The organism is Streptomyces sp. SAS_270, from assembly GCF_052543295.1.
Genome location: NZ_JBMNDS010000021.1, coordinates 1 through 56,877, shown reverse-complemented (window position 1 = coordinate 56,877; position 56,877 = coordinate 1). Strand labels below are relative to the sequence as shown.

Genomic DNA, 56,877 nt, shown 5'->3' with positions numbered 1-56,877 from the left:
AGTCCGAAGCCGAGCGGGGAGAGGCCGAGGCCCGCCACCAGGTAGAGCGGGAGCACCGCGGTGACCATCTCCGAGGAGATGTCGGTGATCAGGCTGACGGTGCCGAGCGCGAGCACCGTGGGTGCGACCGCGGCGCGGCGCCGCCCGGCACGGGGCCGGGCGGCGCCTTCCGCGGACGACGCCGGCGCCGGTGTCGTACCGGCGCGACTGTCCGCTACGTACATGTCACGAGGTCCAGATGCCGGTGATGTCCTTGGCGGAGGCGGCGTTGCCCGCGTGCGAGGTCAGGCCGTGCATGTCCTCCAGGGTGCGCAGCAGGTCGTAGTGGTTGTAGGTGGTGGACGCCGAGGAACCCGCGGTCACCTGCTGGCCGTAGAGAACCGTCGGGATCTTGTTGCCGGCGAGCCGGTTGTCCTCGTCGAAGGTGACGACGAGCAGGCTGTTGTGCGTCTTGGCCCAGGTGGCGTAGGCGCCCAGGTTGTTCTTCAGCCAGGTGTCACCGGTGGACACCGAGCAGTCGTGCATGTCGCTGCACAGGTTGGGGACGACGAAGGAGACCTGCGGGAGCGTCGTGTAGTCCGTGGGGAACTGCGCGAAGGTCTTCGCGGTCGACGTCGGTACGTTGCTGAAGCCGAACCACGGGTTGTGCTTCTGCGCGTACTTGCCGCTGCTGCACGTCGTGGAACCCTGGCTGGGCAGCGTCTCGTTGTAGCTGCCCCAGGTCTTGCCCGCGGCGATCAGCTCGGAGCCGAGGTTCGCGGCGGAGGAGAAGCCGGGCGTGACGCAGCTGTCGTCGGTGATGCCCTGCGTGGAGCCGGAGAACAGGGCGTAGTAGTTGGGCTGGCTCGGGTGCGTCTCGGCGTACGACTGGGAGAGGTTGGCGCCGCCGGTCTTGAGCGAGTTGATGTAGGGGGCGCTGGAGGAGCCGATCACCTGGCTGTAGGCGTGGTTCTCGAAGACCACGACGATCACGTGGTCCGGGGTCGGGACCCCGGTCGCGGCGTGCGCCTCGGACAAGCCGCCGAGGCCGGTCCACAGGCCGGCCGCGGCCGCGGTGAAGGCGAGGGCGGACGCCACGAGGGCACGGCTGCGGCGGTACACGGTTCTGCCGGACACTACAGACCTCCGGAGTGGGGGAACGAGGGCGGGAGCGGTGCGGACAGAGCATGCACACGCCAACTTTCCCCGGCCCCGCGTTCCCCAACCCCACGGATGAAGATCGGGTGAACTACTGCGCCGGCCCGGGCTGCGCGGCCAGCTCGGTCAGCAGCCGGTGCAGCGGCTGCTCGGCACGCTTGCGGTACTCCTGGACCGCCCAGCCGTTGCCGTCGGGGTCCTTGAAGTACATGAACGTGCCGCCGTCCTGCGGCGAGAACGCCTGCGGCTCGCTGACCTCCACACCGCGGGCCGTCAGCTCGTCATACGCCGCCTTGGCGTCCGTGACGCACAGCTGCATCCCGTGGTACGTCCCCGGCTGCGGCGTCCCCGTCGGGACCTGCAGCCCGTCCACCAGCGCGATCGAACATCCCGACCCGGGCGGGGTCAGCTGCACGATGCGCACCCCCTCCATCACCTCGGCGTCCAGATCGACATGGAAACCGACCTTGTCCTGGTAGAACTCCTTCGCCCGGTCCACGTCGGAGACGGGCATCAGGATCACTTCGAGCGTCATGTCCACGGTGTGACTCCTCTGTCGTACGCACAGGGCTCTCGCATCGGGCCTTCCATACAGAAGCGGAAACCCGCCCGGGGCGCCACCGTACGGACGCGGGTTAGGCTCAACTCCGTACGACCTTGATCCGACAGGAGGCCGGGGATGACGGCGCCGGGGCGCAGGAGCAGTACCTTCACGCGGCTGCTGCGGCACGGCTTCACCGACCCGTCGGCGGCCGAGCGGCTGCTGGAGAGCGCGGAGCTCGCGCCCATAACGGCCGACCCCGTCCTGCTGGACGCGCTGGGCGCGACCGCCGACCCCGACCTGGCGCTGCTCGGGCTCGTCCGGCTCGTCGAGGCGCAGGGCGGCCACACCGACCGGCAGGAGCTGCTCGACACGCTCATCGCGGCGAAGCCGCTGCGCGACCGGCTCCTCGGCGTGCTCGGCGCCTCCGCCGCCCTCGCCGACCACCTCGCCCGGCACCCCCGCGACTGGCAGGCGCTCGTCATGTACGAGCCGCAGGACCTGCACCCCGGCGTGGCCGAGTTCGAGCGGGGCCTCGCCGCGGCCGCCGACCCCGTCGCCCTGCGCGTCGCCTACCGGCGCTGCCTGCTCTCCATCGCCGCCCGTGACGTCTGCGGCACCACCGACATCGCCCAGACCGCCGCCGAACTCGCCGACCTCGCGACCGCCACCCTGCGCGCCGCGCTGACCATCGCGCGCGCCGCCGCCCCCGACGACGCCGCCCTGTGCCGGCTCGCGGTCATCGCGATGGGCAAGTGCGGCGGCCACGAACTCAACTACGTGTCCGACGTCGACGTGATCTTCGTCGGCGAGGCCGGCGACGGCGCCGACGAGGGCAAGGCCGTCCAGGCCGCCACCCGGCTCGCCTCGCACCTGATGCGGATCTGCTCCGAGACCACCGTCGAGGGCACCATCTGGCCGGTCGACGCCAACCTGCGCCCCGAGGGGCGCAACGGGCCACTGGTCCGCACGCTGAGCAGCCACCTCGCCTACTACCAGCGCTGGGCCAAGACCTGGGAGTTCCAGGCGCTCCTCAAGGCCCGCCCGGTGGCCGGCGACCTCGAACTCGGCGAGCAGTACGTCGCCACCCTCGCGCCCCTCGTCTGGGGCGCCGCCGAGCGCGAGAACTTCGTCCCCGACGTGCAGAAGATGCGCCGCCGGGTCGTCGAGAACATCCCGGCCGCCGAGGTCGACCGCGAACTGAAACTCGGCCCCGGCGGCCTCCGGGACGTCGAATTCGCCGTCCAGCTCCTGCAGTTGGTGCACGGCCGGGTCGACACCTCACTGCGCAGCGGCAGCACGCTGGAGGCGCTGAAGTCCCTCGCCGAGGGCGGCTACGTGGGCCGCGTCGACGCCGTCCAGCTCGACGACGCCTACCGCTTCCTGCGCTCCCTGGAACACCGCATCCAGCTCTACCGGCTGCGCCGCACCCACCTCGTGCCCGAGGACGACGCCGACCTGCGGCGCATCGGGCGCTCGCTCGGGCTGCGCACCGATCCCGTCGCCGAGCTGAACCGCGAGTGGAAGCGGCACACCTCCGTCGTACGACGGCTGCACGAGAAGCTCTTCTACCGGCCGCTGCTCGACGCCGTCGCCCAACTCGCCCCGGGCGAGACCAGATTGAGCGCCGACGCGGCCCGCGAGCGGCTCGTCGCCCTCGGGTACGCCGACCCGGCCGCCGCCCTGCGCCATCTGGAGGCCCTCGCCTCCGGCGTCAGCCGCAAGGCCGCCATCCAGCGCACGCTGCTGCCCGTCCTGCTCGGCTGGTTCGCGGACTCCGCCGACCCGGACGCCGGGCTGCTGAACTTCCGCAAGGTGTCCGACGCGCTCGGCAAGACCCCTTGGTACCTACGGCTGTTGCGCGACGAGGGAGCCGCCGCCGAGAACCTGGCGCGGGTGCTGTCCGCCGGGCGGCTCGCCCCCGACCTGCTGATGCGCGCCCCGGAGGCGGTCGCGCTGCTCGGCGACGGGGACGCGGGCGGGCTCGCGCCGCGCGACCGTGTGCTGCTGGAGCAGGAGGTGCTCGCCGCAGTGGGGCGCGCCGACGGCGGCCGGCAGGCCGTCACCGCCGCGCGCGGAGTGCGGCGGCGCGAACTGTTCCGGACGGCCGCCGCCGACATCGTCGCCTCCTACGGCACCGAGGAGTCACCGGCCGAGGCCGATCAGGGCGCCCTGGTGGACCGGGTCGGCGCCGCGGTCTCCGACCTCACCGCGGCCACCCTCGCCGGGACCCTGCGGGCCGTCGTCCGCGACGGCTGGGGCGACACGCTGCCCACCCGCTTCGCCGTCATCGGCATGGGGCGCTTCGGCGGACACGAGCTGGGCTACGGATCCGACGCCGATGTGCTCTTCGTGCACGAGCCGCGGGAGGGCGTGGACGAGCAGGAGGCCTCGCGCGCCGCGAACGCCGTGGTCGCCGAGATGCGGCGGCTGCTGGAGGTGCCGAGCGCCGATCCGCCGCTGCTGATCGACGCCGACCTGCGGCCCGAGGGCAAGTCCGGGCCACTGGTGCGCACCCTCAAGTCCTACGAGGCCTACTACCGGCGCTGGTCGCTGGTGTGGGAGTCGCAGGCCCTGCTGCGGGCCGAGGTCGTCGCGGGAGACGGGGAGCTGGGGCAGCGGTTCATCGAGCTGATCGACCCGCTGCGGTATCCGGCGGAGGGGCTGGGGGACGACGCCGTACGGGAGATCCGGCGGCTGAAGGCGCGAATGGAGTCCGAGCGGATGCCGCGCGGGGCCGACCCCACGCTGCACACCAAGCTCGGGCGGGGCGGGCTGTCCGACGTCGAGTGGACCGTGCAGCTGCTGCAACTGCGCCACGGCTGGGAGGAACCGGGCCTGCGCACCACCCGCACCCGCGAGGCGCTCGCCGCCGCGTGTGCCGCGCAGCTCATCTCCTCGGAGGACGCGGCGATACTGGACGAGGCCTGGGTGCTGGCCACCCGCGTGCGCAACGCCGTGATGCTGGTACGCGGGCGGGCCGGTGACACCTTCCCCTCGGACGGGCGTGAACTCGCCGCCGTGGGACGGTACTTGGGGTACGGACCGGGGCACGTGGGCGACATGATCGACGGCTACCGGCGCACTACGCGACGGGCTCGGGCCGTGGCGGAGGAGTTGTTCTACGGGGGCTAGCCCCTGCTCCTGCTCCTGCCCCTTCCGCCTTTCCGCGGCTGCGGGTCATGCCCACCCCGGTCAGCACCACCGCCATGCCCACGAGCACCCGGACCCCCACGGCCTCGTGCAGGACGAGGGCGCCCAGGGCCACCGAGACGACCGGCAGGAGATAGCCGACGGTGGCCGCGCTGGTCGGGCCCTCGTCCGCTATCAGGCGGTAGTTGAGGTAGAAGGTGACGCCGGTGCCCAGGATGCCCAGGACGGTGACCGCCAGCAGGGCGGTGGCGTCGGGGCGCAGGGGGCCCGCGGCGGGCAGGGCGAGCGTGGTCCAGGCCGTGGCGGCGAGGAGCTGGGCGGCCGACGTGGCCATGGGGGCCGCGTTGTGGGTGAGCTTGCGGGCCATGTAGGCGAAGGCGACCGCATAGCTCGCGGCCGCGCCCAGCAGGGACAGGGCGCTCCACGACAGCAGACCCGACCGGTGCCACGGGGCGAAGATCAGCAGGGTGCCGGCGAAGCCCAGGGCCAGGCCCGTCAGACGCAGCGGGCGCAGGTCCCGCTCGGTGCCCAGGAGGGCGCCGATCAGAAGGGACCACAGGGGAGTGGTGGCGTTCAGGACGCCCGCGATGCCCGAGTCGACCGTCTGCTCGCCGATGCCGAACAGGGCGAAGGGGATGGCGTTGCAGAAGAGGGCGGCCACGGCCAGGTGGCGCCAGGTCGCACGGTCCCTCGGGAGGCGCTGGCCTGCGCGGCGGGCGAGGGCCAGCAGGACCAGCGTGCCGAGGGCGCAGCGCGTGATGGTGATCTGGGCGGGGGACAGTCCGTGGTTGAGGGCCACTTTGATCCAGAGGAAGCCCGAACCCCACAGAAGGGCGAGCACGGCCATGCGGAGCGACGAGGAGAGGTGGCGGGGCATGGATTCAGGGTCGAGCACTTCACTTGTGAGGACAAGTGAAAAGTGGTGCATGCACTGTTAAGCTCTGCTGCATGCTTGATGTGCGACGCATGCAGGTCCTGAAGGCCGTGGTCGGCAACGGGTCGGTGACGGCCGCGGCGGCCTGTCTGGGATACACGCCGTCCGCCGTCAGCCAGCAGGTCGCCGCGCTGGAGAAGGAGGCCGGGACGGCACTCCTGGAGCGGGTCGGGCGCGGGGTGCGGCCCACCCCGGCAGGGCTGCTGCTCACCGAGTACGCGGACGTCATCGGCCGCCAGGTCGCCGAGGCGGAGACCGCCCTCGGCGACCTGCTCGCCGGGCGCACCGGCCGGCTCGCCGTGCGCTACTTCGCCACCGCCGGGGCGCCGCTGGTGGCCCCCGCGATCGCCCGGATGCGTGCTGAACACCCGCGTGTCCAGGTCGAGTTGAAGCTCATCGACCCCGAGGACCCGCTGCCCGACGTACGGGAGGGACGGGCCGACCTCGCGCTGGTGGTGCGCTCGCGCGACGCCGACCACACGGGCGTACGGCTGGTGCATCTGCTCGACGACCCCTACCGCGCGGTGCTGCCCCGGGGGCACCGGCTCGCCGCGCAGCGCGTGATCGACCTCGCCGAGCTGGCCGAGGAGCCATGGGTCGGCAGCGAGCGGGCGGGCCCCTGCCTCGACCCCCAGCTCGACGCCTGCGCCGCGGCCGGGTTCACCCCCGACTTCGTCGTGGAGAGCGAGGACTACGTGACCGCACAGGGCTTCGTCGCGGCAGGACTGGGTGTCAGCCTGACCCCCCGGCTCGGACTGGGCGCACACCATCCCGGCGTCGTGGTGCGCGAGGTGCGGGGCCCCGAGCCCGTGCGGTCGATCTACGCGGCCGTACGGGAGACGGCGCCGCTGGGACCCGCCCTGCGAGGCCTGCTCGACGCCCTGCGGGACGCTGCCCGCGCAGGCTGACGCCCGGCGGTCCTACAGCTTCGTGGACAGCAGGAGCCCGCCCCGCGCGGCCACGGTGCGCGGCAGGGCGTACGGCAGTGATCCGTACCAGAGGCGGGCCACCGCGAAGCCGAAGGCCAGGCAGAGCATGCCGCCCACCGCGTCCAGCCAGAAGTGGTTGGCCGTGGCGACGATGACGGTCAGGGTGGCCGCCGGGTAGAGCAGACCCAGGATGCGCGCCCACGGCGCCGACGCCAGAGCGAAGATCGTCAGCCCGGACCACAGCGACCAGCCGATGTGCATCGACGGCATCGCCGCGTACTGGTTCGACATGTGCTTCAGGTCGCCCGACGCCATCGAGCCCCACGTCTGGTGCACCACGACCGTGTCGATGAAGTCGCCGCCGTTCATCAGGCGGGGCGGGGCCAGCGGGAAGAAGTAGTAGCCGACCAGGGCGACCACCGTGGTGGCGAAGAGGGCCAGACGCGCCGCGGCATAGCGGCCGGGATGGCTACGGAACAGCCACACCAGCACACCCAGCGTCACCACGAAGTGCAGCGTCGCGTAGTAGTAGTTCATGCCGACGATCAGCCATGTCACCGAGTTCACGCCGTGGTTGACGGACTCCTCGACGGCGATGCCGAGATGGTGCTCCATCCGCCAGATCCAGTCGGCGTTGCGCAGCGCCTCGGCCTTCTGCTCCGGCACCGCGTTGCGGATGAGCGAGTACGTCCAGTAACTCACGGCGATCAGCAGGATCTCGAACCAGAGGCGGGGGCGGCGCGGAGTCCGAACCCGGCGCAGGAATCCCTTCTCCGCACGCTCGTCCGCGACGGGGCGTGGAGTGGTCTGCTCCTGGCCTTCCAGTGTCGTCACGGTCGTCTCACCCATAGGCACAGAGTCTGCCAGAAATCCTTTCCCACGCCGATCATCCCCTGGTCGGGTCCAGGACGCACGTTCTCCACCCGGGGGAGGGCCCCATGCGCCACCGGTCCTCCCTAGGGACGATTCCGGTCCCCAGGGGCAGAAGCGGTCGAACCACGCACCACCAGCTCCGGCATGAACACGAACTCACTGTGCGGCGCAGGCGTCCCGCCGATCTCCTCCAGCAACGTACGCACCGCCGCCTGCCCCATCGCCGGAACCGGCTTGCGGACCGTCGTCAGGGGCGGATCGGTGAACGCGATCAGCGGCGAGTCGTCGAAGCCGACCACCGAGATGTCCGTCGGCACCTCCAGACCGCGCTGCCGCGCCGCCCGTATCGCACCCAGCGCCATCATGTCGCTCGCGCACACCACCGCCGTGCAGCCACGGTCCATGAGCGCGGCGGCCGCCGCCTGCCCGCCCTCCAGCGTGTACAGCGAGTGCTGGACCAGTCGCTGCTCGATGTCGTCGGGGCTCAGCCCGAGCTGATCCTGCATCGCGCGCACAAAGCCCTCGATCTTGCGCTGGACCGGCACGAACCGCTTCGGACCGAGAGCCAGACCTATGCCGCTGTGCCCCAGCGAGACGAGGTGGGTGACCGCGAGCGCCATCGCCGCCCGGTCGTCGGGCGATATGAACGGCGCCTGCACCTTCGGCGAGAAACCGTCCACCAGGACGAACGGAACCCCCTGCGCGCGCAACTGCTCGTAGCGCTGCATGTCCGCGGACGTGTCCGCGTGCAGCCCGGAGACGAAGATGATGCCCGCGACCCCGCGGTCCACCAGCATCTCCGTCAGCTCGTCCTCGGTGGAGCCGCCCGGGGTCTGGGTGGCGAGCACCGGCGTGTAGCCCTGCCGGGTCAGCGCCTGGCCGATGACCTGCGCCAGGGCAGGGAATATCGGGTTCTCCAGCTCCGGCGTGATCAGCCCCACCAGGCCCTCGCTGCGCTGCCGCAGCCGCACCGGGCGCTCATAGCCCAGTACGTCGAGGGCGGCCAGCACCGACTGGCGGGTGGTGGCGGCGACGCCCGGCTTCCCGTTCAGGACGCGGCTGACAGTCGCCTCGCTGACCCCCGCCTGGGCTGCGATGTCGGCAAGCCGTGTGGTCACAGGATTGGACTGTACCGGTCGCATGTCAGGCTGCCCACCAGACCGTTGAATCCGCGGGCAGTTCGGTCGCCTCGGCGCCCGCCTCGACATCCGCACTCGCCAGCAGCACGCTGCCCGGCGTCGGCACCCGCACCGGGGCCCCGGTGAGGTTCACCGTGCAGACGAAGGAGCCCTGTTCGGTGTCGCGGCGGAAGGACAGCACACCCTCCGGAGCCGGCAGCCAGTCGATCCGGCGGCCCGCGCCGAGCGCCGGGTGGTCGCGGCGCACGGCGAGCGCGCTGCGGTAGAACTCCAGCGTCGAGGTGGGGTCGCCTTCCTGCGCCTCCACCGTCAGGTGCTTCCAGTCGGCCGGCTGCGGCAGCCAGCTCGGCCCGCCCTCGACGGGACCGAAGCCGAACGGCGCGACCTCGCCCGACCACGGCATCGGCACCCGGCAGCCGTCACGGGTGCCGTCCTGCCCCGCGCTGCGGAAGAACGCCGGGTCCTGGCGCACCTCGTCGGGCAGGTCGACGACCTCGGGCAGACCGAGCTCCTCGCCCTGGTAGAGGTACGCCGAGCCGGGCAGCGCCAGCATCAGCAGGGTCGCCGCCCTGGCCCGGCGCAGACCACGCGCCTCGTCCCCTTCCGCGAGACGCGTGGAGTGCCGTACGACGTCGTGGTTGGAGAGCACCCATGTCGCGGGCGCGTGCACCGCGTTCATCGCGCCGAGCGAGCGGTCGATGACCTCGCGCAGGTCGGTCGCGTTCCACTCGGTGGTGAGGTAGGAGAAGTTGAACGCCTGGTGCAGCTCGTCCGGGCGCAGATACAGCGCGCTGCGTTCGACGGTCGGCGTCCACGCCTCCGCGACGGCGATCCGCTCACCCGTGTACTCGTCGAGGATCCGGCGCCAGCTGCGGTAGATCTCGTGCACGCCGTCCTGGTCGAAGTACGGCACGGCCTCGGTGCCGAGCAGCTTGACCTGCTCGTCGTGGCCGATGTCCGGCAGGCCCGCAGCCTTGACCAGACCGTGGGCCACGTCGATACGGAAGCCGTCGATGCCCAGGTCCAGCCAGAACCGCAGGATGGAGCGGAACTCGTCGTGGACGGCCGGGTGCTCCCAGTTGAAGTCGGGCTGCTCGGGCGCGAACAGATGGAGGTACCAGTCGCCGTCCGGCACGCGCGTCCACGCCGGGCCGCCGAAGATGGACTCCCAGTCGTTCGGCGGCAGTTCACCGCTGTCGCCCTTGCCCGCACGGAAGTGGAAGCGCTCCCTCAGCGGCGAACCGGGGCCCTCGCGCAGCGCCTGCTTGAACCACTCGTGCTGGTCGGAGCAGTGGTTGGGCACCAGGTCGACGATGACGCGCAGACCCAGCGCGTGCGCGTCCCGGACGAGGTCGTCGGCGTCCGTCAGATTGCCGAACATCGGGTCGACGGCACGGTAGTCGGCCACGTCGTAGCCCGCGTCCGCCTGCGGGGAGGCGTAGAAGGGGGAGAGCCACACCGCGTCGACGCCGAGCTGCTTCAGGTACGGCAGCCGGGCGCGGACGCCGGGCAGGTCGCCCATGCCGTCGCCGTTGCCGTCGGCGAAACTGCGCGGGTAGACCTGGTAGATGACCGCGTCGCGCCACCACTCCCGGCGCCCGGAGGCGGCGGAGGAGGCGTCGGTGGGGAGTGCGTCGGTGACGTGCTGGGTCATGGATTCCCTTAGGGGTGCGGGGGGATCGACGGAGGCGCTTGCGGGGCTTGCTAAGTGCGGGAAGGCCGTCACGACTTGGTGCCGCCGGCGGTCAGCCCGGAGACCAGGCTGCGCTGCACCAGCATGAAGACGATGGCCGCCGGGATCGTGATGATGATCGCCGTGGCCGAGGTCCACGCCCAGTCGGGCCGCTGGTCCTGCGCGAAGGTGCGGATGCCGACGGAGAGCGTGTAGTGGTCGGACTGCATGAACTGCGTGGCGTACGCGACCTCACCCCAGGCGGTGAGGAAGCTGTAGAACGCGGTCACCGCGAGGCCCGGCTTCGCCAGCGGCACGATGAGCCGCCAGAACGTGCCGAAGGGGGTCAGGCCGTCCACCCGGCCCGCCTCGTCTATCTCCTTGGGGATCGTGTCGAAGTACCCCTTCATCATCCAGGCGCAGAACGGCACTGCCGTCGTCGCGTACGCCAGGATCAGGCCGAGGTAGTTGTCCAGCAGGTTCAGCTCGGACATCAGCAGGTACAGCGGCACGATCAGCACGATACTGGGGAACATCTGGGTGACCAGGAACGTCCACATCAACTGCTTGCTGCCCGGGAACTTCATCCGCGACACCGCGTAGCCCGCGGTCGCGGCGAGGAAGACACCGAGCACCGTGGTGCCGCCGGCGACGATGACGGTGTTGAGGAACCACTTCGGCAGATCCGAATGCGCCAGTACGTCGCTGTAGTTGTGCAGGCTCAGGTTGCCGAGCACCTTGCCCGGCTCCTGCCAGGCGTCCTTCGGGCCGAGCGAGATGAACAGGATCCACACCACCGGGAAGGCCGCGATCACCGTGGCCAGGATCAGGGTGGCGTGCAGGGCTATCGACGAGCCGAGGCTGCGCTCCTCGCGGCCTCGCACCTTGCGGGGGACGGCCGTGGCGGACCTGCGGGAGGTGGTGGGAGCGGACGCGGAGGTCTCGTGGGTTGCTGCGGTCATGGCGAGGGCTCCTTACGCCTGCTCGGACTTCAGGGTGCTGCGGCGGTAGAAGGTCGAGAAGGCCATCAGGAGGGCGAGGATGATGATTCCGTAGGTCGCGGCCCCGGCGTAGTCCGAGATGCCGGTGAAGGCCTTGCGGAAGGCGAAGGTGACCAGGATGTCGGCGTCGCCGCTCGTGTTGTTGCCCAGCAGCAGATAGATGACGTTGAACATGTTGAACGTCCAGATGCAGCCGAGCAGAATCACCGTGTTCGTCACCGGACGCAGGCCGGGCAGCGTCACGTTGACGAAGCGCTGCCAGGGCGAGGCGCCGTCCATCTCGGCGGCCTCGTACAACTCCTTGGGGATGGACTGCAGTCCGCCGAGGACCGCGACCATGTTGAACGGGATGCCGATCCAGACGTTCACCATGATGACGGCGACCTTCTGGGCGAACGGGGTGCCGAGCCAGTCCTGCGCGGGCAGGCCGAACGCGGTGATGACCTCGTTGAACACGCCGTACTGCGAGTTGAGCATCAGCCGCCAGGCGAACACACCGATGAACGACGGGACCGCCCAGGGCAGGATCAGCATCGCGCGGTAGAAGCCGCGGAAGCGGACCTTGCGGTTGAGCAGCACCGCGAGACCCATGCCGAGGCCGACCTGGAGCGTCACGCAGGAGACGGTCCAGATGACCGTCCACACCAGGCGCGGGTAGAAGTCGCTGTCGGCGCCGGTCAGCACGTCCCAGTAGTTGTCGAGTCCGACGAACTGGTAGGTGGCCGGGCGGTGGAAGGCGCCGATGGTGGTCGCGACGTTCGCCTCGTTGGCGTCGGTCAGCGACTGGTAGATGCCGTATCCGAGGGGGTAGAGGACGAGGACGGCCAGGACGATGGCGACCGGGGCCACCATGGCCCAGGCGTACCAGTACTTGTCCCAGGACCGTCGGAGCGCCGAAACGCGTGGGGGGCGCGCGGCCTTGTCGCCTCGCGCTGTCTTGCCGGAATTCTCGGTGCTCGCTGCGGTCGTCATCCTCATCGGCTCTTTCGCGGCGGAAGTCTGGGTGGAGTCCGGGGGGTTTCTCGCGAAACCCGCCGGGTCCTGGTGGTTCCGCAGCCCCAGGGGAGCCCCAGGCGGGGCGGCAGCGGGGTAAGTCCTTCCCCGGGGCTGCGTGTCCTTGATTGCCTACTGGCTACCGGGCGGGTGATCAGCCGATGGAGTAGCCGGGCAGGAGCTTCTGGAACTCCTTGGCGGTGCGGTCGAGCCCGTCCTTGACCGACGAGTCGCCCTGCAGGATCTTCACGTAGTTCTGGGCGAGCGGCGTGAAGAGCGAGCCGACCTGGGGGAGCGCGACGCGCGGGCGGGCGGTCTGCTCCAGGATCGGCTTGAAGCCGGCGATCTTGGCGTTCGCGGTGACCTCGGAGGTGTAGGCCGACTTGCGGGTCGGCAGCGTGCCCGTCTTCGTCGCGATGTCGACCTGGCTCTCGGTGGACGTCATGAACTGAGTGAACAGGTAGCTGGCGTCGAGGTTCTTCGAGCCCTGGTAGACCGTGAGGTTGTGGCCGCCGGTCGGGGCCTGGGCCTTGCCGCCCGCACCGGCCGGGACGGGCGCGTAGCCGAGGTTGTCCTCGTTGCCCTTGAAGGCCTTGCCGGTGACGTCGTCGCCGACGGACCAGGGGCCCTGGATCAGCATGGCGACCTTGCCGTTCTTGAAGGCCGTCTGCATGTTCTGGTAGGCGTTCGCGAAGTCGACCTTCATCGACGCCTCATCGTTGATCTTCTTCGCCGTGGTCAGCGCGGTGACGGCGGCGTCGTCACTGATGGTGATCTTCTTCGACGAGGTGTCGGCCATGTCCGCGCCGTTGCTGTAGAGCAGCGGGAGCAGGAAGTAGGAGTCGGGGTTGAGGTAGGTGCCGTAGGCCCCGGTCTTCTTCTTGATCGTCTTCGAGTCGCTGATGAACTCGTCCCACGTGGTGGGCGGCGCGTCGATGCCGGCCTTCTTGAGCAGCTCCTTGTTGTAGAGCAGGCCCAGGGTGTCGGTGACGGACGGGACGCCGTACGTCTTGCCGTTGTACTTGGTGGTGTCCATCGGGCCCGAGTTGAAGTCCGAGGTGCTCGTCAGCGCGGTGGTGCCGTCGAGCGGGGCGATGTAACCGAGGGACGCGTACTCGGCCATCAGGCCCACGTCGGTGCGGACGACGTCCGGGGCGCCCTTGCCGCTCTTCGCGGCGGACTTGAACTTCTGCTCGACGTCGGTGAACGGGATGCTCTCGTAGTTCACCTTGATCTTCGGGTACTTGGCCTCGAACTTCTTGATCAGGGCCTTGTACGTCGGAGCTTCGGTCGCCGCATCCGAGGTGTCCCAGTAGGTGATCGAACCCGAGACGTCCTTGGCGTCCTTCGGCTTGCTCGACGAGTTGTCGTCGGAACCACCGCAGGCGGTCGCGGACAGCGCGATGACGGTCACCGCGGCGGCGATCGATATGCCACGTCGCATATGAGCTCCTAGAAGAGGGGTGCCCGGATCTTCCCTTGGGAGGACCGCGGGTGCCGTCTGTCCCTTCGACGGCCGCCGGGCTGAAAGGGAAGCTAACAGCGCTGCAAGTCCTTGCGAAAGGCGTTGCAAGGAATTTTCTGCAGGATCCGGGAAGCGTGACGTTCCCGTTACCGGCGTGTGTCGGCAGCCTGGGGGCGGTCCCGCGTGGCTCCGGTCACCTTGACGGGTGAACTGGCGGTGGTAAGCCATCTGTTGAAAGTTGTTACGACATCTTGCTGAAACCTGACAGCCGGAGATACGTTCCCGCTCACGTCCGGCCTTGTTGATCACGCAACGGTGTGCAGGCGGACGGCCGTCAATGCCTCACACATGGGCATACCGGTACGAAACTCGCATCACCCTTCGCTCCATCCCCCCACCCGCACGACGAAGTGCAGGAGTACACATGGTCAGGAAGACTCTGGCCGCCTCGGTCGCCCTCGCGGCCGGCATGGCGGTCTCGCTCACCGTTCCCACGGGCATCGCCGAGGCGTCCCCGCCCGGCACCAAGGACGTCACCGCCGTCCTCTTCGAGTGGAACTTCGCCTCGGTCGCCAAGGAGTGCACCAACACGCTCGGCCCCGCCGGATACGGCTACGTCCAGGTCTCACCGCCCGCCGAGCACATACAGGGCTCCCAGTGGTGGACGTCGTACCAGCCGGTCAGCTACAAGATCGCCGGGCGGCTCGGCGACGCCACCGCCTTCCAGAACATGATCAACACGTGTCACGCGGCGGGCGTGAAGGTCGTGGTCGACACGGTCGTCAACCACATGTCGGCGGGCAGCGGCACCGGCACCGGCGGCTCCTCGTACACGAAGTACAACTACCCGGGCCTGTACTCGTCGTACGACATGGACGACTGCACGGCGACGATCAGCGACTACACCAACCGCACCAACGTCCAGAACTGCGAGCTCGTCGGGCTCGCCGACCTGGACACGGGCGAGGACTACGTCCGGTCGAAGATCGCCGGCTACATGAACACCCTGCTCGGCTACGGCGCCGACGGCTTCCGCATCGACGCGGCCAAGCACATCCCCGCGGCCGACCTCGCCAACATCAAGTCCCGGCTGAGCAACACGTCGGTGTACTGGAAGCAGGAGGTCATCTACGGCAGCGGGGAGGCCGTCCAGCCCACCGAGTACACGGGCAACGGCGACGTCCAGGAGTTCCGCTACGCCTACGACCTCAAGCGGGTCTTCAACAACGAGAACCTCGCCTACCTCAAGAACTACGGCGAGGGCTGGGGCTACATGAGCAGCTCCGTCTCCGGCGTCTTCGTCGACAACCACGACACCGAGCGCAACGGCAGCACCCTGAACTACAAGGACGGCGCCAACTACACCCTGGCCAACGTCTTCATGCTCGCCTACCCGTACGGCGCCCCGGACATCAACTCCGGCTACGAGTGGTCGTCCACGGACGCGGGCCCGCCCAACGGCGGCTCGGTGACGGCCTGTTGGCAGGACGGCTGGAAGTGCCAGCACGCCTGGCCGGAGATCAAGTCCATGGTCGCCTTCCGCAACACCACCCGCGGCGAGTCCATGACCAACTGGTGGGACAACGGCAACGACGCGATCGCGTTCGGCCGCGGCAGCAAGGGCTTCGTGGCCATCAACCACGAGACCTCGTCCCTCAGCCGCACCTACCAGACGTCACTGGCGGCGGGCACCTACTGCAACGTCCAGAACAACACGACGGTGACAGTGAACGGCTCGGGCCAGCTCACGGCGACGCTGGGGGCCAACACGGCACTGGCGGTCTATGCGGGCAAGACCAGCTGCTGAACACCCACGCACGACTCGGAGCCCGGCCACCGCTCCCACGGTGACCGGGCTGCTGGTGCTGGTGAGGGGGATCGGGGATTCAACAAGTCGTGAGCCCGGGCCAGTTGAGAAGGGTGCGCCAAGGTCGTTGTTGAAAGTTCTTGCCGTGAGTTGCAAGACTCTTGCTGTAAACCTTTCGTTGGCGATACGGTCGCGCCCGGCGCCCGGCAGCGTTGCCGCACAGCGGCCCTGGACCAGGCCCGATCGAGCCGTATTCGCAAGGAGTTCACCCTGTGATACCGAGATGGCCGGCGCCCTGGGCGCGCCGTACCCCGCAGCGCAGAAGGGCCGCGGTCATCGCCGTGGCCGCCCTCACGGCAGTGTTCGTCCAGCCCGTGGCGGCACGCGCACAGACCCCGCCCGCACCCCCTTCGGACGCGAAGCTCGCCGCCGAGCCCGCCCGGCACGACGACACCCGCGAGCAGTTCTACTTCGTGATGCCGGACCGCTTCGCCAACGGCGACACGTCCAACGACGAGGGAGGCCTGACCGGTTCACGCCTCGCGACCGGCTACGACCCCACCGACAAGGGCTTCTACCAGGGCGGCGACCTCAAGGGCCTGACGAAGAAGCTCGACTACATCAAGGGCCTCGGCACCACCTCCATCTGGATGGCGCCGATCTTCAAGAACCAGCCCGTGCAGGGCACCGGCAAGGACGCCTCGGCCGGCTACCACGGCTACTGGATCACCGACTTCACCCAGGTCGACCCGCACTTCGGCACCAACAAGGACCTGGAGACCCTCATCTCCAAGGCCCACGCCAAGGGCATGAAGGTCTTCTTCGACGTCATCACCAACCACACGGCCGACGTCGTCGACTACGAGGAGAAGTCCTACGGCTACCTCTCCAAGGGCGCCTTCCCGTACCTGACCAAGGACGGCGAGCCGTTCGACGACGCCGACTACGCCGCGGGCGGCAGGGGCTTCCCCTCGGTCGGCACCGGCTCCTTCCCGGGCACCCCCGCCGTGTCCGCCGGGAAGAAGAACGCCAAGGTCCCCTCCTGGCTCAACGACCCGGCGATGTACCACAACCGCGGTGACTCCACGTATGCCGGTGAGTCCACCACCTACGGCGATTTCTCCGGCCTCGACGACCTGTGGACCGAGCGTCCCGAGGTCGTGAAGGGCATGGAGAAGATCTACGAGAAGTGGGTCAGGGACTACGACATCGACGGCTTCCGGATCGACACCGTGAAGCACGTGAACACCGAGTTCTGGACCCAGTGGGCGACCGCGCTCGACAAGTACGCCGCCGAGCGGGGCCGCAAGAACTTCTTCATGTTCGGCGAGGTCTACTCCGCCGACACGTCGATCACCTCGCCGTACGTCACACAGGGCCGCCTCGACGCCACACTCGACTTCCCCTTCCAGGACGCGGCCCGCGCGTACGCCTCCCAGGGCGGCAGCGCGCAGAAGCTCGCCTCGGTCTTCGGTGACGACTACAAGTACACGACGGACAAGGCCAACGCGTACGAGCAGGTCACCTTCCTCGGCAACCACGACATGGGCCGCATCGGGTACTTCCTGAACCAGGACAACCCGAAGGCGACCGACGCCGAGCTCCTCGCCAAGGACCGGCTCGCCAACGAGCTGATGTTCCTCAGCCGAGGCAACCCCGTCGTCTACTACGGCGACGAGCAGGGCTTCACCGGCGCGGGCGGCGACAAGGACGCCCGCCAGACGATGTTCGCCTCCAAGGTCGCCGACTACCTCGACGACGACGAACTGGGCACGGACCGCACGCACGCGAGCGACGCGTACGACACGAGCGCACCGCTCTACAAGGAGATCGCCGCTCTCGCCAAGCTCCGCAAGGACAACCCGGCGCTCGCCGACGGCGTGCAGACACAGCGGTACGCGGCCGACGGCGCCGGCGTCTACGCCTTCTCGCGCACGGACGCGAGGACCGGCACCGAGTACGTCGTCGCCTTCAACAACGCGGGCGAGCCGAAGTCGGCCACCTTCGCGACCGGGTCCGCCGACATGGCGTTCCGGGGGATCTACGGCACCGACGACTCCCTGACGAGCGACCCCGACAAGAAGATCACGGTCACCGTCCCGGCCGGTTCCGCCGTCGTCCTCAAGGCCGCGGGCAAACTCGCCGCGCCCGCCGCGAAGCCGTCGCTGACGCTGAAGGCCCCCGACGCGGGCGCCACCGGCACCGTCGAGCTGTCCGCCGACGTCGAAGGCGGCCGGCTCAACCGCGTCGTGTTCGCCGCACAGGTCGGGGGCGGCAAGTGGCAGACTCTCGGCTCCGCCGACCACGCCCCGTACAAGGTCACCCAGACCATCGCCAAGGACGTACCGGCTGGAACAGCCCTGCGCTACAAGGCAGTTGTCGTCGACTCCGCGGGACGCACCGTCGCCGCAACGGCCGGCTCGACGACCGGCACCCCGCCCGCCGCGGAGGTCCCCACGGCCTCCTCGCGCGACTACGCGGTCGTCCACTACAAGCGCACCGTCGGCGACTACACCGACTGGCGGCTGTACGCGTGGGGCGACCTCGCCGACGGGGAGTCGACGACCTGGCCCGCCGGCCACGACTTCATCGGCCGCGACGCCTACGGGGCCTTCGCCTACGTCAAGTTGAAGCCGGGCGCCTCCAGCGTCGGCTTCCTGGTGATCGACAAGGACGGCAACAAGGACGTCGCCACCGACCGCACGATCGACGTGACCAAGACCGGCGAGGTCTGGGTCGAGCAGGGCAAGGACGCCGTCCTTACCGAGAAGCCCGACTACCCGGCGCAGGACAAGACCAAGGCGGTCCTGCACTACCACCGCGCCGACGGCAACTACGACGGCTGGGGACTGCACGTCTGGACGGGCGCCGCGAGCCCCACGGACTGGTCGAAGCCCCTGGAGCCGGTGAAGACGGACGCCTACGGCGCGGTCTACGAGGTGCCGCTCACCGACGGTGCAACCAGCCTCAGTTACATCCTGCACAAGGGCGACGACAAGGACCTGCCCACCGACCAGTCGCTCGACCTCACGGCGAACGGCCATGAGGTGTGGCTGGTGGGCGGCCAGGAGAAGTACCTGCTCCCGCAGCCCGCGGGCAGCGCGGCCGCGCTCGACCTGACGACGTCCAAGGCCGTCTGGATCGACCGGAACACGGTCGCCTGGAACGGCTCGGACGCCGCCGCCTCCACCCAGCTCCTGTACTCCCGCGACGGCTCGATCGCCGTGAAGGACGGCGCGCTCACCAGTGACGACGAGCGCTGGCTGAGGCTTTCCAGGACCAGCCTCACCGACGCGCAGAAGGCCAGGTTCCCGCACCTGAAGGCGTACACGGCCTGGTCCGTCGACCCGCGCGACCAGGGCCGGGTGCGCGAGGCACTGAACGGACAGCTCGTGGCCTCCCAGCGCGCCGCCAACGGAGCGGTGCTGGCGGCGACGGGCGTGCAGATCGCCGGCGTACTCGACGATGTGTACGACGCGACGAAGGCCCACCTCGGGCCCACATTCGACAAGGGCCGCCCCACGCTCGCCGTCTGGGCGCCCACCGCGCAGTCCGTGTCCCTGGAGCTCGACGGCTCCACGGTGCGGATGAAGCGGAACGACACCACCGGCGTGTGGTCGCTCACCGGTCCCGCGTCCTGGAAGGGCAAGCAGTACCGGTACGTGGTGAAGGTGTGGGCGCCGACCGTCCGCAAGGTCGTCACCAACAAGGTCACCGACCCGTACTCGGTGGCTCTGACCGCAGATTCCGAGCGCAGCCTGATCGTCGACCTGGACGCCAAGTCCCTTGCCCCGAGCGGCTGGTCGGCGCTGAAGAAGCCGAAGGCCGTGGCGCTGAAGGACGCCCAGATCCAGGAGCTGCACATCCGGGACTTCTCGGTCGAGGACAAGACGGTTCCCGAGAAGGAGAAGGGCACCTACCTGGCGTTCACCGACCAGAACAGCGACGGCTCCAAGCACCTCAAGGAACTCGCGAAGTCGGGCACCTCGTACGTGCACCTGCTGCCCGTGTTCGACATCGCCACCATTCCCGAGAAGAAGTCCGAGCAGACGAACACCGACTGCGACCTCGCCTCGTACGCCGCCGACTCCGACAAGCAGCAGGAGTGCGTGGCGAAGACCGCCGCCAAGGACGCCTACAACTGGGGCTACGACCCGTACCACTACACGGTCCCCGAGGGTTCGTACGCGACCGACCCGGACGGCACCGGGCGCACCGTCGAGTTCCGCAGGATGGTCAAGTCCCTCAACGGCGACGGCCTGCGGGTCGTCATGGACGTGGTCTACAACCACACCGCGGCCGCCGGCCAGGCCGACACCTCGGTGCTCGACAAGGTCGTCCCCGGCTACTACCAGCGCCTCCTGGCGGACGGCAGCGTCGCCAACTCCACCTGCTGCGCGAACACCGCGACCGAGAACGCCATGATGGGCAAGCTCGTCGTGGACTCGATCGTCACCTGGGCCAAGGAGTACAAGGTCGACGGCTTCCGCTTCGACCTCATGGGCCACCACCCCAAGGCCAACATCCTCGCCGTACGCAAGGCACTCGACGCGCTCACCCTCGCCAAGGACGGCGTCGACGGCAAGAAGATCATCCTGTACGGCGAGGGCTGGAACTTCGGTGAGGTCGCCGACGACGCCCGCTTCGTCCAGGCCACCCAGAAGAACATGGCCGGAACGGGCATCGCCACCTTCTCCGACCGCGCCCGCGACGTCGTACGCGGCGGGAGCCCCTTCGACTCCGACCCCGGCGTCCAGGGCTTCGCCTCCGGCCTCTACACCGACCCCAACTCCTCGACGGCCAACGGCACGTCAGCCGAGCAGAAGGCCCGTCTGCTGCACTACCAGGACCTCATCAAGGTCGGCCTGTCGGGCAATCTGAGCGGCTACGCGTTCACCGACAGCAGCGGCAAGGACGTCAAGGGCTCCGACGTCGACTACAACGGTCAACCGGCCGGATACGCGGACGCGCCCGGCGACGCCCTCGCCTACGCCGACGCCCACGACAACGAGTCCCTCTACGACGCCCTCACCTACAAACTGCCCGCGACGACGAGCGCGAACGACCGGGCCCGGATGCAGGTCCTCGCGATGGCGACGGCCACCCTCTCGCAGGGCCCGTCCCTCTCGCAGGCCGGCTCCGACCTGCTGCGCTCCAAGTCCCTGGACCGCAACTCGTTCGACAGCGGTGACTGGTTCAACGCCGTCCACTGGGACTGCCGGGACGGCAACGGCTTCGCACGAGGTCTGCCGACCGCGGCCGACAACGCCTCCAAGTGGCCTTATGCCAAGCCCCTGTTGACCTCGGTCAAGGTCGGCTGCGACCAGATCGAGGGCACCTCGGCCGCGTACCGGGATCTGCAGCGGATCCGTACGGCCGAGAGCGTCTTCTCGCTCTCCACGGCCGGCCAGGTCCAGTCGAAGCTGTCCTTCCCGCTGTCCGGCAGGAACGAGACACCGGGAGTGATCACGATGGAGCTCGGCGACCTCGTCGTCGTCTTCAACGCGACACCCGAGAAGCAGAAGCAGACGGTGGACGCCCTGGCCGGGACGGCGTACGCGCTGCACCCGGTGCAGGCGAAGGGCACGGACCCTACCGTCAAGTCCTCGTCCTACGCATCGGATTCGGGCACCTTCGCCGTTCCGGGGCGCACTGTGGCGGTATTTTCCCGCACCGCACGGTAAGCGGACTATTTTGGTGGGCGGGCCCCGGACCCGGGGTCCGCCCACCACTCGTGGCCCGAGGGGCTGCTCCCATGGACGGCAACGGCACGTACGCCGCGTACCGCACGTACGGCGCGCGCCGCAGGAACGGCGACGGCGCCGACTCCACCGTGCTCGTCGTCGACGACGTACCGGCCAGCCGCTACGCCCTGGGAGCCGTACTGCGGCGCGCAGGACACAGCGTCGTGCCGGTCGGCAGCGCGAGTGAAGCGCTCGTCGAACTCGACGTGCGGCTGCGCGCGGGCGTCCTGCCCGACGTGGCGCTCGTCGACGTGGGCCTGCCGGACATGAGCGGCTTCGAACTCTGCCGCCGGCTGAAGGCACAGCCGCCCATGGCGGCCCTGCCCGTCGTGCACTTCTCCGCCTCCTACGGCGGGCCCGGCTACCGCTGCCGGGGCCTGGACGCGGGCGGCGAGGCCTATCTGTCGGTGCCCGCCGAACCCGAGGAGATCCAGGCGGTCGTCGGCGCGGTGGTGCGCGCCGCCCGGATCCGCTCGGCGGCCGAGACGCGCGTACGGCGCCTGACGCTGCTGTCCGAGACGATCGTCGCCGTCCAGACGGCGCGCTGCCTTGAGGAACTCGCCACCGCCGCCGCCGAGGGTGCCGCGCGGCTCACCGGCACCCCCGCCGCCGTCTTCGTGCTCGGCGAGGACGGCGAGCTGTACCGCGGGATGTCCCGCAACCGTGCCCGCGCCACCCTGCCCGACCTCGGCGCGCACGACGCCGTGGCCCGGCTCATCCGGCGGACCATGGCGAGCAGCGGGGTGCGCACCACCGTCGTGCCCTTCCCGCAGTGGCCCGCCGGGTTCTTCACACCCGGCGCACCCGACGACGCCCGCCTGGTGCTGACCCGGACGCCGGGCGGCACGGCGGGCGTGTGCCTGGCCGCCGCCGTGCCCGGCGCGCCCGACCGGATACCGGAGACCGACACCCTGGTGGCCCGGCTCGCCCAGGCCACCGCACTGGCCGCGGAGCCGCTGCTCATGTACCAGGTGGAACGTCATGTCGCACTGACCCTCCAGCGCAGCTTCCTGCCGCAGAAGCTGCCCGAGACGCCGGGGCTGGACGTCGTCGTCCGCTATGTGCCGGCGTCCCGGCAGACCGAGATCGGCGGTGACTTCTACGCGGCTCTGCGCACCCCCGAGGGGGTGCTCACCGCGGTCGGCGACGTCGTCGGGCACTCGCTGGACGCGGCCACCGTCATGGTGGAGATCCGGCACGCGCTGCGCGCGTACTGCATCGAGACCCCCGCTCCCGACGTCCTGGCCCGGCGGCTCGACCGGATGCTCCAGACCTATCATCCCGACGTCACCGCCACCGTCTGCCTGGTCCTGGTCGACCCGGAGAGCGGGCGCACGCGGATCGCCAACGCGGGGCACATCCCGCCGTTGATCGTCCACGACGCGGGCACCGCCGAGTACGCCGAGGTCTCCGGACCGCTGCTCGGGCTGGGTCTTGACCGCCCGTCGCCCGCCGAGATCGTCCTTGGGCCCGAGGACCGGCTCCTCATGGTCACCGACGGCCTCATCGAGACCCGCGGCACGGACCTCGCCATCTCCATGGACACCCTCCGCGCCGCGGCCGCCGCCGCGCCGCCCGGCACCGCCGCCCTGTGCGACACCCTGCTCGACTGCTTCGGCCGCGACCGGGAGGACGACATCGCGCTGCTGGCGCTGCGGCTAGGGTGATCGGGATATCCCCTGACAGATGTCCCTCGAACAGGAGTACCCATGCCGCAGATCACCGTTGAACACTCCCCGTATCTCGACGGGGTCGACTGGGGTGGGTTCGCGCGCGAGCTGCACAACGTGGTGGTCGAAACGGCGGCCGCGCGGATCGAGGCGTGCAAGAGCCGGTTCCTGCGGACCGAGGACGAGGTCGTCGGAGCGGAGGCGGAAGGGCACGCGATCGTGCACGTCATGATCGCCCTGCTCGCCGGCCGGAGCGAGGAGACCAAGGCGGAGCTCACCGAAGGCGTACTGGATCTGCTGCGCAAGTACGTCGACCCCGAGGACGGCATCACGCTGCACGCGTCCGCCGAGGTGCGCGACCTCGACCCGTCGTACCGGAAGTTCGAGCGGTAGCCCCTACGCCGCCGGGGGCGAGGCCAGGGTGATCAGGCGTACGGCCAGGTCGCTGAAGGGTCCCTCCGGGGACTCGCCCTTGAGGACCTCGCGGAGCAGAGCGGCCAGTTCGTCGTCGAACCCGGCGCTCACCGCGGCGAGCGCCGCGAAGTCGTGCACGAGCTGCACCTCCAGCTCGCCCCGCGGGATGCGCCGCCCGTCCAGCCAGATCAGCGCCGTCGACTCGACGAGCGAGATCCAGGAGCGGATCACCAACTCCAGGCGGACGGGCGGGTCCTCGACCCTCAGATGCGACAGGATCTGGAGGTAGGCGGCCTGCCGCACCCCGTCGACGAGCCCGTTGATCGTCGACGCCGAGCCGAGGGAGCGGGTCTCGCCCGCGGGAACCGCGGGGCCGCCGCGCATCAACGCCGAGAAACCGGGCCCGTGGTCGTCGACGAAGTCGAAGAACCGGCGCATCACGCGCAGCAGCCGCGCCCCCAGCGGCCCGTCCTGCGGCTCCACGAACCGCTCCGCGAGATCGTCCGACGCGCGCTGCAACGCCGCCTCGTACAGGCTGAGTTTGCCGGGAAAGTAGTGGTAGACCAGCGGACGCGAGATGCCCGCGGCCGAGGCTATCTCGTCTATGGAGACCTCGTCGGGCGAGCGTCGGCTGAACAGTTCGAGAGCGACACCGATCAACTGCTGTCGTCGCTCCTCGACACCCATCCTGCGGCGTACCCCGGTTGTCATGCGAACACCTTACCGATCGGAACCGGCCCGGAACGGACCGGTCCGCCCAAGGTCGTTCACATGTCCAACACGATTCGCTCACCAAGCGCGCGCGAGACACAGATCAGCATCGAGTCGTCACGCTCCGCATCCGTCAGCAGTTCGTCGCGGTGGTCTATCTCCCCGTCCAGCACCCGCTGTTGGCAGGTCCCGCAGAACCCCTGCTCGCAGGAGTACAGCGTGTCGGGCAGCTCCGCCCGTACGGCGGCGAGCACGGTGGAGCCTGCGGGCACGGCCACCGTGCGTCCGCTGCGCCGCAGTTCGACCTCGAAGGCACTGTTGCCCTCCGTCGAGGTGTGCGGACTGAAGCGCTCCAGATGGAGGGCCGCGCCGTCCGGGAGCCGGGCCGCCACCGCGTCCATCAGTCCCTCGGGCCCGCAGCAGTACACCGCGGTGCCCTCCGGGACTCCCGTGAACAGTGCGTCCAGGTCCGGCAGTCCGTCCTCGTCCTGAGCGACGACGGTGACCCGGGACCCATCCAGCTTCTCGATCTCCTCCAGGAACGGCATCGAGGCACGCGTGCGCCCGCCGTACAACAGCCGCCACTCCACGCCCTGTTGGAGGCTCCGGACCATGGCGAGGACGGGCGTGATCCCGATGCCGCCCGCCACGAACACGTACGACGGCGCGGGTGCGAGCGGGAAGCGGTTGCGCGGCCCGCGCACCTCGACCTCCATGCCCTCCCGGAGCTGCTCGTGCACCTCGCGCGAGCCACCGCGCCCGCCCTCGGACCCGGCCACGAGCCGGGTCGCGACCGTGTACGACGAGGTGTCCTCCGGATCACCGCACAGCGAGTACTGCCGTACGAGCCCCGACGGCAGCACCAGGTCGAGATGCGCCCCCGGCTCCCAACGGGGCAGGTCGCGCCCCTCCAGTCGCAGTTGTACGACGCCCTCGGCGACCTTCTCGTGCCGGGCGACCAGTAGCCGCAGGGCCCGGGAGCGCGGCTGTCCCGAGACGGGCTCGTCCAGGGCGGGCAGCGGCCACAGCGGCGACGCCGCGATCCGGCGGCGCATCGCGCGCCGCACGAGCAGGGCCGCGCCGGTGGCGGCCACGACGGTCCGCAGCCGGGGCCTCACGCCACCCTCCGCTCCGCCGCCGTCGCGGCGGGGGAGGAGGCGAGATAGGCGACGGCCTGCTCGGTGGAGCCCTCCTGGGAGGGATGGTAGGACCGGCTCAGATAGCGCGGGATGGACCTGAGCATGTCGCCGGTGGTGGGCAGAGTGCCCCGCTTCCCGCTCAGATAGAGGTCCTTGAAGGAGGCCTTGCCCGCCGCCAGGGTCGGGTCGTTCTCCATGAAGAACCGCGTCCCGCGCTGCCACAGGAACACCAGCGCGGTGAACGCGGTCGCCCAGGTCCGGGCGCGCCGCCGGTAGCTGCCGTCGACGTGCATGAACAGGTCGAAGGCCACGGACCGGTGCTCGACCTCCTCCGCGCCGTGCCAGCGCAGCAGGTCCAGCATGGTCGGGTCGGCGCCCCGCCGGTCCAGCTCCTGCGAGTTCAGCACCCAGTTGCCGAGGAACGCGGTGTAGTGCTCGATGGCCGCGATGACGGCGACCCGCTCCATCAGCCACCACTTGCGGGCCCGGCCCGGCGGCAGGGTGCGGTCGCCGAGCAGCTTCTCGAAGAACCAGTCGACCTGCGCGGTGTACGGCGTCGGGTCGAGCCCCAGCTCCTTGAGATGCGGGAGCACCTCGTCGTGCGCCTGCGAGTGCATGGCCTCCTGGCCGATGAACCCCATGACGTCCTCGCGCAGCCGCTCGTCCCGGATGTACGGCAGCACCTGCTTGTAGACGTGCACGAACCAGCGCTCACCGGCGGGCAGCAGCAGATGCAGCACGTTGATGGTGTGCGTGGTGAACGGATCGCCCGGCACCCAGTGCAGTGGGGTGTCCTCCCAGGAGAAGGACACCTTCCGCGCCTTGAGGGCTATCCGCTCGGAGTCGACCGGCTGGGGCAGCCGTGCCCGCGTATTAGACATGGCGTCAATGTACTGACGAGTACTTCCGGGCGAAACCCCCGCGCGGCAACTTGTTGACGTGACTGTCAGCTAGTGAGGTGCCGGCTGGAGAGGTGCGGCCGGGGAGGTGCGGCCGGTGAGGTGCCGACGGTCGTACCCGCCGGGCCGTCCTACCGCAGACCGGTGATCTCCCGGCCGTCCTCCAGGCTCCCCTTCAGCCCGGCCTGGGCCCCCTGCTCGGTGCGGACCGCGAGCAGGGAGCCGCGTGCGGAGCCGTGCACCCCGCCCGTCGCACTGATCGACGCCGTGTCCTTGCCGCCCGCGGCGAGGAGGTACCAGGTGCCCGAGCCGGACTTCCAGAGCACGCCCGCCAGCACCTGCGGATCACGTGGACCGCACGCCGCGGAGTTCTCGGCCTTCGCCGCGACCGCCCCGTACTTCCCGCCCGGCGTGTGGAACTGAGCCAGCACGCGCGTGCCCCCGCCCCGCCAGGTGTCCGCCCGGGTGCACACCCACCCGGCACTCCCGCTCGCGTCGGGCAGCGGCTGGTGCGCGAACTCCCAGGCGTTCACGGACCGCACGCCTTGCGAACGGACGTCACCCAGCGAGCAGGCGAACGGCGACCAGGCGCGCAGCGCCTGCGCGCCGGACGCCTCGCGCGGCGCGGAGGGCCGGCCGGTGGTGAGGTGCGCCGGGGTCAGCTCACCGAGGTCGGCCATCAGACGGGTGCCCGAGTCGTCCGTCAGCTGCAGCACGTTCCAGGTCGTGCAGGCGCCGGTCGCCTGGGCCGGGCTGGCCAGCGGGGCGGTCACTCCCTGGGCGGAGAGGGCGAGATCCATGGTGCCGGACGACGGCTTCAGCAGGTCCCGCTCGGCCGCCTTGCGCACCCAAGGGGCCGTCAGATAGCGGACGTTGCCGTCGGCCCGGTCGAGGACCACGGCGTTCGCCTCGGACCCGGTCGCGCCGTCGACACGCGCGAAGTCCAGGGCCGCCCCGGCGGTGCCGTCCTTCGGCTCCGCGTACCGCGCGATACGCAGACCGTCGTAGAGCAGCACCACCCGCCCCTGGTCGACGGCTCCCGCGTACAGCAGCTGGGGCGGGCCGGGCGGGGCGCCGGACGGGGTGCCCGGGGTCGCCGAGACCTGTACGGACTCGCCGGGCCGCGCCCATACCGCGAGCGCACGCCGCAGCAGCGCCTTGTCGCCCACGAGGTCGCCGCGCGCGGGCCACACGGAGAAGTCGGTGCGCGCCGACGCCCGCCACGCCGTCGCGGGCACGATGGTCAGCCGCGCGGGATCCAGGGCGGCTTCGGCCGCCGGGTTCTGCGCGTACGAGGGGGCGGCGGCGCCGTCGCGCCCCCAGCCGTCCCCGGGCATCCCGAGCAGTGCGCCGCACACGGCCACCGCGGCGGCGGCGGCCAGCGCGGCCTTCATGTGCTGCCTGCGGCGCATCAGATCGGTGGGCCGGGCGTGCAGCGAACAGGGGTCGAACTCGGGGGAGCTCAGCAGACCGTCCTGGCTCTCCAGACCGTCGGCCTCCGTGAGCGCCGCCCCGGGGTCCTCGACACCCGCCGCCGTCAGCACCTTCCGTACGTCCGCGTCGGGCAGCTTCTCCAGACCGCGCAGGACGTAGGCGGCGCGGGCGGGCCCGGTCAGCGCGGACAGCCGCTGGTCCAGGGCGAGTTCGTCGGCGCCGCCGGAGCGCGGGAAGAGCCTCAGGCCCCACACCTGGGGGAGCAGCGGCGGCAGTTGGGACCGCTTGGGCCAGGCCTTGCGGCGCAGCGGCAGTCCCGCCTCCAGCGCGGTGCGCACCACCTGGAGACGGACGAAGGCGTAGCCCGGGTCGCCGTCGCGGCCGCCGGTCTGCTGGGCAGGGATGACCGTCGCGTCACCGGACGTACGCCCCCGGGGCAGCGCGCGCTGCGTGAGCGCGTGCGCGGTCAGGACCCGCCGGTTGCGGCCGAGGCTCGGCGGCAGCACCAGATAGGCGAGCCGGACGAGCCGCGGGTAGTGCTCGACGAGCGCGGCCTCGGCCTGCTCGACATCGACGACCGGTCCGGAGGAGGGTGCGGGGCGCGGGGCTACATCCTGTGACTGCACGTTCAGCAAAACGAGCGAATCGTTGGATGGTCACCTGCCCCGCACGGGTGCCCGCGGGCTGCTACGCCTCCGGCTCCACCAGCTGCCGCGCGTAGTTCGCCATCGACCGCTGGTAGCGCGGCAGATGGGGCGCCAGGGCGCCAAGGACGAGGGAGAGGCCCTCACGGTCGCGGCCCAGGCTGGACAGGCACAGCGCCAGACAGCCGCGTACGGCGTCGTCCAACTCGTCGGAGGGCGCGTCGAGTTCGGGTGTGAGGAGCTTGACGCCCTCCTCCGCCTGCCCGATGTTCCGCAGCGAACTGGAGAGCTGGATCTTGGCGCGGCGGCCCTTGTACCCGCTGAGTCCGCGCGCCAGCGCCTCCCGGTACAGAGGCACGGCCTTGTCCGAGTGGCCCGTCGAGTCCCAGGCGCAGGCCTGCTCGAAGGGGCCGAGCGGGCTGTCGTCGGGCAGTTCGGCGACGAGCGCGTCGATGACCGCGCGGAAGTCCGCCGCGTCCTCCTCGGCGTAGTCGTCGAAGCCGGCCCAGGCGGCCGCGGTGCGCTCTTCCCAGTCGTTCGTGATCACGGGGTCACTCTCGCACAGGTGTGCCCGTGGTGGTATCGGGTTTGCGGACGATTGAGCACGGGGCGCGCGGGAGCCGTATCGAAGGAGGGGCCCCTGTCGGGGGCTCTCGGTGGCATGGCCGCCGACAGGTACCGGAGGAACGTATGAGGTTGACGCGCGTGAAGCTCGCAGCCGGGGCCGCCGTGGCCCTGCTGGCGCTGACCGGCTGCGGCGGGTCGGGCGACAACGGCGCCGACGGGGGCAGCGGCAGCAAGAACGCCGCGGCCGAGGTCCCGGCGACGGCGACCGGCAGCCTGGAGGAGCTGGCCGCCGAGGCGAAGTGCAAGCCGGACATCCAGACGGACGCCGACGAGATCCGCCAGGGTGTCTGCAAGGTGAGCGGCGGCAAGTTCATCCTCGCCACCTTCGCCACCGACCGCGGGCAGCGGGAGTGGCTCAACGCGGCCAAGGACTACGGCGGCTCGTACCTCGTCGGCGCCAAGTGGGTCGCCGTCGGCGACCAGCAGATGGTCGGCACGCTGCGCGGCCGGCTCGGCGGGACCGTGGAGGAGGGGGCCTCGCACCACTCGGGGGGCAGTGGTGCTGGGGGGAACGAGACCGCGCACTCCGGTCACCACACGGGCTGACCGCGCAGGATCGGGGGAGTACTCGCCCGGCAGGTTCGGCCAGGCAGGCTCAGCCCGTCGGGCGAGTACTCGGCAGAGAAGAAGGCCGGCGGTGGAATTCCACCGCCGGCCTTCTTCGTGGTTCTGCCGGTCTTCTCAGTGCCTCACTTGCAACGCTGGCCGCTGTTGATGCAGTTGACCATGTTGTTCATCACGTTCTCGTCGAAGACGTTGATGAAGTCGTCGTGGTCGGTCGCGGCCTTGTGCAGCTGCTCCGGGAAACCGTCCACCGCGTAGGCGTTCTTGACCTGCCCGTTCTGGATGACCGGGGCCGGCACGTTGTACACCAGGCGCATGGTCAGCTGCGGAATGGCCTTGAAGCCATTGCCACAGTTGCCCTGGGCGTCGGCGAACGCCACGTGCGTACGGTGGTTGGCGCTGTCGATGTTCTGACCGTCCCAGCAGCTCTGGAACTTGAACGACCGCACCACGCTGCTGCCCTGGGGGCAGATCGGGTACTGCGTCGTCAGCTGCACCTTGTTCTCGAAGCCGGTGCAACTCCAGTGCGCGTTGGCGTTCGCGAGACCGTTGGTCGTGGTCTTCGCGTCACCGGTGATGATCCGCAGGAACTTCGGCATCGCGACGACCTTGCTCTTCGCGTTGCCGACGAACTTGATCTGCGCCTGCTTGACCTGCTGGATGGCGCCGACGTTGCCTTCCTTGCCACCGCCGTCGTTGTTCTGGTCGAAGTCCTTCGTACCGTTCTGGATACGCACGACCGGCCAGTAGTACGAGGACTTGTCGCCCTGGTTCGTGCAGCTGGTCTGGGCCGCGGCGAACGTGTCGTTGTTGGCGAAGGCGTCGTTCGACTGGTTGCCGACGTAGTCGTGCAGGTGGTGCGCGCCGTTGGCCACACCGGGCGCCACGATCACGTTGTCGGTGTTGAACTTCTTGTTGGCGTTCACACCGCACGAGCTGGTGAACGTGCCTGCCGAACCACCGGCCCGGGTGCGGGCCTTCTGGGCGACGTTCGCCTGGACCTTCGTGATGTCCACGAAGTCCGCGGCGACGGGACCGTTTCCGGCCTGACCGCCATTGCCCGTCTGCTGGCCGCCGTTGCCGGCGTTGCCGCCCTGCTGGCCGCCGTTGCCACCCTGCTGCTGACCACCGTTGCCGGCCGTCGCGCTCGGGGCCGCGGTCGCTCCGCCGTTGTTGTTCTGGCCGTTCTGACCATTCTGGCCGTTTTGGCCGTTCTGGTTGTTCTGCCAGTTCCCTCCGGCGTTGGTCTGGGCCTGGTTGGCGGTGGTGCCGGTGCAGGTGGCCAGTCCGTCGAGCGAGCCCGGGGCGGCGGCGCCGACACGGCTGAAGTCGATCTTGATCCGGCCGATGACCGCGGTCCGCTTGTCCTTCAGCGGGCCGAGGATCGCGTTCTGGACGAAGCCCGCGTCATTGGCCTGCGCCTGACGCGACGAGCTCAGCCGGGCGTACGCCTCGGTGATCTGCTTGTCCAGAGTCGCCAGTTCGTTGTCGACGTTCGCTTTCGCGGCGCTCGGCACGCTGGTCAACTGCTGACCGACGTCCGGGCAGGTGATCGTGGCCACCTGGGCGGCGGCGGCCTTGGTGCTGTTCTGTGTCGAGTTCTCCTCGTGCGCCGAAGCATAGAAATTCGCCCAGATCAGCCCGCCCCCGCCAAGCGCTAGAGCCGCCGATGCGGCTATGGCCTTGTTGGCCAGTGACGAACGGCGTTTTCTTGTATTGCGTCCCATGGAACTCCTCTGACTTCCTTGCGGGGCATCGAGGCGCCCGACAGGAGTGAAGCGGCTCCGTTCCATACGCAGGGGGCGCGTGAGGCGTTCAGAGGCCCTCGAAAAACTTGGAAGTTCCTGAGACCAATTTCGGCACAATGGGCCCAGAAGCCCGCGTTTCCAAGGGAGTTGATCTCCCCGAGCAGGTTTACAACCGGCTTTTGACTGATATTCAGTGGCTGCCCTGGTCCAGATAGGCGAGCACCGCAAGTACGCGCCGGTTGTCGTCGTCCGAGACCTCCAGGTCCAGCTTGGCGAAGATGTTGGACGTGTGCTTCGCGATCGCCCGTTCCGTGACCACGAGTCCGGCCGCGATGGCCGCGTTCGACCGGCCCTGCGCCATCAGTTCCAGCACCTCCCGCTCGCGCGGGGTGAGCCGGCCGAGCGGCTGGTCGGTGCTGGAGCGGCGCGACAGCAGCTGCTGGATCACCTGCGGGTCCATGGCCGTACCGCCGGCCGCGACCCGCCGTACGGCGTCGATGAACTGCTCCGCGTCGAACACCCGGTCCTTGAGCAGATAGCCCACCGCGCCCGCGCCGTCCGCGAGCAACTCCCGCGCGTACAACTGCTCCACGTGCTGCGACAGCACCAGCACCGGCAGCCCCGGCCTGTCACGGCGGGCCTGCAGCGCGCACTGCAGCCCCTCGTCGGTGTGCGAGGGCGGCAGCCGTACGTCGACGACGGCGACGTCCGGCGCCTCCTCGGCGAGCGCCCGGGTGAGCTCGGGGCCGCTCTCCACGGCTGCCGCGATCTCGAAGTCGTACGCCTCGAGCATCCGCACCAGTCCGTCGCGCAGCAGGAACAGGTCTTCGGCTAGGACAACGCGCAAGGGATCTCCATGCTCACCATGGTGGGACCGTCCGCGGGGCTGCTGACGGCCAGTACGCCGTCGAATGTACCCAGTCGCCGCTCGACCCCGGTCAGCCCGGACCCCCCGCCGATGCGTGCGCCGCCCCCGCCGTTGTCGGTGACCGTGATCCGCAGCCTGCCGTCCGTGTGGTGGACGTCCACCCAGAGGCGGTCCGCGCCGGAGTGCTTCACCGCGTTGGTGAGCAGCTCGCTCACCGCGAAGTACGCCGCCGACTCCACGGGCGCGTCCGCGCGGCCCTCGGGAAGTTCGACACTCACCTCGGTCGGCAGGGGCATCCGCAGCGCCAACGCCCGCAGGGCGTCGCCGAGTCCGCGCTCCGCGAGCACCGGCGGATGGATGCCGCGCACCAGGTCGCGCAGTTCCGTCAGCGCCTCCGCGGAGGACTCCCGGGTCCGGGCGAGGAGCTCCTTCGCCTTCGCCGGGTTCTTCTCGATCAGTGCCTCGATCGTCCCCAGGTCCATGCCCATCGCGACGAGCCGCGCCTGCGCACCGTCGTGCAAGTCCCGCTCGATCCGGCGCAGTTCGGTCGCCGAGGTGTCCACGGCGTCCCGTCGGGTCTCGGTCAGCACCCGGACGCGCTCGGCGAGTTCACGCTGGCCCGGGGCGAGGGCGGCGCGGACGATCAGGAAGTGGCCGCGCAGGAGGGCCGGGGTGGCGAAGTAGGAAGTGAACAGCAGCACGGCGGCCAGGGCGCCGGCGAGGAGCGCCGAACCCTGGCCCGAGACGGGCACGAAGCCGTACCACCAGTTGACGTGTGTGCCGTCCGTGAACGCCCGCCACAGGCCGAGCGCGAGCGCGAAGCCCTCCAGGGGGTAGAAGGCGAGGACGGCGGACAGCAGCGCGGTCAGGAACCCCGCGGTCATGTCGACCGGCAGCCAGCAGAGGTCCCGCCAGGTCGCGGAGTCACCGAGCATCCGGAAGCAGCGGGTCCAGGGCTTCGCGCCGTCCGGGATCGGGCGGTACGCGGGCGGGATCCGCACCCCGCACCACTCCGCGGCCACGAGCCGCCGCCAGTCCGCGAAGGCGCGTACGCCGGTGAGCACCCACGGGGTCGTGAAGATGCCTATGCCCGCGGGGATGACCGCGAGGGACACGACGGACAGCACGAACAGGGCGAGCGCCCCGGCCAGGCTCACCACCGCCAGCACCAGGCCCCGCCCTGCGGCCACCCCCACACGCCGCCATCCCGCCCACGTCATCTCCATGCCGCCAGTCTTCCGGAACAGCCGACCGGGGTCACGGGGCCGGGCACCCCAGCGGGGGTGGTGTTGGCACCCCTAGTGGGGCGCCGTTCGCGTGGGGGCCGGGGGCCGGGGGCCGTGCGCACGCGGCTGCGGGCCGTCCTAGCTGCGGGCAATCGTGCCGCTAGGGGCGGCTGCCCACCCAGCAGCGGGGGTGCGTGTGGCGCCGGGGGGCTGGCGAAGCCTCGTCACTGCGGGCAATCGTGCCGCCAGGGGCGGCACGGGTGGGCGCAGCGGCACCTCGTAAGCGCCGAGTTGCGTGACCCACCCCCGGCCGGCACCCACACCGGGTGACCGTTCAAACGAGGGGTGAGAGGGGTTTGCCCACCCACCCCCGGGTGACCGTTCGAGCAAGGGGCACCCGGGGTTTGCCCACCCACCCCGGGTGACCGAGCAAGGCAAGGGGGCACCCGGGGGCCCGGTCACCCCGCCAGGACCGCCGCCTCGACCGCGGGGTCGAGCCCCACCACCGGCCGGTCGTCCCGTTGAGGGGCGTCCCCGCCACGGGCCCGCAGCCACGCCCACGTGTCGGCGACCGTCTCCGACACATCCCGGCACCGAAGCCCCGTCGCAACGGCCCGCGACACATCCAGCCGGTGGATCCCGTCGTGGACGTCCCCCGGCGGAAACCACACCGGCAACTGCACCCAGGGCTCGATCCCCGCGTCCAGCACCTCTCGAGGCTCCGTCCACCGCAGCTCCGCCTCGGCTCCGGTGGCGCTGACGCATGCGTCGAGGAGCGCCTCCATCGTCGTATGCCCGGAGGGACTGACGAGGTTGTACGGCCCGCTCAACTCCCCCTCCACCGCCGCGAGAACCCACTCGGCGAGGTCGCGGACGTCGACGTACTGGAGGGGAAGGTCGCGCGGCCCGGGCGCCAGCACGGGGCCGCCGCGGGCGATCCGGTTGAGCCACCACGGCAGCCGCCCGATGTCCTCGTGCGGCCCGAGGATCAGCCCGGCCCGCACGAGCAGCGAACGCTCCGCCCCGAAGGCGTCGAGGACGGCCAGCTCACCGCCGTGCTTGTCGCGCGCGTAGTCGGTCTGCTCGGCGTCCGCGGACGCCCCCTCCACGAGGGCACCGGCCTCGGTGCATCCGACACCCCGCGGCCACGCGTACACCGAGCAGCTCGACACGTACACATACCGCGAGGCCCGGCCGGCCAGCAGCCGCGCCGTGTCCCGCACGGCGCGCGGCGCCGCCGACCAGGTGTCGACGACGACATCCCACTCACCGTCGGCGAGCGCCGCGAGCCCGTCCGGCGTGGTGCGGTCGCCGAGCAACGACCGTACGCCCGCCGGAGGTTCGTGCCGGCCCCGGTGGAAGACGGTCACGTCCCAGCCCCGGGCGAGGGCCGCCTCGACGACGGCAGGCCCCACGAACCCCGTACCGCCCAGCATCAGAAGTCTCATACGCCGACTCTGCCCGGACGCCGGGCGGCAGGGAACGGGGTTCTGCTGACAGAAGATCCGCCGAGGCCGGCGCGACGGTCAGCGCCCGGTCGGCGGCGCGTACTTGTAGCCGACCCGGCGCACCGTCTGGATCGTCTGCCGGTGCTGCGCGCCGAGCTTGCGCCGCAGCCGCGCGACATGGACGTCGACGGTCCGGCCGTCGCCCACGTGCCCGTAACCCCACACCGTGGTGACCAACTGGTCCCGGGTGTGCACCCGGTGCGGGTGCGCGACGAGATGCGCGAGCAGCTCGAACTCCAGGTAGGTGAGGTCGAGCGGCACCCCGTCGACCCGGGCGGTGCGCCGCACGGTGTCGACGTCCACGAGCGGGTCATCGCTGTCGGCGGTCTCCGGCGACCCGGGCGCCTCGGGCAGGTCGGGGACGCCGAACGGCAGCAGGGTCTGCTGGTCGGCAGGTACGAGCACCAGGTAGCCGATCATCGGCGGCCGGCCCGGCAGTACCGGCAGAGTGTGCTGGGGCGCGGGCAGCCAAGTGGCGCCCGGCGGAAGGAAGTCGGCGACATCGACCACCTCGTCCCGGTCCACGGCGCGCAGTCGGTGGCGTCCGGAGACGGCCGGTGCGGCAGGGGCGGGAGCGGTCGCGACGGACGAGAAGGAACGGGGGTTCGCCATGAGAGGTCAGCTCTTTCGCGCGAGGAGTTCGTCGGGAGAGCCGACGACCGCGAGTTCGTGGTCGGGGTCGTCGGGGACGTACGTCGTGCGCGCGGGCCGAAGGCCGGGGGTGTACGGCTTTAGAGGGCCGGCGCGTTCATCGCGCGACAACACACCCGGTCGAAGTCGTGGTGCTGACGGGAAGGCCAGAACGGCTCAAGGTCATGGCGACCCGTCGCGGTGCGGTTCTGGAAGCCGGTCATGAGCCCATTGAAGCAGAAGCGGGAGCCGGGCAGGAGAGTCCTCTCACTGGTCGGACGCCCTCGGGCGCCGACAACGCGAGGAGGCGCCCACCGCAGCGGTGGACGCCCCTCGGGGAAGTGCGGTGCGGATCAGACCTGACCGGCCTTCTCCAGCGCGGTGCAGCAGGTGTCGACGATCAGCCGCGTCACGACGTACGGGTCGACGTTCGCGTTCGGACGGCGGTCCTCGATGTAGCCCTTGCCGTCCTTCTCGACCTGCCACGGGATACGGACCGAGGCGCCGCGGTTGGAGACGCCGTAGGAGTACTCGTTCCACGGGGCGGTCTCGTGCAGGCCCGTCAGGCGGTCGTCGATGCCGGCGCCGTAGTTCTTGACGTGGTCCATCGGCTTGGAGCCCTCGCCGAGCGACTCGCACGCGGTGATGATCGCGTCGTAGCCCTCGCGCATCGCCTTCGTGGAGAAGTTGGTGTGCGCGCCCGCGCCGTTCCAGTCGCCCTTCACCGGCTTCGGGTCCAGCGTCGCGGAGACGCCGAAGTCCTCGGCGGTGCGGTAGAGCAGCCAGCGCGCGACCCACAGCTGGTCGGAGACCTCCAGCGGCGCCAGCGGGCCGACCTGGAACTCCCACTGGCCGGGCATGACCTCGGCGTTGATGCCGGAGATGCCGAGGCCCGCGGCGAGACAGTTCTCCAGGTGCGCCTCGACGACGTCACGGCCGAAGATCTCGTCCGAGCCGACACCGCAGTAGTAGCCGCCCTGCGCGGCCGGGAAGCCGCCCTCGGGGAAGCCGAGCGGGCGCGCACCCTTGAAGAAGGTGTACTCCTGCTCGATGCCGAAGATCGGCTTCTGGGCGCCGAACCTCTCCTCGACCTCGGCCAGCGCGGCACGCGTGTTGGACTCGTGCGGCGTCATGTCGATGTTGAGGACCTCGCACATGACGAGGACGTCGTCGCCACCGCGAATCGGGTCCGGGTAGACGGCGACCGGCTTGAGTACTCGGTCCGAGGCGTGCCCCTCGGCCTGGTTCGTGGAGGACCCGTCGAAGCCCCAGATCGGCAGCTCGGCACCCTTGGCGTCGTCGCTCAGTATCTTCGTCTTCGAGCGGAGCTTGGCCGTCGGCTCGGTGCCGTCGATCCAGATGTACTCAGCCTTGAAGGTCACGGGGCCACATCCTTCGGGGTGGGTCTATGCGCACTTGCGGGTGCTGCGGCGCTACGGCACTGGGGCACCGCCGGGGTTACCCGCACCCTGTCAACGGGCGGTTTCCCGATCATTGCTCGAATGTGAACCCCGTGTTACCTGGTGCCGGTGTGCTGCGACTCACTCGCTGAGAGCGGGCACGCCTGTGTTCGCGCTGTGCGAAGAAGCTGTTCGCAGATGCAGAGCGCGAAGCGGCGAGACGGCTCGTGTCCGTGGGCGGGCGCTCGTATGCGATGGGGTTGCGGGGGTCGGCGCGGCCCACGCGGGTCACTGGCGGCTCATGAGCCTTCGGCCTCGGCCCCGGCTTCCGCTGCTCCTGCTCCTGCCCCTGCGTCTGCGCCTTCGCCCTCGCGGTCGGACGCCGCGGCTTCCCGTACTCCGGCCAGGAAGCCGCGCACCGCCGCAAGCTGCCGCTCGTCGTATCCGTCGAGCAGTTCCATGGACCGGCCGATCAGCGGCGCGAAGAAGTCCCACCCCAGCGCGACCGCCCGCTCGTCGACCTCGACGAGCACGCGCCGCCGGTCCCGCTCGTCCCGTACGCGCCGCACATGCCCGGCCCGCTCCAGCCGGTCGACGAGCGCCGTGGTCCCGGCCGAGTTGAGCCCGAGCAGCGAACCGAGCCGCCCTGCGGTCATCGCCGTACCGTCCCGGCGGGCGTCCATGAGCGCGATCAGAGCCCGTACGTCGGTGGGGTGCATGCCGTTGAGCTGTGCGAACCGGGCGCTGTGCAGGCCGAGTTCGACGGCCGCCGCGCGCAGCAGATGAACGATCTCCATCCGCGATTCCTGGTTCGTCATGCCCGGCCTCCGTTAGTATCTCGCCCACCGAGTATCTCGCTCACCGAGATAATAGGGGAGAGTGACATGAGCGTTCGCAGCACGTACGACGCGGCCGGGTTCGGGGCGGCGTACGAGAAGGTCATGGCCGGGTGGCCGGCGGACCGGGAGGCGGTAACGGTCGCGACGCCGTTCGGGGCGACGCAGGTGAACGTGTGCGGTCCGCACGACGGCCCCCCGCTCCTGCTCCTGCCCGGCGGCGACGGCGGGACCTCGGCCTCCTGGTCCGCCCAGGCCGCCGCCCTCGCCCGCACACACCGCGTCCACGCCGTCGACCTGATCGGCCGCCCGGGTCACAGCGTTCCGGCCGCCGACCGCCCCCTGCGTACGGTGGCCGACCTGACGTCCTGGCTGGACGCGCTGCTCGACGGCATCGGCGCCGATACCGTCGACCTCGGCGGGCACTCGTACGGCGGCTGGATCGCCCTCCACTACGCACTGCACGCGCCCACCCGCGTTCGCCGCCTGTTCCTCCTTGATCCGACCGGGTGCTTCGCCGGATTCAAGGCGGCGTACCTGATGCGCGCCCTGCCGATGCTGCTGCGGCCCTCGCCCGCACGGGTCCGGACCTTCCTGGAGTGGGAGACCGGGGGAGTACCCCTGGACCCCGACTGGCTCCGACTGCAGGAAGCGGCCGCCGGCTACCCCTCCGTGAAGCCGGTGACCGGTCCGCGACCGGCGCGCGAGGCGCTGCGTACGCTCGACATGCCGGTCCTGCTGCTCCTGGCCGGAAACAGCAGGACCCATGACGCTCGCCGCGTGGCGACCCGGGCGGCCGGGATGCTGCCGCGAGCGGAGACCGACGTCCTGCCGGGCGCCTCCCACCACTCACTGCCGCACACCGTGCCGCCCGGGCTCAATCGCCGCCTGGCGGACTTTCTCGGCCGGTGAGTGTCACCCCACCTTCTCGATCAGGGCCCGGCGGATCAGGAACTTGCCGGGCTCCCGGACCTGTTCGAAGGCCGCGTTGTTGAGCAGCGCGCAGCTTCCGGAGGTCGAAGTGACCTCCACCGTCGTGGACTTGTTGTTGTCCAGGTTGGTGACCCGCAGCTTCGTTCCCTTCGCGAACTGGTTGCTGGACGCGGCCGGGGCGCCGCCCTCGCCGGAGAGGGTGACAGTGGAGCCGTTGCAGACCTGCTGACCGCTCGCGGCGCCGCCGTTTGCGTTCCCGTTGTTCGCGGGAGCGGTCTGGGCCGGGGCCGTCTGGGCGGGATTTGTCTGGGCGGGCGCGGTCTGTGCAGGTGCGGCGGTCGAGGGCTGCGTGGCCTGGGAGTCCTGAGCCGACTCCCCAACCGTGCACCCGGACGCCTTCTGCTGCACCTTGATCTGGGCGATGACCGCCTCGCGGTTGGCGATCCGCGCCTGCGACTGGGCGTCGGGCGTGGCCCGTTGACCGTCGATGAATTTCTGGTTGTTGCCGAGCGCGGTGGCCAGTCCCAGGCAAGCGGTCGAATCCTGCGAGCTCTTGGTGACCGGCGCCGCGTTGGAGGTGGCCGCCATGGCGAACGCACCACCACCGGCCACCGCCGCGGCACTGACCAGCAGCGCGAGCTTCTTCTTGGGACTGAGAGTTCTCCTACGCGACATGCGCGCCTCCTGTCCCCGGCCGCCACCGTTGGCGGCCGGACGCGTTCCGTACGCCGCTATGTACGAGATACCGAACGGAGTTACTCAAGAGTTTCAGGAGTCGCTCAAGTAACGTAGGTCACAGGAGAGTTGAAGATCGTCGGCCGCCCCGACTACGGGCCCGACGACCGGTCCGACTAACGGGACATGGCGTCCCGTACGGCTTCCTCCGTGCGGCCCACGACCGCCGTGCCGTCCTCCGCGGTGATGATGGGCCGCTGGATCAGCTTGGGGTGCTCGGCCAGCGCCCGCACCCACTGCTCGCGCGCATCGTCGTCCCGGGCCCACTCCTTGACACCGAGCTCCTTGGCGACGGCCTCCTCGGTGCGCGTGATGTCCCACGGCTCCAGGCCGAGCCGCTCCAGCACCTCGCGGATCTCGTCCTCGCTCGGCACGTCCTCCAGGTACCGGCGCACGGTGTACGAGGCGCCTTCGGCGTCCAGCAGGGTGAGGGCGCTGCGGCACTTCGAACAGGCCGGGTTGATCCAGATCTCCATGCCGCACACGTTACGCGAGACCCCTCTGATCCCGGGTGTCACGGCCCCCTGAAAGCCCTTGTGGCCAGCGGCTTTTGTCAGTGCCTGGCAGTAGAATAGAAGCAGTGTTCGAGGGTGTCGCCGGGTGGTCCGGACGGCGCCCTGACCGCGACAGGAGGATGCCTGTGCCCGCTGCCGCACTGAAGCCGAAGCCGACCCAGTCCACGTCCAAGAGGGCGGTCCTGCTGGACCTGCCGTACGAGCCGGTCGAGAAGCGTCCGCTGCCCCCGGGGCGGCCTCGTGACTGGTACGTCACGCACAACCGCCGCCTCAAGGCGATGCGGCTTGCCATCGCTCTGCTCGACACCGGGGTGTATGTCCCGAACCAGGCTCGCAACGAGACGATACGCAGCACCGCGGAGCTCATCGGTGTCCATCCGCCGTCGGACACCACCTGCCACATGGTCCGCGCCCTGCTGCGCTACTCCCGCTGAGCCCCCCTCCGCCGGGCCCCTCCTCCAGAGGCGCCCGGCGGACCAACAACCTCACCCTCGTTCGAAGCTCACCCGGGGTGGGTGGGCAAACTCCGGGTACCCCTTGTTTCCTTCGCGCCCGGTGTGGGTGCTGGGCGGGGGTGGGTCACGCAACTCGGCGCTTACGAGGCGCCGCTGCGCCCACCCGTGCCGCCCCTAGCGGCACGATTGCCCGCAGAAACGAGGCTTCGCCGGCCCCCGGCGTCACACGCACCCGCAGTGAAGCGGCATCCGCGCGCCCGCACGCACCCGCAGTCGCGTACGCACGGAAGGGTCCGTGCCGGTACGTCTCTGCCCGTCGCGTAGCAGGCCCCCAGCCGAGTTTCGCCGTGCTCGACCCCCGGGCAGTACGCCCACGCGGCGACGGGCAAGACGTACCGGCACGGACCCGACCCACCCACCGGCCCCACGCGAACGGCGCCCCCGCCAGACCCCACATCAGGACCCCACCCCCGCAACCAACTCCCGCTCCAGCGGAGTCCGGAACCGTGGAGTGACCCGCGTCGCCCCCACCCACCCCGCCAGCCGAGCAGCCTCCGCAGAGATGGCCGCCTCTGCTTCCCGGCCGACCCCCGCCGCATCAAGGAGCCGCCACACGATCTCGCCGTCGGCCCGCTGCGCCCATCCTCCGACCACGCGACCGTCCCACCACACCGTGGGCCCCACGTTCCCGCTGCCGTCGAACAAGGCACCCCGCAGAGAGGAAGCCAGGAACCAGTCACGGTCCTGCCACCCCATGGCCGTGGGGTCGAGCCCGGGCAGCAGCGCGGCCCAGGGCTCGGCGGCCCCCGCGACCGGCTCGGCGTCGCCCTCCGCGACGTACCCCGTCACCCCACCGTCGAGCGAGACGGCCACCGCCCCCACGGCGGCCAGCGCACGCCGTACCTCCGTAACCCGCCACCCCGTCCACCACTTCAGGTCCGCCTCGGTCGCGGGCCCGCACGCGGTCAGCCATCGCCGCAGCAGCTCCGACTGCGCCTCGCCGACGGGCAGTTCGGGATGCGGCGGAGCCACCGCCCAGCGGAACTGGGTCGAGGTCCACGACCCCAGCGGACGCCCCCGCACGACCCGCCCCTCGACGCCGAGCACCCGCATCAGCCTGGACGACACAGATTGCGGGCTCTCGTAGCTCTTGCCGGCGCCGTAGGTGAACTGCTCCCTCAACCGCGGCTCGTCCTCGGTGAGTTCGTTCACCGTGGCCTGCCCGCGCCGGGCCAGCGCGGCGAGCGCGGATGTCTCCACCTCCGCGAGCCACTCCGGGGTCAGCCGCCCGCCGCTGCCGGTCACGATGTCCTTCAGCAGCCCGGCACGGGCCTTCGCGGCGATGGCGAGCCCGGTCGACGCGTGTACGACGGCGGCCAGTTCGGTCGGGAAGACGAACACGGTGTGCCGCATGCCGTGCATCCGCACCAGCGTCCGGTCCTCGTAGAGCGCCCGCTCGACCTCGGTCACGGTCTTGCCGGGCTCGGCGAGCCGCGCGCCCACCGCCAGGTACACCGTCGCCGGATCGGTCCCGTGCAGCGCGACCAGCGACGCGGCGACGTCCTCGGGGCCCGCCGCTCGCGCCGCCCCCGCGAGCCGCTGCCGCAGCGCGAGCCGCCCCCGCCGCTCCGCCACCCCCACGTGCCGCTGCTTCCCACTCACTCAGCCACCACCTGTTTTGTCACCTTCGCATCGCCCACCGAATGCACTCTCATCGAACGCCCTCCCGCCCGTCCCGTCACCCGATCGCCGTACCCGGCATGCGCACCACCCGCCCCACCACCTTGACTGATACGACCAGGGAAGGGCGGTAACGGCGGCAGAGGCGGGAACCCCATGACGAAGCACGGCCGGCGATACACGAGACCGACCCCATGACGACCCCCACCGACCGAGCCGCCCAGGGAAAGGCCGCCCGCAAGCGCGTCCCCCGTTCCGCCCACGGCACCTGGATACCGTCCGTGGACCGCCCCGACCCCGTCGCCGTACTGGAACGGCAGGGCAGGGACCGCCTCCAGGAGCTGCTGCCGATCCGCTACGGCCGGATGGGCGCCTCCCCGTTCGCGTTCCTGCGCGGAGCAGCCGCCGTCATGGCGGAGGACCTCGCCGCGCAGCCCCACACGGGCCTGACCGTGCAGCTCTGCGGCGACGCGCACCTGCTCAACTTCGGCCTGTACGCCTCCCCGGAACGCAATCTGCTCTTCGACCTCAACGACTTCGACGAGACGTATCCGGGCCCGTTCGAATGGGACGTGAAACGGCTCGCGGCCAGTGTCGCGGTGGCGGCGCGCGAGAACGGGCACTCGGACAGCCAGGTGCACCGCGCGGCGCGGGAGGCGGCGGCCGCGTACCGCAAGAGCATGCGGCGGCTGGCCGGACAGGGCGAACTGGCCGTCTGGTACGAGCGCATCGACACCGACCACCTGCTCCCGCTGGTCCGCGCCGGCCACCGTCGCAGGCGCGTGGAGTCGACGCTCACCCGCGCCCGCCGCCGTACCAGCCTGCACGCGCTCGGGAAACTCACCGAGACCGTCGACGGCCGGCGCCGTATCGTCCACGACCCGCCGCTGCTGGAACCCGCCGGAGCCCCCGACATGGCGGTGCTCCGCAAGAGCTTCAGCGACTACCGCTCCACCCTCTCCGAGGAGCGCCGCCTGCTCCTGGACCGCTACCGCTTCGTGGACGCGGCCCGCAAGGTCGTCGGTGTGGGCAGCGTCGGCACCCGCTGCTTCGTCGTGCTGCTCGCCGGACGGGACGTGGACGACCCGCTGTTCCTGCAGATCAAGGAAGCGCGCCGGTCCGTACTGGAAGCGCATCTGCCGACCGGCCCGTACGTCCATCCCGGGCACCGCGTGGTCGCGGGGCAGCGGCTGCTGCAGGCGGCGAGCGACATCTTTCTCGGCTGGATGACCGGGCCGCAGGGCCGGGCGTTCTACTGGCGTCAACTGCGCGACATGAAGGGCTCGGCGGACGTCGCGGGCATGACGCCGGACCGCCTCGTCCAGTACGCCCGGCTCTGCGGCACCGCCCTGTCGCGCGCGCACGCCCGCTCGGGCGACCGGATCGCCGTCGCCGCGTACCTGGGCGGCGCCGACACCTTCGAGTGCGCCGTCGCGGACTTCGCCCTGCGGTACGCCGACCAGAACGCGGCGGACCACGCGACGCTGGGCGCGGCGGTGGCGGCGGGCGTGGTGACGGCGGCACCGGGTGTGTGAGCGGCTCCGGTCACCGGGCAGCCCGGTGGACCACGTGGGCGGCCGCGTGAACCGCGTGGGCGGCGCTACGCTCCGTACATGACGGCTGAAACGTCCGATCCGGGTCAGGCGGAACAGTACGCGGTGGTGGCGATCGCCTCGTCCGCGGGCGGCATTCACGCACTGATCGAGGTGCTCGGCGCCCTCGACGCCGACTTCCCGGTCCCGGTGCTCGTCGTCCAGCATCTCGATCCGCGCCACCGCACGGTGATCGCGGAGATCCTCGCCCGTCGCACCCCGCTCGACGTGAAGCTCGCGGAGGCCGGTGAACGCGCCGCCCCGGGCACCATCTACATCGCACCGCCCAACCGCCACCTCCTGGTGAGCGCGGACGGTGTGCTGGCCTTGTCCGACAGCGAACTCGTCCACTTCGTACGCCCCTCCGCCGATCTCCTCTTCGAGTCCCTGGCAGGCGCCTTCGGAGCCCGCGCGATCGCCTGCGTGCTGACCGGGTCCGGCAGCGACGGAGCGATGGGCGTGGATGCCGTGAAGTCACGAGGCGGCACCGTCATCGTGCAGGATCCGGCCTCGGCGGAATTCAGAGGCATGCCGGAGGCAGCCGTGGGTACGCGAGCAGTGGACTTCGTGCTACCTCTGGAGGAGATCCCCGCGGTGATCCGCGGGCTGGTGGAGACCGAGAGGCAATGAGGCGGTAATGAGCGACGTGCAGGAAGTCGAGTCGGACGAGGAGTTGGAGAGTCTCCTCGGCTTTCTGCGGGACGCGCGCGGATTCGACTTCACCGGCTACAAGCGATCCACACTGGGGCGGCGCATCCGCAAGCGCATGGCCGAAGTGGACGTCGCGTCGTACGCCGACTACCGCGACCGCCTGGAGACGGACGCGGGTGAGTTCAACGCCCTCTTCAACACCATCCTGATCAACGTCACCTCCGTCTTCCGCGACCCCGACGCCTGGACCTTCCTGCAGCGCGAGGTGGTGCCCGAGATCATCGCTCAGCGGGAGCCCGACGAGGAGATCCGGGTGTGGAGCGCGGGTTGCTCCAGCGGCGAGGAGGCGTACTCGCTGGCGATCATGTTCGCGGAGGCCCTCGGCAACGAGGAGGCCATGAGCCGCGTCAAGATCTACGGTACGGACGTCGACGAGGAGGCGCTCAGGGAGGCGCGCTCGGGTCTCTACTCGGCCAAGGCCCTCGAACCGCTCTCCGCGGAGCTGCGCGACAAGTACTTCGAGCGGAACGGCGCCCGGTTCAGCTTCCGCTCCGATCTGCGCCGCCGGGTCATCTTCGGCCGTCACGACATCACCCGCGACGCCCCGATCTCCCGGCTCGACCTGCTGGTCTGCCGCAACACGCTGATGTACTTCAACGTCGAGGCGCAGACGCAGATCATCGATCGTTTCCACTTCGCACTGCGCGAGGACGGCTTCCTCTTCCTCGGCAAGGCCGAAATGCTGCTCAACGACTCGGACAGATTCGATGTGGCGAGCATGCGGCAGCGGGTGTTCCGCCGCCGCCCGGGGGCCGGGGGACCGCCGTACCCGCCGAGCACGGTGAAGATCAGAGCGGGTGTGGGTGTCGAACTGCAGGCCGCGGTCCGCACCCGCCACCTGCGCGACCTGATCCTCGACGCGATTCCGGGCGCTGTGCTGGCCATCGACGCCGAGGGCATGGTGGTCCTCGTCAACGGCCATGCCCGCACACAGTTCGGTCTCGCCGAGGGCGATCTCGGGCGCCCCTTCCAGGACCTGGAGATCTCCTACCGGCCGGTGGAGCTGCGCTCGCTGATCGAGCAGGCCACGCACGAGCGCCGCACCCTGCGGATCAACGCCGCCGAGCGCCACATCGGCGAGGAGGTCCAGTACTTCGACATCCTCATCCAGCCGCTCGTCAGCCCCACCGGCCTGCCCATCGGCACCACCGTCACCTTCACCGACGTCACGGTCGCGACCCAGCTCAAGGCCGAGGTCAAGCGGGTACGGGAGGACCTGGAGACGGCGTACGAGGAACTCCAGTCCACCAATGAGGAGTTGGAGACAACGAACGAGGAACTTCAGTCCAGCATCGAGGAGCTGGAGACGACCAACGAGGAACTCCAGTCCACCAACGAGGAGTTGGAGACGACCAACGAGGAACTCCAGTCGGGCAACGAAGAACTGGAGACCATGAACGAGGAGATGCGGGTCCGCACCGAGGAGCTGGACGAGACCCGCGCCTTTCTCGACGGCGTGCTGTCCAGCATCGGGGCCGGAGTCGTCGTCCTCGACCGGGACCTGAAGGTCAAGAGCTGGAACACCGGTGCCGTCGACATGTGGGGCCTGCGCTCCGACGAGGTTCTCGACCAGTCCTTCTTCGGCCTCGATTTCGGACTGCCCGCGGAGGCGCTGCGCGATGTGATCCTCAAGTGCCTCGAGACCGGGCAGCGCGCCGTTCCCCTGTACGTCGCAGCTGTGAACCGGATCGGCAAGTCTCTGACCTGCGCCGTTCGCTGCAGCCCGTACGAGGGGCATCGCGGCGGCGTGGTCCTGCTGATGGAAGAGAGCCGGAACGGCGCTTCCGGATGACCCGGCCGGGCGTACGATGCGGGCATGTACTCCAGTGGGAGTTCATCACACTCTGAGCCGGCGTCGGGGGTCCGGCGGCGGGCCGCTCTCGCACGTGAGCGCGAGGCGCGGGAGATCGACGCGGCCGAGCTCCAGGAACGGTTGGCCAAGGTCACCGGAGTGGCCCTCCATGTACGCCTCGCCGGAGTGCATCGCAGGTCAGCGGCCTGTCACCGCACCGCGGCCGAGCTGCATGAGGACTATGCCCGTCTGCTGGCCTCCTGGGAAGGTGGCTGCGGGGCGCCGCCTCGCTTCATGACCGGGGTCGCTGCGGCCTGTGGTACCCGGAGCGCGGCCGTCACCTTCACGGGGTCCGACCACAGTCAGCTCGCGGTTGCCGCGTCGAATGATCAGGCCCGTGCCGCACAGGAACTGGAGTTCGTTCTCGGAGAGGGGCCGACCAGGGACGCCATGGTCCGGCACCGCACGGTGAGGGCATCCGGCGCGCGGCTGCGCGACCGCTGGCCAGGGTACGGGCCCGAGGCCGAGGAGCTGGGGATCAAGGAAGTGGTCGCCGTGCCGCTCACATTGCGGGACAGCTGTCTCGGTTCCCTGACCGTCTTCGACCCGGGTCCAGGGCTCACCACCGTCTTCACGGACATCGCCGAGGCGCTGACGCGCACCATGGTCTCCGGCCCACAGGCCGACCCCGAGTTCTACGGCGGTGTCGACCACCGCGCCGTCGTCCACCAGGCGGCCGGCATGGTCTCCGTCCAGGCGGCCTGTCCGGTGGCCGACGCCCTGGAACTCATCAAAGCCCGTGCCTTCAGCGAGGGTGAACCCGTGCAGGACGTGGCGGCGCGCATCGTCCGGGGGGATGTGCGTCTCGGCTGAGCCGCCGGCGACGTCCACTCCCCGAGACGAGGTGTCCGATCCTCCGAACGACCCACCCCGGATGCCGGAAGTGGAGAAACTGGGCACAGAAACCGGAACTTCTGCGAGTGGCAGACGTCCGAAAGGAGCGGGAGCCTCATGACCACGCCCTTCGCGCCGCAGCGGCTGGCGCGAGCGTTTGTCGAACTCGCCGGCGCAACCCTGGGCGAGCCCTCCGACCCGTCCCGCGTGCTCGCGACGCTGGCGTCCCACGGCACGGACTTGCTGGGCTGCTGCGCGGCGATGGCCCGATACGCTCCCGACGGGCCGGCCTCCGCGCAACTGGCGGGCACGGACGGGCAGTTGCGGCAACTGGAGCGGGACGCACTGCAGTGGGGCGAGGGGCCCGGGCACGATGCGCAGACCACCGGCCGCACGGTGCCGGACGCGGCCATCGACGGCGACCATGGAACAGGCAGGGCCTGGACGCGCTACGCACCCCGCGCCCTGGCTCTCGGCTACCGCAGAGCCGCCGCCTTCCCGATGATCACCGACATCGGCGGCGAGGAGGCCACGGGCGCTCTCGTCCTCCTCTGCACCTCCGACGCGCCGCTCTCTGCCGAGGTGCTGGACCTCGCGCAGTCGCTCACCGACGCCGCCGCCTTCGCCCTGGCCCAGGAGCGCGAGGTGCGTGAGAGCCGCGCCCTGGCCGAGCAGCTGGGGCAGGCCCTGACCAGTCGGGTCGTCATCGAACAGGCCAAGGGTGTGCTCGCGGCCGGCCTCTCCGTCTCCGTCGACGACGCCTTCGCCCGCTTGCGCGGCCACGCCCGCGCACACCGGCGCCGCCTGCCGGAGGTGGCCCAGGAAGTGGTCGACGGCCGGCTGGACCTGACAGGGGACGAGGGCCTGTCGGCCGCAAGGCGACAGCCGGCAGGCCGCAGGACGACCGCTAACCGGACGGAACCGGAAGGCGGTCGCTGAGCACGGTGTCCACGAACCGGCGCCGGTCGGCGGCGTGTTCGTACAGCCACAGGCCCACCATGTGCTCCGCGTCCGGCAGTTCGAACCGGGTGAACCGGGCCCGAGCGGTGAGCGCGTCCTGCACGGCCTCGGTCACGGCGGGCGGGATGACGGCGTCCGTACCCGGCACGGCCAGCACGGCGCGTCCCGCGTACGTCCGCAGTACGTCGAGCGCCGGAGCCGCGCGCCAGCTGTCCGGCGTACGGATGATGTCGCTGAACCGCCCCTGTCCGTCACCGAACTTCACCGGCCAGGCCTCGGCCGCGTACACGGCGGGTGCGCACAGTCCGAGTGCCGCCACCCGCTGCCCGTAGTGGCCGGCGAGGTCGGCGACGGTCTGGCCGCTCATGCTGAACCCGACCAGGATCAGCGGCCCCCCGGCCGTGACCCGGGCGTCGATGACGGCGACGGCCTGCTCGAAGCGCCGTCGCAGACTCAACTCGCCCAGCGCACCCGAGCTTTCGCCGTGTCCCGAGAAGTCGAAGGCGATGCCCCGGCAGTCGCGGGCGACGAAGTCCTGGAGCAGCGGGATCAGCCGCTCCTTGCTGCCGATGCCCGCGCCGTGCAGCAGGACGACGGTGGCCGCCCGGCCACCGTCGTCGTCACCGCTGTCCACCCCTTTGAGTAGTTCACCGTCGTGGGCGTGCGCGAAGGAGAAGAGCTCACTCATGAGCCCATTCACTCATGCCTTCGGTGCCTGTGCGGCAGCGATCGCCTGGCGCAGCGCGTCCTCCTGCTCCTGGCTCAGTGATGTCTGCACCAACTGGCCGCCGTACGCTGCGAGTTGGGGGATGACCTTGTCGCCGGCCGCCTGCTTGACCAGGAGGAAGAGCGCGGCGGCGCCGGGGCGCAGGTTCTGGCTGAGGTCCTTCATGAAGTCGTCGTTGATGCCGGTGTCCGTGACCGCGCCCCCGGCGGCACCGGCCGCGGCGCCCACCGCCGCGCCGAGCAGCGGCGCCAGGAAGAGCAGCCCGATGACCCCGCCCCACAGTGCGCCTCCGGCCGCGCCCGTCGCCGTATGGTTGACCGCCTGGTGCAGTTTGATCTTCCCGTCCTCGTGCCGTTCGACGACCACCGCGTCCTCCAGCTCGACGAGGTGCTCCTTGGTCAGGGCGAAGACCTTCTCGCGCACCTGGTTGGCGGTGGCAAGGTCGTCGTAGGCGATGACGAAGAGATTGCTCATGCGAGACACCCCTTATGTCGGCTTTGTGTCAACCTATAGCGCTCCGGGAAAGGGTGCAGCCGGGGAAAACGAGGTGCGCGCATTCGGGCGCCGTCCCTACGCTGAGAGCACGCTCCAGAGCTTCCGGGGACCGCTTCCCGCCGGACAGGCATCAGTTGGCGGTCTCGGGGCTACTCTCTACGCACCGACGGACGGTCGCCCACCCCCAGCGCCCCGCCGGCACATCATCAAGACCAGTCGTCCACGCTCCCAAGGAGTCCCGTCATGGGCACCTTGTTCATTTCCGCGACCGTGATCCTCGTTCTCTTAGGGTTCAACAACCACGTCCTCTGGCTCGCGGCGGCAGCAGTCCTCTTCCTGTACACCCGCTACGGCCGCACCGGGGGCAGCGGTGCGGCGGCACCCTCGTCAGGAGGCGGGGGTGCGTCGGGACCGGCGATGCCCTCCAGCTACCGCGCGTACCGCGACCGCCGCGACCGGCAGGCCAGGTGGGAGCGCCGCTACCGCCGCGAACGTCCCCTGGAGGCCCGCCGCCAGGACCGCACGTAGTAACCCCTGGGCAGGGGCCTGAGGGCAGCAGAGGCCGTACGGCCTCACAGTCCCGGCGCGCCCCAGATCGGGAACCAGCGGCTCAGGTCCTGCTCGATCCGCAGGTCATCGGCGAGCACCGCCTTGACCTGCAGTTCGAGCGCGTTGTCCCGCCGCTGGTTCCCCTCGGGCACCGGGGCGAAGGGGTAGAACGTGCCGCGCTTGTAGAGGTAGACGAGCCCGAGCCGCCGCCGTGCGCCGGCCGGGCCCGTCTCGAAAGCCGCCACCGAGCAGAGCAGCTGCGGCCCGAAGCCGCTGCCCTCCAGCGCGCTGTTGACCGCGTGCAGATCGCTCACCAGGGCGGGCAGGTCGTCGGGTGCCCGGCGCGAGACCAGCCACGAGTACCCGTACTCGTCCCGGTCGACCTGCACCGGTGGCCCGGTCCGCTCGGCGTCCGCGTCGAGCAGCGCCTGCACCTCCTCGTGCGCCTGGGCGAAGGCCTGGCCCTCGACGCTCGCGAAGCACACCGCACCCGTGCCGGTCGGCGTGAAGCCGGCGGCGGCCTCCAGGGTCACCGCGGCCGACGGCAGCCCGAAGAGCTGGTCGAGGTCCGGCTGCGCGGGGCGCGTACGGCCGAGCAGAATGTCCAGGAACCCCATGCTCAACCGGCCTTCCCGGGCGCGGCGGCCTCACCCAACTCGGCCGAGATGTGCGCGAGTTGTTCGAGCCGCTGCTCCAGGCTCGGGTGGGTGGAGAAGTACCGCTCGATGCCGGGCGTGCGGCCCAGGGCGGGCGTGAAGTAGAAGGCGTTGAAGGCCTGCGCCGTGCGCAGGTCCTTCGTCGGGATCCGCGCGATGTCCCCGGACACCTTGGTCAGCGCGGAGGCCAGCGCCGAGGGCCGCCCGGTGAGCAGGGCCGCGGCCCGGTCGGCGGCCAGCTCGCGATACCGGGACAGCGCCCGGATCAGCAGGAAACTGAGCGCGTACACGGCGGCCGAGACCGCCATCACGACCATGAAGACAGCCATCGTGTTCTGGTCCTTGCGGCCCCGCCCGCCGAACAGCTGCGAGTAGAACGCGAACCGCACGATCAGCCCGGCGATCACCCCGAGGAACGACGCCACGGTGATCACGGCGACATCCCTGTGCGCCACGTGCGACAGCTCGTGCGCGAGCACACCCTCCAGCTCGTCCGGCTCCAGCCGGCGCAGCAGACCCGTGGTCACGCACAGCACCGCGTGATCGGCGTTGCGCCCGGTCGCGAACGCGTTCGGCATGTCCAGGTCGGAGACGGCGACGAGCGGCTTCGGCATGTCGGCGACGGCACACAGCCGGTCGACGACGCCGTGCAGCTGCTCGTACTCCTCCCGCTCCACGATCCGCCCGTGCATCGCGTACAGCGCGATCCGGTCGGAGAACCAGTACTGCGCGCCGAGGAACGCCGCCGCGACGACCACGACCAGCACCCAGGACTTCAGCAACACGATCAACGCGGCGACGAAGGCCACGTACAGCAATCCGAGCAGGAACAGCGTGACCGTCATGCGCACGGTCAGTCGCGGATCGCTCCGGAACCGGTTCTGCATCTGCACCACCCCGCGGTATCACTCCGCACTCGGGCACTCGTCCCGATGTCCAGTGTGCACCTGCGGTCTCCCATGAACCGGTCCCGTTCGGCCCCAAGCCGAGCAAAGAAAGACCCTTGCGCGCTACGGCGAAGGCCGCCACCCCACAAAGGGGGCGGCGGCCTTCGTCAGCGCTGACGGGCGAGTCGGCTCACACGTCGAAGAAGTGACGGTGCGGCGCCGCTACCTCGGAGCCTTGTTCTCGGAGTCGTTCTGACCAGCAGGAATGCCGTCGTTGTCTGTCATTGCTTGTGGTCGTCGACCACCCCCGGACGGCCCAGCGACGGCCCGGCGGCCGCTGACACCGGCACATTCACAGCGGGCTCGCATGATCGTTCTGGAGTATCCGCGAGAGTGATCACTCGACAGAACTGATGGCAGTTCAGCCCGTCTCGGCCTCCCGAGGCGGGCTGCGCCTTTCATCCATCCGATCGGCTACGGCTTCGCAGAAGTTCACGAGGCCTGGCATCGCTCAGCTACGGCCGAGCCACGACCCCTTCGTCGCGAAGGTGATCAGGCCCGTTCTCGCCTTGTCCTTGATCAGGTGGACGGCTCCGCACCGAGCGTCTTGGCCTCCGACTCGATCGCGATGCCGACCCAGGCACGAAGAGCGCTGGCGTGCTCCTGGATCAACGACATCCGGGCTTCCCATTCGGCTCCGGCTTTGTGATGCGGGTGCGTTGTGATCTGCCCTGCGTGCTTGCGGTAGATGAGGCCGACGTCGCCGATGAACCATCCGTCTGACAGAGCATCGAGCCCCAGCAACAGGCCCGTGTCGCCGGAAGCCGGCAGGGCCATCCATCCACCCAGGAGCGCCAGGAGCGGGCGCCGAACGCATAGCGTGGCCGGGTGAACGTGAGGTCGCCGATGTTCAGCCCAGAATCCATACGCGCTCCCTTGCGGGAGGGATCCGGGGTCTGGGTCACCGTCAAACGAGACGGTGCTCCCGTCCTCCAGAAGGTCGACCACTCGCGAAGTGGTCCAGCCCACCGAGGGGTGTTCCTCCATCACAGCGATGTCGCGCGCCAGTACTCCGGGAGTGAGTTGGTCGTCGGCGTCGAGATTCTTTACGTAGAGGCCAGTTGAACGGGCAAACGCCATGGTCCGTGCCACGTGAGGTCCGCCGCGTCGAGATGCCGAGATGCGAATGCGCTGATCGTCCGATGGAAGGTGACGCGCGGCCTGGACATCGCTTCCGTCCTCCTGCACGCACCATTCCCATGACCACCCGTCGGGAAGATCTTGGCTGAGGAGTGATGCGTACGCGTCTGAGAGGAACTGCGCCCCTTCGCCGTGTACCGGTGTAACGATCGAAATGACCTTGCTCATGAGGGCTCTCCGGTGGCTGTCATTCCCTGCGACGGACTCCAGCGCCAGCCGAGGCTCCGAATTGCCTCCAACCGAGGCAGAAGAATCCCATCCAGCGCCGCGCGCTCGGCCGGGTCCCAGTGCGCAGGCTGGGCAGTCTGCTTCTTGGGGTGCTTTCTGTAGATAGCCCCCGGCTCATCGATCATCCAGCCCTGCGAGACCGCCTCACAGAGGAGCAGAAGAGCCACGTCCTCAGATGCCGGGACCGCAGGCCACGCCCCCATCGCGTGGACGAGAGCGGTGTGCGCAGTCATCGTGGTGCCAACGACGGGGAAGCGCCCGGACTTGTAGCCATCCATCATCACGCCGTCCGCGAGCAGGCCCGCGGGAGGGTCATGCGGACCTGGCCGCAAGGAACCGTCGGGGTGCAGGTCCAAACACGCGGACACACACCATGCCGCGTCGCGGTTTTGCGTCAATGTGTTGATGGCACTCGCGAGCGCACCGGGAGGCAGCAGGTCATCCGCGTCCAGGGCGCGAACCAGCTCGCCCCTCACGCGAGCCATCGCCATGGAGCGGGTCATTGCCGCACCGCCGTTTCGACCGGTACCTGTGGAAATTCGGTCGTCAGCAGGGAGGACCGAAGCGAGGAAGCCGGTCCTGCCGTCCTCCTGCACGATCCATTCCCAATCCCACCCCGAGGGCATGGCCTGAGAGCGCAGCGACTCGTACGCCTCAAGGAGGTAGTCCTGTCCCTCGTTCTGGACGGGGTCACGATGCTGATGAGAGGCATTAGCTCCAACGCTCCAGCTGTGTGGTGTAGATCAGCTCGATGCGATCTGCGGGAAATGGGATATCGGAAACCTCGACGGGTCTGCCTTCCGTCGAATGACTGATCTTCCGAATCCTGAGGACCGGGACACCCGGCGGGATATCGAAATCCAGGACCTCTTCGGGCGTCGGCATACTGGACGTTACGTGATCAACGATCCTGTCCAGTTCCACTCCAACCGTGTAGAGCTGGTGCATGGTGCCTCCTGGCCACGGTTCACGGGTTGGGTCCAGTAGGTCAGGGTTGCCACTCGCCAAGTCGTATGGGATATAGCTGATCGAGCGGCTGGCGCCTGCGTTCTGGGCATGGCGCCTGGTGTAGGTGCGGCGCAGCACCCGGGTTCCAGCGGGCAGTTCCAGGGCATTGCAAATTTCTGGCGGCGCCTCGATGACCGCGTATTCTGCGCTGTCCTCATGCAGGTCTTGCAAAGCGATGCCTGAGTCAGCCTCGGATACCCCCGCGTCTGAGCGCTCGGATTGCGGTAGCCGGACCGCTGCTTTCTCGGAGTGATACCGGGTGTTCTGGCGCCTTTGGTGTGGTGGAGGTATGCGCACCCAGGTGTTTCCGCCTGCGAGCCCAGAGAGGACGCCAGCCGCTTTGAGGCTCACGACGGCCTTGCTGGCGGTGTTCTTGTTGACGCCATGCTCCTCGGCCAGGGCAGCGATCGTGGGGATCTGGTCCCCGGGACGCAGGGATCCGCTCTCGATCTGCGCCAGGAGCGCGACGACGACCTTCTGTGCGCCGCTGACGGCGCCCGTCATGGGCTTGGTCATGGGCTCACCCTCGCAGACCCAACACAGCGAAGCAACACCTTCCTAGGAAGGTGTTAACGGCGCCACCGGTCCGTGCCGGTCTCGCTTCCGCAACCTTCCTAGGACCCGCAGGGCTCGCGGACGGGTGAGGGAGGCAACCGGCGCGGCGATAGCCGCCGCGAAGCGATTGGAGGTGACCGGTTGGCCACGGCGCGCGTTCGCGCTCGCGGACCAGGGGATGGAGCGGCGCCGCCGTGCCGGTCGATCACGGCCGCGCCCATCGCTTTCGTCAAGCGTCCAGCTCCGCGGCCGTCGGATCCATGTACCGGATGCGGTCACCGGCCCCGGCGAAGCCGATGCGCTGACCTGAGCGGCGGCGAGCCGTAGCCGTCGACCGTCGGTCGCGGCGCGTAACCCGAAACGGGCCGTCGGCCGTGCCCTTCCGGTGAGGAAGGACACGGCCGACGGCCCACAGACGGCCCAGGGGAGCGGGAACCCGCTCTGACCTGGGGCGATATCACACGTCGAAGTACAGCTCGAACTCGTGCGGGTGCGGACGCAGCTGCAGCGGCGCGATCTCGTTGGTGCGCTTGTAGTCGATCCACGTCTCGATCAGGTCGGACGTGAAGACGTTGCCCGCGAGCAGGAACTCGTGGTCGCGCTCCAGCGAGTCGAGCACACCCGGCAGCGAGGTCGGGACCTGCGGGACACCCGCGTGCTCCTCGGGAGCCAGCTCGTAGAGGTCCTTGTCGATCGGCTCGGCCGGCTCGATCTTGTTCTTGACGCCGTCGAGGCCGGCCATCAGCAGCGCCGCGAACGCGAGGTACGGGTTGCCGGAGGAGTCGGGCGCACGGAACTCGACGCGCTTGGCCTTCGGGTTGGAGCCCGTGATCGGGATACGCATGGCCGCGGAGCGGTTGCGCTGCGAGTACACCAGGTTGACCGGCGCCTCGAAGCCCGGCACCAGACGGTGGTAGGAGTTCACCGTCGGGTTGGTGAAGGCCAGCAGCGACGGGGCGTGCTTGAGGATGCCGCCGATGTAGTAGCGGGCGGTGTCCGACAGGCCCGCGTAGCCGGCCTCGTCGTAGAACAGCGGGTCGCCGTTCGCCCACAGCGACTGGTGGACGTGCATGCCCGAGCCGTTGTCACCGAAGATCGGCTTCGGCATGAAGGTCGCGGTCTTGCCGTTGCGCCAGGCGACGTTCTTCACGATGTACTTGAAGAGCTGGAGGTCGTCGGCCGCGGCGAGCAGCGTGTTGAACTTGTAGTTGATCTCGGCCTGGCCGGCGGTGCCCACCTCGTGGTGCTGGCGCTCGACCTGGAGGCCGGACTTGGCCAGCTCCAGGGAGATCTCGGCACGCAGGTCGGCGAAGTGGTCGACCGGCGGGGTCGGGAAGTAACCGCCCTTGTAGCGGACCTTGTAGCCGCGGTTGTCCTCCAGCGCACCGGTGTTCCAGGCGCCCGCCTCGGAGTCGATGTGGTAGAAGGACTCGTTCTCGGCGGTCTTGAAGCGCACGCTGTCGAACACGTAGAACTCGGCCTCGGGGCCGAAGTACGCGGTGTCGGCGATACCGGTGGACGCGAGGTAGGCCTCGGCCTTCTTCGCCACGTTGCGCGGGTCACGGGAGTACTGCTCGCCCGTGATCGGGTCGTGGATGAAGAAGTTGATGTTGACCGTCTTGTCGCGGCGGAAGGGGTCGACGCGCGCGGTGGACAGGTCGGCGCGGAGCGCCATGTCGGACTCGTGGATGGCCTGGAAGCCGCGGATGGAGGAGCCGTCGAAGGCCAGTTCCTCGGTCGGGTCGAAGGCCTCGGCCGGGATGGTGAAGTGCTGCATCACACCCGGAAGGTCGCAGAAGCGGACGTCGACGAACTTGACGTCCTCATCCGCGATGAACTTCTTGGCCTCGTCGGCGTTCTGGAACATCCAGCTCCTCCTACTCCCGCCCACTGGGACCGGGGTGGTAGTTCGTTCGTGCGGCCAGTGCGGTGGCACACGCTGGACCCGACCATAGGGATGGCGGATTTCTCAAGCGTGACCCATTTGTTTCGCCCAAGTTAACCGACCCGGGTCTCCGGGGCCCCACCTGTCCGCATGGCAAAACGGGCGCAGTACCGTGGACGGGTGGACAACAGGCAAGCAATCGGATCGTGGCTCTCCGGACCCCGCGCGGCCGCGGAGGACGCCGGGGTCGACTTCGGCTACCGCGGCGAACAGCTGGGCCTGCCGGAGCAGGGGCCGGGCTCGATCGCCCGCCCGGGACGGCGCCTCGGCGCCCTCGTCGTCGACTGGGGCCTGTGCGCGCTGATTGCATCCCGGCTCATCACGCACGGCTACGGTCCGGCGGCCTCCAACTGGGCCCTGCTCATCTTCTTCGTCCTCGGCGTGCTCACCGTCGGCACGGTCGGCTTCACCCCGGGCAAGCGCCTGTTCGGCCTGCGGATCGTCCCGGAGGGCGGCGGCCGGCTGAACCCGCTGCGCGCCCTGCTGCGCACCGTGCTTCTGTGCCTCGCCGTCCCGGCCCTGATCTGGGACCGCGACGGCCGCGGCCTGCACGACCGGCTGGCCCGCACGATCGAGGTCCGCATCTGAGTCTCTCCGCCTTACGACGTCTTACGACGAAGGGGGAGCCCGGAGTGGTCTCCGGGAGTCCCCCTC

Annotated in this window: 50 protein-coding genes (1 of these 50 only partly in view); 16 read left to right on the top strand and 34 right to left on the bottom strand. The window is 70.0% G+C overall.

Features of this window, described 5'->3' with window-relative positions:
* The 3 genes from ACN6LB_RS16785 to ACN6LB_RS16775 all read right to left on the bottom strand — a co-directional run.
* Positions 1-224, bottom strand: partial view of an MFS transporter gene (locus ACN6LB_RS16785; protein WP_445026555.1) — the start only. Its footprint begins 1,108 nt before the window's first position; only the first 224 of its 1,332 coding nucleotides appear in the window; its start codon is at positions 222-224; the stop codon falls past the left edge of the window.
* Position 225: 1 nt separating this feature from the next.
* Positions 226-1,116, bottom strand: a complete 891-nt coding sequence (locus ACN6LB_RS16780) for an alkaline phosphatase family protein (RefSeq protein WP_356140018.1) — start codon at positions 1,114-1,116, stop codon at positions 226-228.
* 112 nt (positions 1,117-1,228) lie between these two features.
* Positions 1,229-1,678 carry a VOC family protein gene (locus ACN6LB_RS16775; protein WP_356140017.1) on the bottom strand — a complete coding sequence of 150 codons (450 nt, stop codon included), beginning with the start codon at positions 1,676-1,678 and terminating at the stop codon, positions 1,229-1,231.
* A gap of 138 nt (positions 1,679-1,816) precedes the next feature.
* Between ACN6LB_RS16775 and ACN6LB_RS16770 the strand changes: the two genes are divergently transcribed.
* Positions 1,817-4,813 (top strand): bifunctional [glutamine synthetase] adenylyltransferase/[glutamine synthetase]-adenylyl-L-tyrosine phosphorylase, encoded by a 2,997-nt coding sequence (locus tag ACN6LB_RS16770; RefSeq protein ID WP_445026553.1) that lies wholly within the window; start codon positions 1,817-1,819, stop codon positions 4,811-4,813.
* On the opposite strand, the gene ACN6LB_RS16765 is transcribed toward ACN6LB_RS16770, so the two are convergent.
* Positions 4,764-5,708 carry a DMT family transporter gene (locus tag ACN6LB_RS16765; RefSeq protein WP_445026551.1) on the bottom strand — a complete coding sequence of 315 codons (945 nt, stop codon included), beginning with the start codon at positions 5,706-5,708 and terminating at the stop codon, positions 4,764-4,766. The two genes, ACN6LB_RS16770 and ACN6LB_RS16765, sit on opposite strands and share 50 nt — an antisense overlap.
* A gap of 71 nt (positions 5,709-5,779) precedes the next feature.
* Between ACN6LB_RS16765 and ACN6LB_RS16760 the strand changes: the two genes are divergently transcribed.
* The gene (locus tag ACN6LB_RS16760) at positions 5,780-6,673 is read left to right on the top strand and encodes a LysR family transcriptional regulator (protein WP_445026549.1); all 894 of its coding nucleotides are present in this window, start codon (positions 5,780-5,782) and stop codon (positions 6,671-6,673) included.
* 12 nt (positions 6,674-6,685) lie between these two features.
* On the opposite strand, the gene ACN6LB_RS16755 is transcribed toward ACN6LB_RS16760, so the two are convergent.
* From ACN6LB_RS16755 to ACN6LB_RS16730, 6 genes are all read right to left on the bottom strand, one after another.
* Positions 6,686-7,543, bottom strand: a complete 858-nt coding sequence (locus ACN6LB_RS16755) for a phosphatase PAP2 family protein (protein ID WP_356140013.1) — start codon at positions 7,541-7,543, stop codon at positions 6,686-6,688.
* Between the two features lie 107 nt (positions 7,544-7,650).
* The gene (locus ACN6LB_RS16750) at positions 7,651-8,685 is read right to left on the bottom strand and encodes a LacI family DNA-binding transcriptional regulator (RefSeq protein WP_356140012.1); all 1,035 of its coding nucleotides are present in this window, start codon (positions 8,683-8,685) and stop codon (positions 7,651-7,653) included.
* A 25-nt stretch (positions 8,686-8,710) separates the two neighbouring features.
* Positions 8,711-10,360 (bottom strand): glycoside hydrolase family 13 protein, encoded by a 1,650-nt coding sequence (locus tag ACN6LB_RS16745; protein WP_445026547.1) that lies wholly within the window; start codon positions 10,358-10,360, stop codon positions 8,711-8,713.
* 68 nt (positions 10,361-10,428) lie between these two features.
* Positions 10,429-11,340 carry a sugar ABC transporter permease gene (locus tag ACN6LB_RS16740; RefSeq protein ID WP_356140010.1) on the bottom strand — a complete coding sequence of 304 codons (912 nt, stop codon included), beginning with the start codon at positions 11,338-11,340 and terminating at the stop codon, positions 10,429-10,431.
* 12 nt (positions 11,341-11,352) lie between these two features.
* A complete protein-coding gene (locus tag ACN6LB_RS16735) occupies positions 11,353-12,351 on the bottom strand; it encodes a carbohydrate ABC transporter permease (protein WP_356140009.1) in 999 nt (332 codons plus the stop codon).
* 175 nt (positions 12,352-12,526) lie between these two features.
* Positions 12,527-13,816, bottom strand: a complete 1,290-nt coding sequence (locus tag ACN6LB_RS16730) for an extracellular solute-binding protein (RefSeq protein WP_356140008.1) — start codon at positions 13,814-13,816, stop codon at positions 12,527-12,529.
* Positions 13,817-14,261: 445 nt separating this feature from the next.
* On the opposite strand from ACN6LB_RS16730, the gene ACN6LB_RS16725 reads away from it, so the two are divergent.
* From ACN6LB_RS16725 to ACN6LB_RS16710, 4 genes are all read left to right on the top strand, one after another.
* Positions 14,262-15,644 carry an alpha-amylase gene (locus ACN6LB_RS16725; RefSeq protein ID WP_445026545.1) on the top strand — a complete coding sequence of 461 codons (1,383 nt, stop codon included), beginning with the start codon at positions 14,262-14,264 and terminating at the stop codon, positions 15,642-15,644.
* Positions 15,645-15,916: 272 nt separating this feature from the next.
* Positions 15,917-21,328: a pullulanase-type alpha-1,6-glucosidase gene (gene pulA, locus ACN6LB_RS16720; protein ID WP_445026543.1), complete on the top strand. Its 5,412-nt coding sequence runs from the start codon at positions 15,917-15,919 to the stop codon at positions 21,326-21,328.
* A 71-nt stretch (positions 21,329-21,399) separates the two neighbouring features.
* The gene (locus tag ACN6LB_RS16715; protein WP_445026542.1) at positions 21,400-23,055 is read left to right on the top strand and encodes a SpoIIE family protein phosphatase; all 1,656 of its coding nucleotides are present in this window, start codon (positions 21,400-21,402) and stop codon (positions 23,053-23,055) included.
* A gap of 42 nt (positions 23,056-23,097) precedes the next feature.
* Positions 23,098-23,451: a 5-carboxymethyl-2-hydroxymuconate Delta-isomerase gene (locus ACN6LB_RS16710; RefSeq protein WP_445026541.1), complete on the top strand. Its 354-nt coding sequence runs from the start codon at positions 23,098-23,100 to the stop codon at positions 23,449-23,451.
* 3 nt (positions 23,452-23,454) lie between these two features.
* On the opposite strand, the gene ACN6LB_RS16705 is transcribed toward ACN6LB_RS16710, so the two are convergent.
* The 5 genes from ACN6LB_RS16705 to ACN6LB_RS16685 form a co-directional block, all read right to left on the bottom strand.
* Positions 23,455-24,183, bottom strand: coding sequence for a TetR/AcrR family transcriptional regulator (locus tag ACN6LB_RS16705; RefSeq protein ID WP_356140001.1), 729 nt, complete (start codon positions 24,181-24,183; stop codon positions 23,455-23,457).
* Positions 24,184-24,239: 56 nt separating this feature from the next.
* Entirely contained in the window at positions 24,240-25,238 is a 999-nt protein-coding gene (locus tag ACN6LB_RS16700) for a PDR/VanB family oxidoreductase (protein WP_445026647.1), read from the bottom strand.
* 59 nt (positions 25,239-25,297) lie between these two features.
* On the bottom strand, positions 25,298-26,203 hold the full coding sequence (locus ACN6LB_RS16695; protein WP_445026540.1) for a metal-dependent hydrolase: 906 nt from the start codon (positions 26,201-26,203) through the stop codon (positions 25,298-25,300).
* A 149-nt stretch (positions 26,204-26,352) separates the two neighbouring features.
* Entirely contained in the window at positions 26,353-28,281 is a 1,929-nt protein-coding gene (locus tag ACN6LB_RS16690; protein WP_445026539.1) for a hypothetical protein, read from the bottom strand.
* Positions 28,282-28,342: 61 nt separating this feature from the next.
* Positions 28,343-28,843 (bottom strand): tetratricopeptide repeat protein, encoded by a 501-nt coding sequence (locus ACN6LB_RS16685; protein WP_445026646.1) that lies wholly within the window; start codon positions 28,841-28,843, stop codon positions 28,343-28,345.
* A 146-nt stretch (positions 28,844-28,989) separates the two neighbouring features.
* On the opposite strand from ACN6LB_RS16685, the gene ACN6LB_RS16680 reads away from it, so the two are divergent.
* Entirely contained in the window at positions 28,990-29,472 is a 483-nt protein-coding gene (locus tag ACN6LB_RS16680) for a hypothetical protein (RefSeq protein ID WP_445026538.1), read from the top strand.
* A 143-nt stretch (positions 29,473-29,615) separates the two neighbouring features.
* On the opposite strand, the gene ACN6LB_RS16675 is transcribed toward ACN6LB_RS16680, so the two are convergent.
* The 8 genes from ACN6LB_RS16675 to ACN6LB_RS16640 form a co-directional block, all read right to left on the bottom strand.
* The gene (locus tag ACN6LB_RS16675; protein WP_445026536.1) at positions 29,616-31,217 is read right to left on the bottom strand and encodes a DUF1996 domain-containing protein; all 1,602 of its coding nucleotides are present in this window, start codon (positions 31,215-31,217) and stop codon (positions 29,616-29,618) included.
* Between the two features lie 211 nt (positions 31,218-31,428).
* Positions 31,429-32,085, bottom strand: coding sequence for a response regulator transcription factor (locus ACN6LB_RS16670; protein WP_356149349.1), 657 nt, complete (start codon positions 32,083-32,085; stop codon positions 31,429-31,431).
* On the bottom strand, positions 32,070-33,332 hold the full coding sequence (locus tag ACN6LB_RS16665; RefSeq protein ID WP_445026535.1) for a sensor histidine kinase: 1,263 nt from the start codon (positions 33,330-33,332) through the stop codon (positions 32,070-32,072). Before ACN6LB_RS16665 ends, ACN6LB_RS16670 begins: the two co-directional genes overlap by 16 nt.
* Before the next feature lie 458 nt (positions 33,333-33,790).
* Positions 33,791-34,780: an SDR family oxidoreductase gene (locus ACN6LB_RS16660; protein WP_445026533.1), complete on the bottom strand. Its 990-nt coding sequence runs from the start codon at positions 34,778-34,780 to the stop codon at positions 33,791-33,793.
* A gap of 78 nt (positions 34,781-34,858) precedes the next feature.
* Positions 34,859-35,452 carry a winged helix-turn-helix domain-containing protein gene (locus ACN6LB_RS16655; RefSeq protein WP_445026531.1) on the bottom strand — a complete coding sequence of 198 codons (594 nt, stop codon included), beginning with the start codon at positions 35,450-35,452 and terminating at the stop codon, positions 34,859-34,861.
* Positions 35,453-35,458: 6 nt separating this feature from the next.
* Complete coding sequence (locus tag ACN6LB_RS16650) at positions 35,459-35,602, bottom strand: hypothetical protein (protein ID WP_356144882.1); 144 nt, start codon at positions 35,600-35,602, stop codon at positions 35,459-35,461.
* Between the two features lie 221 nt (positions 35,603-35,823).
* Positions 35,824-36,852: a glutamine synthetase gene (gene glnII / locus ACN6LB_RS16645; RefSeq protein ID WP_445026530.1), complete on the bottom strand. Its 1,029-nt coding sequence runs from the start codon at positions 36,850-36,852 to the stop codon at positions 35,824-35,826.
* Between the two features lie 317 nt (positions 36,853-37,169).
* The gene (locus tag ACN6LB_RS16640; RefSeq protein ID WP_445026528.1) at positions 37,170-37,688 is read right to left on the bottom strand and encodes a MarR family transcriptional regulator; all 519 of its coding nucleotides are present in this window, start codon (positions 37,686-37,688) and stop codon (positions 37,170-37,172) included.
* Positions 37,689-37,754: 66 nt separating this feature from the next.
* Here ACN6LB_RS16640 and ACN6LB_RS16635 point away from each other — a divergent pair, with 66 nt between their 5' ends.
* The gene (locus tag ACN6LB_RS16635; protein ID WP_445026527.1) at positions 37,755-38,618 is read left to right on the top strand and encodes an alpha/beta fold hydrolase; all 864 of its coding nucleotides are present in this window, start codon (positions 37,755-37,757) and stop codon (positions 38,616-38,618) included.
* A 3-nt stretch (positions 38,619-38,621) separates the two neighbouring features.
* Here ACN6LB_RS16635 and ACN6LB_RS16630 read toward each other — a convergent pair whose 3' ends face one another.
* Both ACN6LB_RS16630 and ACN6LB_RS16625 read right to left on the bottom strand, forming a co-directional pair.
* Positions 38,622-39,314 (bottom strand): hypothetical protein, encoded by a 693-nt coding sequence (locus ACN6LB_RS16630; protein ID WP_445026526.1) that lies wholly within the window; start codon positions 39,312-39,314, stop codon positions 38,622-38,624.
* 176 nt (positions 39,315-39,490) lie between these two features.
* The gene (locus ACN6LB_RS16625) at positions 39,491-39,850 is read right to left on the bottom strand and encodes an arsenate reductase family protein (protein WP_445026525.1); all 360 of its coding nucleotides are present in this window, start codon (positions 39,848-39,850) and stop codon (positions 39,491-39,493) included.
* 164 nt (positions 39,851-40,014) lie between these two features.
* On the opposite strand from ACN6LB_RS16625, the gene ACN6LB_RS16620 reads away from it, so the two are divergent.
* Entirely contained in the window at positions 40,015-40,323 is a 309-nt protein-coding gene (locus tag ACN6LB_RS16620; protein WP_445026523.1) for a hypothetical protein, read from the top strand.
* Between the two features lie 477 nt (positions 40,324-40,800).
* Here ACN6LB_RS16620 and ACN6LB_RS16615 read toward each other — a convergent pair whose 3' ends face one another.
* A complete protein-coding gene (locus ACN6LB_RS16615) occupies positions 40,801-42,006 on the bottom strand; it encodes a winged helix DNA-binding domain-containing protein (protein ID WP_445026522.1) in 1,206 nt (401 codons plus the stop codon).
* A 212-nt stretch (positions 42,007-42,218) separates the two neighbouring features.
* On the opposite strand from ACN6LB_RS16615, the gene ACN6LB_RS16610 reads away from it, so the two are divergent.
* From ACN6LB_RS16610 to ACN6LB_RS16590, 5 genes are all read left to right on the top strand, one after another.
* Positions 42,219-43,559, top strand: a complete 1,341-nt coding sequence (locus ACN6LB_RS16610; protein ID WP_445026521.1) for a DUF2252 domain-containing protein — start codon at positions 42,219-42,221, stop codon at positions 43,557-43,559.
* A gap of 78 nt (positions 43,560-43,637) precedes the next feature.
* The gene (locus tag ACN6LB_RS16605; protein WP_445026520.1) at positions 43,638-44,246 is read left to right on the top strand and encodes a chemotaxis protein CheB; all 609 of its coding nucleotides are present in this window, start codon (positions 43,638-43,640) and stop codon (positions 44,244-44,246) included.
* Between the two features lie 7 nt (positions 44,247-44,253).
* Complete coding sequence (locus ACN6LB_RS16600; protein ID WP_445026518.1) at positions 44,254-46,119, top strand: CheR family methyltransferase; 1,866 nt, start codon at positions 44,254-44,256, stop codon at positions 46,117-46,119.
* 24 nt (positions 46,120-46,143) lie between these two features.
* Positions 46,144-46,992: a GAF and ANTAR domain-containing protein gene (locus tag ACN6LB_RS16595; protein ID WP_445026517.1), complete on the top strand. Its 849-nt coding sequence runs from the start codon at positions 46,144-46,146 to the stop codon at positions 46,990-46,992.
* Between the two features lie 138 nt (positions 46,993-47,130).
* On the top strand, positions 47,131-47,952 hold the full coding sequence (locus ACN6LB_RS16590) for an ANTAR domain-containing protein (RefSeq protein WP_445026515.1): 822 nt from the start codon (positions 47,131-47,133) through the stop codon (positions 47,950-47,952).
* Here ACN6LB_RS16590 and ACN6LB_RS16585 read toward each other — a convergent pair.
* Together ACN6LB_RS16585 and ACN6LB_RS16580 are read right to left on the bottom strand one after the other, a co-directional pair.
* Positions 47,921-48,661: an alpha/beta hydrolase gene (locus ACN6LB_RS16585; RefSeq protein ID WP_445026514.1), complete on the bottom strand. Its 741-nt coding sequence runs from the start codon at positions 48,659-48,661 to the stop codon at positions 47,921-47,923. The genes ACN6LB_RS16590 and ACN6LB_RS16585 overlap by 32 nt on opposite strands.
* 12 nt (positions 48,662-48,673) lie before the next feature.
* Positions 48,674-49,174, bottom strand: a complete 501-nt coding sequence (locus ACN6LB_RS16580; RefSeq protein ID WP_445026513.1) for a DUF1269 domain-containing protein — start codon at positions 49,172-49,174, stop codon at positions 48,674-48,676.
* Positions 49,175-49,438: 264 nt separating this feature from the next.
* Between ACN6LB_RS16580 and ACN6LB_RS16575 the strand changes: the two genes are divergently transcribed.
* Complete coding sequence (locus tag ACN6LB_RS16575; protein ID WP_356144912.1) at positions 49,439-49,723, top strand: hypothetical protein; 285 nt, start codon at positions 49,439-49,441, stop codon at positions 49,721-49,723.
* Positions 49,724-49,767: 44 nt separating this feature from the next.
* Here the strand turns inward: ACN6LB_RS16575 and pspAB are convergent, their stop codons facing one another.
* From pspAB to glnA, 6 genes are all read right to left on the bottom strand, one after another.
* Positions 49,768-50,361 (bottom strand): PspA-associated protein PspAB, encoded by a 594-nt coding sequence (pspAB, locus tag ACN6LB_RS16570; RefSeq protein ID WP_356144914.1) that lies wholly within the window; start codon positions 50,359-50,361, stop codon positions 49,768-49,770.
* A gap of 2 nt (positions 50,362-50,363) precedes the next feature.
* Positions 50,364-51,287 (bottom strand): zinc metalloprotease HtpX, encoded by a 924-nt coding sequence (gene htpX, locus ACN6LB_RS16565; RefSeq protein ID WP_445026512.1) that lies wholly within the window; start codon positions 51,285-51,287, stop codon positions 50,364-50,366.
* 579 nt (positions 51,288-51,866) lie between these two features.
* Positions 51,867-52,655: a glycosyltransferase family 2 protein gene (locus ACN6LB_RS16560; RefSeq protein ID WP_445026511.1), complete on the bottom strand. Its 789-nt coding sequence runs from the start codon at positions 52,653-52,655 to the stop codon at positions 51,867-51,869.
* Positions 52,652-53,356, bottom strand: a complete 705-nt coding sequence (locus ACN6LB_RS16555; protein ID WP_445026645.1) for a GltA — start codon at positions 53,354-53,356, stop codon at positions 52,652-52,654. The genes ACN6LB_RS16560 and ACN6LB_RS16555 overlap by 4 nt, the downstream gene beginning before the upstream one ends.
* Before the next feature lie 70 nt (positions 53,357-53,426).
* Complete coding sequence (locus ACN6LB_RS16550) at positions 53,427-54,239, bottom strand: GntR family transcriptional regulator (RefSeq protein ID WP_445026510.1); 813 nt, start codon at positions 54,237-54,239, stop codon at positions 53,427-53,429.
* Between the two features lie 496 nt (positions 54,240-54,735).
* Entirely contained in the window at positions 54,736-56,145 is a 1,410-nt protein-coding gene (gene glnA, locus ACN6LB_RS16545) for a type I glutamate--ammonia ligase (RefSeq protein WP_356144926.1), read from the bottom strand.
* Between the two features lie 198 nt (positions 56,146-56,343).
* On the opposite strand from glnA, the gene ACN6LB_RS16540 reads away from it, so the two are divergent.
* Positions 56,344-56,811, top strand: a complete 468-nt coding sequence (locus ACN6LB_RS16540) for an RDD family protein (RefSeq protein WP_445026509.1) — start codon at positions 56,344-56,346, stop codon at positions 56,809-56,811.
* The last annotated feature ends 66 nt before the right edge of the window (positions 56,812-56,877 follow it).

Bases quoted from the DNA above. Each gene is read 5' to 3' on its own strand.
- ACN6LB_RS16770 (WP_445026553.1), top strand. From the start codon at position 1,817: ATGACGGCGCCGGGGCGCAGGAGCAGTACCTTCACGCGGCTGCTGCGG.
- ACN6LB_RS16765 (WP_445026551.1), bottom strand. From the start codon at position 5,708: ATGCCCCGCCACCTCTCCTCGTCGCTCCGCATGGCCGTGCTCGCCCTT.
- ACN6LB_RS16760 (WP_445026549.1), top strand. From the start codon at position 5,780: ATGCTTGATGTGCGACGCATGCAGGTCCTGAAGGCCGTGGTCGGCAAC.
- ACN6LB_RS16755 (WP_356140013.1), bottom strand. From the start codon at position 7,543: ATGGGTGAGACGACCGTGACGACACTGGAAGGCCAGGAGCAGACCACT.
- ACN6LB_RS16745 (WP_445026547.1), bottom strand. From the start codon at position 10,360: ATGACCCAGCACGTCACCGACGCACTCCCCACCGACGCCTCCTCCGCC.
- ACN6LB_RS16740 (WP_356140010.1), bottom strand. From the start codon at position 11,340: ATGACCGCAGCAACCCACGAGACCTCCGCGTCCGCTCCCACCACCTCC.
- ACN6LB_RS16735 (WP_356140009.1), bottom strand. From the start codon at position 12,351: ATGACGACCGCAGCGAGCACCGAGAATTCCGGCAAGACAGCGCGAGGC.
- ACN6LB_RS16730 (WP_356140008.1), bottom strand. From the start codon at position 13,816: ATGCGACGTGGCATATCGATCGCCGCCGCGGTGACCGTCATCGCGCTG.
- ACN6LB_RS16725 (WP_445026545.1), top strand. From the start codon at position 14,262: ATGGTCAGGAAGACTCTGGCCGCCTCGGTCGCCCTCGCGGCCGGCATG.
- ACN6LB_RS16715 (WP_445026542.1), top strand. From the start codon at position 21,400: ATGGACGGCAACGGCACGTACGCCGCGTACCGCACGTACGGCGCGCGC.
- ACN6LB_RS16710 (WP_445026541.1), top strand. From the start codon at position 23,098: ATGCCGCAGATCACCGTTGAACACTCCCCGTATCTCGACGGGGTCGAC.
- ACN6LB_RS16705 (WP_356140001.1), bottom strand. From the start codon at position 24,183: ATGACAACCGGGGTACGCCGCAGGATGGGTGTCGAGGAGCGACGACAG.
- ACN6LB_RS16700 (WP_445026647.1), bottom strand. From the start codon at position 25,238: ATGCGCCGCCGGATCGCGGCGTCGCCGCTGTGGCCGCTGCCCGCCCTG.
- ACN6LB_RS16695 (WP_445026540.1), bottom strand. From the start codon at position 26,203: ATGTCTAATACGCGGGCACGGCTGCCCCAGCCGGTCGACTCCGAGCGG.
- ACN6LB_RS16680 (WP_445026538.1), top strand. From the start codon at position 28,990: ATGAGGTTGACGCGCGTGAAGCTCGCAGCCGGGGCCGCCGTGGCCCTG.
- ACN6LB_RS16675 (WP_445026536.1), bottom strand. From the start codon at position 31,217: ATGGGACGCAATACAAGAAAACGCCGTTCGTCACTGGCCAACAAGGCC.
- ACN6LB_RS16665 (WP_445026535.1), bottom strand. From the start codon at position 33,332: ATGGAGATGACGTGGGCGGGATGGCGGCGTGTGGGGGTGGCCGCAGGG.
- ACN6LB_RS16660 (WP_445026533.1), bottom strand. From the start codon at position 34,780: ATGAGACTTCTGATGCTGGGCGGTACGGGGTTCGTGGGGCCTGCCGTC.
- ACN6LB_RS16655 (WP_445026531.1), bottom strand. From the start codon at position 35,452: ATGGCGAACCCCCGTTCCTTCTCGTCCGTCGCGACCGCTCCCGCCCCT.
- ACN6LB_RS16640 (WP_445026528.1), bottom strand. From the start codon at position 37,688: ATGACGAACCAGGAATCGCGGATGGAGATCGTTCATCTGCTGCGCGCG.
- ACN6LB_RS16635 (WP_445026527.1), top strand. From the start codon at position 37,755: ATGAGCGTTCGCAGCACGTACGACGCGGCCGGGTTCGGGGCGGCGTAC.
- ACN6LB_RS16630 (WP_445026526.1), bottom strand. From the start codon at position 39,314: ATGTCGCGTAGGAGAACTCTCAGTCCCAAGAAGAAGCTCGCGCTGCTG.
- ACN6LB_RS16625 (WP_445026525.1), bottom strand. From the start codon at position 39,850: ATGGAGATCTGGATCAACCCGGCCTGTTCGAAGTGCCGCAGCGCCCTC.
- ACN6LB_RS16610 (WP_445026521.1), top strand. From the start codon at position 42,219: ATGACGACCCCCACCGACCGAGCCGCCCAGGGAAAGGCCGCCCGCAAG.
- ACN6LB_RS16605 (WP_445026520.1), top strand. From the start codon at position 43,638: ATGACGGCTGAAACGTCCGATCCGGGTCAGGCGGAACAGTACGCGGTG.
- ACN6LB_RS16600 (WP_445026518.1), top strand. From the start codon at position 44,254: ATGAGCGACGTGCAGGAAGTCGAGTCGGACGAGGAGTTGGAGAGTCTC.
- ACN6LB_RS16595 (WP_445026517.1), top strand. From the start codon at position 46,144: ATGTACTCCAGTGGGAGTTCATCACACTCTGAGCCGGCGTCGGGGGTC.
- ACN6LB_RS16590 (WP_445026515.1), top strand. From the start codon at position 47,131: ATGACCACGCCCTTCGCGCCGCAGCGGCTGGCGCGAGCGTTTGTCGAA.
- ACN6LB_RS16585 (WP_445026514.1), bottom strand. From the start codon at position 48,661: ATGAGTGAGCTCTTCTCCTTCGCGCACGCCCACGACGGTGAACTACTC.
- ACN6LB_RS16580 (WP_445026513.1), bottom strand. From the start codon at position 49,174: ATGAGCAATCTCTTCGTCATCGCCTACGACGACCTTGCCACCGCCAAC.
- ACN6LB_RS16575 (WP_356144912.1), top strand. From the start codon at position 49,439: ATGGGCACCTTGTTCATTTCCGCGACCGTGATCCTCGTTCTCTTAGGG.
- pspAB (WP_356144914.1), bottom strand. From the start codon at position 50,361: ATGGGGTTCCTGGACATTCTGCTCGGCCGTACGCGCCCCGCGCAGCCG.
- htpX (WP_445026512.1), bottom strand. From the start codon at position 51,287: ATGCAGAACCGGTTCCGGAGCGATCCGCGACTGACCGTGCGCATGACG.
- ACN6LB_RS16560 (WP_445026511.1), bottom strand. From the start codon at position 52,655: ATGAGCAAGGTCATTTCGATCGTTACACCGGTACACGGCGAAGGGGCG.
- ACN6LB_RS16550 (WP_445026510.1), bottom strand. From the start codon at position 54,239: ATGACCAAGCCCATGACGGGCGCCGTCAGCGGCGCACAGAAGGTCGTC.
- glnA (WP_356144926.1), bottom strand. From the start codon at position 56,145: ATGTTCCAGAACGCCGACGAGGCCAAGAAGTTCATCGCGGATGAGGAC.